The following is a 57,230-nucleotide window of genomic DNA, read 5'->3' on the forward strand; positions in this document are numbered from 1 at the left end:
ACTCGGCAAAACTGTGACTAAAGATGTGGCCCGTGGCACTGCCATGAGCTGGGATTTGGTGTAATGCTAAACAATGGATGTCAAAAACATACTGTTGGGGCGGAAAAGGGCTGGGGCAAGCCCAGCCCCTACGGTCCCGCCCGTCTATTTCAGCATAAAAGGATGCCCGCCAATGTGGCATAAAGATGAAATTGCCGCCTTTAATGTAGTATTAAAACCTCTGCAGCTGAATGATTTAGAGCAACTGCGGCTGTGGCGTAACAGCCCTGAAATAAGCAGCCAGATGCTGGATCAGGCTGAAATAAGCGCAGAACAACAACAGAGCTGGTTTGAACGTATTTGCGCGGATCAACGCCAGATGCAGTTTATGATTTATTATAAAAACCAGCAGGTTGGCGCCTGTAATTTAAAAAGCCCAACGGCTTTGACTGTGACAGAATCTGAGGCTGTGGAAACAGGGTTTTATTTAGGTGAAGCCAAATACCGCGGCACTATACTGGCTTTTTTTGCAGCCTTAGCGCTGAATCAGTATGCTTTTGAACAGCTTGGTAAAAAAACGCTGCTCGCACAGGTCAAAAACACCAATAGCGCAGCCTTACGTTTTAATGAACAATTGGGTTATCAACCCGACGCAATAAAGCCTTCAGGCGAGATGGTAGCCATGACTTTAGTGCCACAAGCACACCAGAACGCCGCCGCTAAATTTGCAACTTTTATCCGGAATTAATATGAGCAACGAACTGATCCAAACCAACACCGCTAAATTAACTGCCGCTTTTGCGACAGCTTTAGTGGTAGCCGACACGCAAATCCATGATGATTTAGCTTACAACAGCATTAAAGAGTGGGATTCAACAGCCCATATGTTGCTGATTGCCGAGCTGGAAAACGTATTTAATGTGATGCTTGATACCGACGATATTATTGATATGAGTTCGGTCGCCAAAGCCAAAGAAATACTGAGTAAATACGGAGTTTCGTTCTGATGGCTGCTTGTCAATGATCAGCAAAACGCCTGTTAGTCTTATTACTGGTGCCAGTCGTGGCATAGGTCGCGCAGCAGCCCTGCATCTTGCTAAAGCGGGCCATGAGTTGATTCTAATCGCTCGGGATCTAACAGCTTTAGAACAAGTGCAGATGGAGTGCCAGGCTTTGGGCGCTTTGGTCTGTATTCATGCAGTCGATTTAACAGACCGTGACGCTGTAACTGCTTTATTTCGCCAGATACACACAGCATTACAAGATAAAGCTTTAAGTCATCTGGTGCACTGTGCAGGTCAGATGCAGGACTCGTTACTGGCTATGACTCGCCTGACTGATATGGATAAGCTACTGGCGCTGAATGTTGGCGCTACAGTGCAGTTGTGTCAGCTTGCCAGCAAATTAATGCTGCGCCATAAAGCCGGTCACTTGCTGTTGTTATCGTCCAAAGTGGCAGAAGCAGGTTCTGCTGGTCAGGCTGTCTATGCCGCAACTAAAGGCGCGGTCTCTGCTTTAGTCAAATCTCTGGCAAAAGAATTAGGCCCAAGCGGTATTCGCGTTAATGCGGTAGCACCTGGTTTTATCGAAACTGATTTAACAGCCCATTACAACGAAGATAAAAAACAGCAATTGATACAAAACATCAGCTTACGCCGTTTAGGTCAGGCCGAGGAAGTGGCCGCTGCCATCAGATTTTTATGCTCAACCGACGCTCGTTATATCACTGGCCATATTCTGGCGGTGGATGGTGGTTTTAGTTTATGAGCAGTTTTGCTGACAGATTAGAGCAGTTTGGTGAAGCTATTGCCCTGCGTTTGCCGGATGGCACCAACATTAGCTACCTGGAATTGGCCAAAATCGTTGATCAGTATTCTGCAACACTAAACAAACTGCTGCCGGAGCACTTTTTGCTGGCATTGCGTTTTAGTTCTACCTTATCTGCGGTCGTGGCTTATCTGGCGGCACTTCGCAGCGGTAAAGCCCTGTTATTACTGGCGCCGGATTTAAGTGATAGCCATAGCTTAGCGTTAGTCGAGCGTTTACAGATTGCGGCTGTGATCCAAAGCTCTGGTGAGATTCAACTCACTGGCCATCAGCATCTAGTCAGGCCAGACTGCGCTTTACTGCTCAGCACTTCAGGCAGTTCTGGCTCGCCCAAATCCGTGATGTTGTCACTAGAAAATATCGAAGCCAATGCCCGGGCTATTTGTGCTTATTTGCCGATAGAGAGCACAGATACCGCCATCACTGCACTGCCTTTGCATTATTCTTATGGCTTGTCGGTGCTGAACAGTCATCTATTCAAAGGTGCTTCTATTTTACTGACTGAAGCCCCTTTGATGAGCAAAGAGTTCTGGCAGCAAACCCGGGATTTTCATATCAGCAGTCTGCATGGCGTGCCTTTTAGTTATCAGCTGTATCGCCAGTTGCGGCTGGAGCGTATGCCCCGCCCTGCTTTGCGGTATCTGACTCAGGCTGGTGGCAAACTGAACAGCAGCCTGACTGATTATGTGCAGCAACTTGCAAGCTCGCTGCAAAAACCTGTGTATCTGATGTATGGCCAAACTGAAGCCACAGCCCGTATCGCTTATTTACCACCAGAGCTTATTCAGCAGCATGCCGACTGTATTGGTGTGGCTATTCCGGAAGGTGAATTGCTACTGCGAGATCCTGTAACCAAAGCTTTGATCATCGACGATTTGCTTGAAGGCGAGCTGTGTTATCGTGGCCCTAATGTGATGTTAGGTTATGCCAATTGTGCCGACGACTTAACAAGTAGCAGTGCTTTGACTGAATTAAACACCGGCGATTTGGCTGAAAGACTGCCGAATGGTTTGTACCGTATTGTTGGGCGCTTAAGCCGTTTTCTGAAAATTCAGGGCAAAAGACTGCAACTGGATCATCTGGAACAACAACTTTGCGCTTTGGTTGACCCTGTCTGCTGCACTGGCAACGATGATTTGTTAGTAGTCGCTTACACACAACAAGAACCAGCTTTGGCAGAACAAATACAACTGCTTTTACGCGAACAACTGCAACTGCATCCGGCTTTATACAAAGTACTGCAACTGCCCACTTTACCAAGGCTTTCCAATGGTAAAGCCGATTACCAGGCTTTGTTACAGCTTGCAATGGGGAGCCATCATGCTGGTTGAGCGCGAGCCTTATAGCCTGAATGCGGCAGAAAAACAGCCTTTATTGCTGGCAGAACTCAATGAGCTGACAAAACATCATCAACAACATTGCCCCCCTTATCAGCAACTTGTTGCAGCGCAGTGGCCAGCTTTTGTTGCAACTGAGCAAAGCGCACAAAACACAGAACAGCTGCCTTATCTGGCGGTGCGGCTATTTAAGCAGTTAAAACTGCAATCTGTGCCGGACGCCGAAGTCTTTAAAGTGCTGTATTCCAGCGGCACTACAGGCACTCCGTCCCGTATTGTGCTCGACAGTGCAACTGCCGCTATGCAATCAAAAATTCTGGTGAAAATCATGCAGCACTGGTTGGGTAAAGCCCGTTTGCCGATGCTGATTATTGATCATCCTGGCGTGATTAAAGACCGCAGCAACTTTTCTGCCCGTGGTGCCGGTATTCAGGGTTTATCTTTTATGGGCCGCAATCATTGTTATGCACTGAATGACGATATGAGCATTAATTTTGAAGCTGTCGAGCAGTTTTGCCAGCAGTTTGGCGATGGCCCTGTCTTTGTATTTGGTTTTACCTTTATGGTCTGGCAGTTTTTTATTCAAGAGCTGCAAAAGCAGAACAAAACTATTTCGTTGCCACAGGCTTTGTTACTGCATAGCGGTGGCTGGAAAAAACTGCAGGACCAAGCCGTCGACAATGCCACTTTTAAGCAGCAGGTACTGACTCAAACCGGCATCAGCAAAGTGCATAACTTTTATGGCATGGTAGAGCAAGTGGGCGCTATTTTTGTCGAATGTGAACAAGGCCATCTGCACTGCCCCAGTTACGCTGATGTAGTAGTTCGTACGCCGGGCAGTTGGCACACAGCGGATGTCGGAGAAGAAGGGGTATTGCAGCTGTTATCTACGTTGCCGCGCAGTTATCCTGGCCATAGCTTATTGTCAGAAGACCGTGCCGTGCTTTTAGGCGAAGATAACTGCCTTTGTGGCCGTATGGGCAAATATTTCCATATTTTAGGCCGTTTGCCTGCGGCTGAAGCTCGGGGCTGTAGTGATACGTTTTCTCCGGCAGCAAAAGAGGGAACCACTCCATGAGCTGGACCATTTTAAACCCACCCTCAACTAAAACAGAACTGCAGCAGTCTTTTGCAGAGCAGGATTTTGCCTATTGTCAGGCCTTATCCGAAGCTTTATTAAAAGCCCCTCAAAGCCGGGATTTTCCGGATCTAATAGCTTTAGGTTTCTGGTTACGTCAGGCCAATTTAAAGCCTTTACTTGCGCCTTATCAGCAGGGCCCCTTTATCCGTCAACCCTTAGGTTTGGTGTTTCATAGTGCGCCTGCCAATGTCGACAGTTTATTTGTTTATTCCGGCATTTTAAGTTTGCTCTGTGGCAATAAAAACGTGATTCGTTTATCCAGCCGCAGCGGTGGCAGCACAGCGATATTGATTGAAAAAATCCGTAGTCTGGCAGCACAATTTCCGCAGCAAAATGCCCGCTTTCAACTGGTACAGTGCGACTACAACAGCCCTGAATTAAAAAGCCTGATTAACACAGTGGATGGCCGGGTATTGTGGGGCTCCGATCAGGCAATCCAGGCGCAGCGCCAGTTAGTGATGCCTGCCCATGCCCGCGAACTAAGTTTTGGCCATAAGTTTTCCTTGTGTTTAGTAGGCGCAGAGCAAGTGCTTGCTGCCGATGACACAGAGTTCCAGCAGCTGGTCCAACTGTTTTACCGCGACCAGCTGACCTTTGCCCAGCAAGGCTGCTCTTCGGCCAAAGCCGTTCTATGGTTGGGTGACGCAGCACAAGTACAACAAGCGCAGCAACGGTTTTGGCCCGCCTTAACAGAGCTTATTCAGCAGAAGCAGCCACTGAATGCCAGTGAGCAGTATCAGGCCTTAGCCACAGCGCAGCAGTTGATTATGAGCAGTGAACAACAGCTGATGCTGACTCAGCAGCAGAGTATTTCCCGTGTGGCAGTTAGCTCGTTAGAGCCCGCATTTATCCAGCAGCATCAAGGCTGTGGTTTATTTCTGGAATTACAGCTTGAAGATCTTCAGCAATTAAATCCGATGCTGACTCAGGCGCATCAGACCTTAACAGTGTGGGGTGTTGATTCAACAGCGTTAAAAAGCTGGCTGACGAGCGTGTATACAGGTCTTGATCGGGTAATGCCAGTTGGACAAGCGCTTAGCTTTAGCCCGGATTGGGATGGCGTGAATTTGATAGAGCAGTTTAGCCGTAAGGTGACCTGTACTTTTTAAGGCTGCAATTTAAGTTGTTCTAAATAAGCAATAAGAGCAGGACAACAGCTTGTACTCACCATATCGAACTTTTGCTGTAAAGCCTGTCTTTTTAAGGCAAAACGGTCAGTTTCTAAATCCAACGCCATCTGCTCTAACAACTGTGCAAAAGTCTCTGCTGTCCTGCCTGCAATAAAATCTTCTTTGGCTATCGCAAACTGGCCCCGTACTTTGGCGTACTGCTCTATGTCATACATAAAATGCAATACAGGCTTATTACAGAGTAAAAAGTCGAAAGCCACAGACGAATAATCGGTGATCAATAAATCAGCATCTGCCAGCCAGGGATAGACATTAAAACGCCCTGGATAATGGAAAATCCGGTCACAACCTTCTTGCTGACGCAGTTCATCAAAAGGTGCCAGAAAAGGATGAGTTTTCATCACAAAGACGGCGTTATGCTCAACAAGAAACTGCTGCAGTTCAGGCCAGTTGATCGGATGATCATTCTGGCCATTGTCGCGGTAGGTTGGCATAAAAACGATGAGTTTTTTACCAGCGCGAAGCTGCTGTAATTGCTCCTGACTTAAGCTATTGTGCCAGCAGCGATCAAGAGGAGCCTGTAGTAAAGCATCGTTACGTGGATAGCCAAAATCCAGATAATGTTTGGCTTTAAACATCTTTGGAAAAACGTGCAGATTAAACCAACTGGAGCTGGAGACAAAAGCTTCATCCAGAATATGGGCAAAGTGCTTGTTGCCAGCCAGATGTTTAAAAGGTAAACCATGCCACAGCTGCACAACTTTGGCCTGAGTTCGGATACGGTTGAACAGAGGGTCGGTGGATTCATGATCCAACACCAGCACTTTGGCTCTTTGTAGCAACCAGCAAACCTGCAATGGTTTGTCAATTTGCGCCGGATGAAAACACCGCTGCGCATCTTTTACCACTAAATATACGTCCTGATGTCGCTTTTGATGCGCATCAAAAGCGACCAGCACATTACTGTCGACGTACTTTTCAGCGTAATAAACCACGTGGCCTTTAGGCAGCAGATCCTGCAATGACAAAAAACAGTCGTGAATAATAACCTTAAGCTTCTGCCACACTGAGCCCGCTTTATAGGGCTCAAACTGGAATGGATTTAGAGTTTTGCAACACCAGATTTTTTTTGCCACAAAGCCATTTTGCAACATACCTTCAGCAATTTTCTGTTGAAAATCACTAGGGGCAATCAGCACAGCATCATAAGCTTTGCTCTGTGAAGCATGATTACACACATCAGGCCCCTGCTTCAGGTTATCCACTATACCGAGCACAATCGCGCCCTGCTGTTGCAGCAAAAGCGCAAGGTTCCTGCCAGCAGGATTATCCGGTGCTATATAGAGGCGTTGTCCTTGCCAGTCTTTGGCTTCACGCGGCGCAGACATAAGACTCTGAATGATGAACAGATTTGATGGCTGGCATGTTTAGTCCAGGAAATCCCGTTTGAGTTGCATAAACACCTGAATAGCTTTTTTCAAATCAGTGGAAGACACATTATCAGTGCGGGGCAAATACACCACTTCACAATGCGGTTTTAAGAAATCAAACTTGCCCTGCCAGTCCGAGCCCATCACAAAAATATCCACTTTGTGCTGCTGCACATCGCTGATTTTTTGATCCCAGTTCGACTCTGCTATCACCTCATCAACATAACGCACACTACGCACCAGTTCTACCCTGTGCTCAAAAGGCATCAAAGTGGTTTTTCCTTTGGTGGCATTAAACTCGTCGGTAGAGACAGCCACAATCAGCTTGTCACCCAACTCCCGCGCCCGTTTCAGCAAATTCAGATGACCAATATGAAACAGGTCAAAGGTGCCGTATGTTAATACTGTTTTCACCTTGTACCTCTTTTTTCTATTTTCTCTTCATAATGTGACATAGTGTAAAACTTTGTCAGCCATATTCCGTTCCACCATAACTTCCCAAATTGTCTGATATCCATCACGTGAACAAATAATGACATGTTCTATCTGTTCAGGTGGGATCTGATCAAGTCGGTAGCAAGCTAAATTTTTATAACTCATATTGGTAGTAGCGGCACTGTCGATAAAACCTTTAGGTGTGATCTCAAAAGAACCTAACATCATCAGCCAGTAATCTGCCCATACACCGGTTCCCCATAACCACAATCCTTTGCTTTGCATTGATTTCGCCAGCACACGACCAAGCAATATGCCGTCGAAATAGTGCACGGCAAGTAATGGAGCAGAAGCACGTAATGAGTAGCTAGGTGGATTTAGTAATTGCCCACTATCTAATTCACTCTGCTGCGCAAGTTCAGCTACTTGCTGCCAGAATACAGATTCCTCTGCTGACTTAGCCAAGGCTAGACGTCCTTGAACTTGCCATTGCAACTTATTAATTAATAATAATGAAGAAGATGTCTTAATGGACTTTAATCTTGGAAGTAAGTGCAAAAAGCTTCGGTAATCCTGGCTCTGAACTGCAAGCAAAATTACGCCATGAAGAACATCTAACAGACAAGGCTCATGTTTAACTCTTCCTTGTAAGATTTCCTCCAGCGCATAATCTATGATTCGAATGCTTGCCTGATGCAATTTTTGCGTGTCTGCCGAACGACTGCCCGGCTGTTTGTGATAGACGACACCAGTTCGATGAATAGTAGTCGCAATGACTCCATGCAGAGCAATACGCAAATTGAAATCATAATCTTCCATAGTTTCAAGGGTTCGTTCTGTCTGATCAAATCCACCAATGGCTCTTACATCTTCAGAACGGTACAAAAATGCATGCAGTGGGGCCAAATTACCCTGCAGTAAAGCTGAGATTAACCAGTCGAATTTTGGTACCCCTTCTACCCATTTCACACCTTGTTGTACTCGATATCCGATAATAGATAGTTCTGGCAACTCACTTCTAATTGATGCCAGCTGAGCGGAGCAGCAGCCTGGCAAAAGTTCATCATCGCAATCAAGAAATTTAATAAAAGTGCCCTTGGCTTCCCAAATACCAAGATTACGAGCAGATGCTACGCCACCATTAAGTTTGCGCAAAAGACGAACATTAACTCCATCAACGCAGCCAACATTTGGCAAAAAAACTTCTGGTTCAGACCCGTCATCAATAACCAAAATTTCAAGCCTTTCCACTTGTTGATTAAAGCAGGACCGAAGTGCACGCTCAAGAAAATGCTGTTGGTTGAACACCGTAATAATAATACTCAGATTGGTATTATACACATGAACTCCACAATCAATTTTTTTCAGGGTCATTGATACATTATTGACAGTAAAAAAGACCTAAATAAATTTTGCTATGACCAGTATTGTCTGAACATTATTTAACGATATTCACGACAATCATTATGTACGTCGCAAAAAACCATTTGGAGCAACTGTGATCTGCAACTTATTGTCAATATCCGAATCTACAACAAAATCCTGATTGTGTTCCATGAACTTCCAGACTGCAGATTTCGGACTATTACCACGGCACCAGCTACGATCAGACACTAACTCCTCGGGCATATCTTCAATAATAGTGTCATAAACCACACAATAGCTGCCAGAGCTTACTAAAGGAGCATAAGCTTCAAGCTCAGCAAGCACATGATCATGAGTATGATTGGAGTCAAGGCAAACTAATACTCTATTGTATCCAGCGGCGGCTGCACGCACCTTTGAGACTATATCAGGATCAATACTCGAGCCTTGGAACATCTCAATTTTATGAGCCATAGCATGGGCTTCAATTGCCGTGCGGTTATGAGAGCGAATATCGATATCTACACCTATGACTTTACGCCTACTGCTTTTAGGATCCAAAACATTACCTTGCTCAACTGCATCTTTGTAATCCAGCAAAGCCAGTAAAGACGCGCTGAGGATCAAAGAACCACCATGAGCTATCCCTGTTTCGATGATCAAATCAGGCTGCACCTGCCATACCAGTTCCTGCATCATTACCATATCTTGTGGATACTGAATAATGGGTCGTCCCATCCAACTAAAGTTATAGGAATACTTTCCAGCACTGCCTACAGCCAGCATCCATTCCAGAGACATCTGAGCTAAATCTTTTCTTTCGCCAAGAATACGGATGTTTTCTTTAACCTGTTGCTGATGTTCGTCCATCAGATGCCCTCTTGTTCAATTGTTATTTTGTCAATGCGCCCACCTATTTGAGCACCTGCATATAAATTCATATAAAATTTGGAATCAAATCCTGCTGCTATCATTGTCTGTACTGTTTTATCAATATCGTAATCAACCCGACACAAGCGAATGTTACTTGCATCAACGATAGCGTAAGCTGCTCGTGGATCTCCATCTCTGGGTTGCCCAACAGAGCCTGGGTTGCAATAATAGCGAAAGCCGAACTCGGCCAGACATTGTACGTGAGTGTGACCACTAAAAAGTACTCTGGCACCGTCAGGTATGTCTGAAGAACGAACTTTGTAAAGATACTGATCCATAGGATCTTTCCATCCGCCATGTACCATATACATATCATCAATAACTAGTGACGATACTGATTGCGCCAGCCAGTCTTTCTGCGAGTTTGTCACTATGCTTTTCTGGTAATCAATAATCTGACTCACTAACCGTGATCGTGGGCAATTTTCCTCTCCAATCAGATAATAATCATGATTGCCCATTATATTTTTGACGTTATGCTGTATCAGTAAATCAATACATTCTCCAGGTTCCGCGTGATAACCAACAACATCTCCCAACGAAATAATCTGAGAACATCCCTGAGCTTCAACATCAGCTAAAACTGCCTTTAACGCAGCCAGGTTGCTATGAATATCCGACAAAATGGCTATTTTCATAGGGTAAAATCTTCGTTGTAACGCCAGCCGCGGCCGGAGCGTACCTGCGGTGAGCGTTGAATTGTTTTATATAATGCGTAATTAACCGCAAGCTCAGCCTCGTTGTAACCAAATGCAGTACGTAATGATGTGCTGCTAGAAAAACGTGGATTAATTTCTAGTAAAAAGACATGATCACCATCCAGCCTAAACTGATAATTCGTAGGGCCGTAAGGTTTAAAAATGTTACTTAAACGACGGATCCAGCCATCAATGCCAGAGTGTGTTACAACTTCTGCATATTGAGTATTGCCGGCTGCACCAAGCTTTCGCCGGAAGATAATTGAATCAGTGGAACTACCATCACCTAAACCAATAGCTGCTGCCGTATATTCCTCATCATCTGAGCCAATAAATTTCTGCACAAAAAATGGGCGCTTCGTTTTCACACTCCAGTAGCGGTAATCCGTTTCGTCATCAAGCCTGACTATGCCAGAAGATGCACTACCTGATTTAGGTTTAAGGATAAAAGGTGGTTGTCCCAATTGTTGTAAACATTGCTGCCAGCTATCCCCTTCACATGCAGGTATAACCTTCAAGCCCTGACCGCTACAAAACTCAGAAAAAAGCCACTTATCCCGGCACAATTCAATCAATTTAGGTGAATTTAGTAACACACGCTCTTGAAAAAACGCGCGGTGTTGGTGAAAAAAATACATATCAATATCAAGCCCGGCGAGTACGAGATCGATCTGATGAGTGAGTAATAAATGCTGCCAAAACTGCAGATAATCGTCAGAACCCTCCGGATACTGAGGTTTTTCTATAGTCAAATCGCATAAGGAACTCACTAAGGGTGTGATTGTTCTATCTACGCCGATCACAAACACATTAAGCGCTGAACGACGCAAGGATTTAATGATCCCCTGACCAATAATAGCGCCAGCCCCGGTAACTACCACCTTAATTTTTTTCATTATGATGCAACGTCCAGTGGTCCAAACCTATTGATAGTATTGAGTTCAGCAAGGCGCCTGAAATACTGCTCCATAGTTAGCTTTGGCTGATAGTGTAAAAGTGACCACAATTCTGCTTGTGCAGGATAATTCATTTGGCGAAAAGGAGTTTTCTGGGCATTGATATGCCAACTACCACCTCTGGAAAAAACGCGGTATGCTAAATCAGCAAGTTGGTGCATCAACCAGTACTCGTCAGACAATACCGGATATACGCCTTGCAATTTTTGTAGTGCAGCCCTGATCATTAATTCTGCAGCATCTTGCACATGCAGAAAATTTCTTGGTCCAAGAGAATCAGGCAATGCAAGTTTGTTACCGCTTCCAGCGTAAGCAACGAGACGTCCAAACCAAGGCTGATGGCGAATGCAGTCGCCATCATCGTCTATAAGATGGGTAAAACGTAAGCTACAAAATAACGATGACCGTTTATTCAGGCTCCAGGCAAACTGACTTTCAGCCATAAATTTACTTAAACCGTAACTGGTGTAACCGGAAGAATCAAAATCCATAGCCGAAGCCAAAGTTCCGGCATATACCAATTGGCAACAATCGCTTTCATCCATCAGCTTTAGTATTCGACTGGCACTATAGCTGTTCTGTTGAAAATTGAGGATAGATCCCTCAGGTGAGTCGTCTGCAAAACTGGCGGCACAATGAAACAGCACATCAAATTTCAGGCTGCAACTTCGATCTGTATTGCCATTGAGATCAAATTGCAGGTCACTGTCAGAGCTACGACCAATCTTAATCACTTCAATGCCGCGGCGACTTAACAATTCGCAGAGCGATCTCCCTAACATGGAGCTGGCACCGAGCACAGCGGCATGCTTCATAACAGTTCTGCTTCAACTAACAAGCCAACACATAAATCGGGAAAATCTATCCCAACTTGCAGCATCGCCTGTAAATTCTCCTCAAATCTATCCAGGGTTTTCAGTACATGCAGAGGCAAAGGCTTAAGATAAATACCTTCTTCATGGGTTATTTTGTAACCCTGTTGCTCCAACTCCTGACGTAGCGTATCCCTGCAATACTGGCGCTGATGCCCTAGAGCTAAATCGTTGGCATTTAGGCTGTATATGTCATCTATCATTCCCAGCTCGATCCCCATACGCCTGTTCATCGATTTTGCATTTGGTACTGCAATATAAAACTTACCACCGGGTTTCAGAAACTGACGGTAATGCTTCAAAACAAAGGCAGGGTCATCAACATGTTCAAGGATAAATCCCATAACGATCACGTCAAATTTCGTCGCGATGTCCAGAGTTTCGAAATAACTTTGGATAAGTTCAACTTTTAACTCTGGTTCAGCTTTCTTAAACATATCAATAAGTACACCAGAACCTTCTACTATGGTGTGCTGTGTAGTCACAGCATTAAAAGTCGATGCAGTGAAACCATGACCAAGCCCTAATTCAAGCAAACTATCGCATCGTTTAAAGCGCTGAACGATGCGCTTAGGGTACCAGTGTAAAATAAGGTCATTTTCTATCGCAGTTGCGGCATTTGGCTGGTACTCAGAGATCACCATGTCTAACTTATTCATATATCCCCTGAATATTTTATAAAAATCAAAAAATGACTCAAAATCGGAAAGCAACTCTGCCACAACAGATACGACATGTGCTTCCAGTCTTACTTACCGCGAGTCAGACAGTGGCTACGCCAATCGACAACTCCAGACTGCAGATAATGCAAGCCGGCTTTCCCCTGATGCGCAATCAGATCCAAACTAGTCACGTAAGGAGTGAAGGTACCAAAAAACTGAGTATATGGAGCGCATTTATAATCCATGTACTTAACTTCTACAGCTTTCTCTTCAAACAACTCATGTTGAAGGTAGTTTGCTGCGCCATGACCGGTAATGTAACAGCTAGCTTTTAATGCGTTGCAAATATCCAATAGTCTCTGACTACCTGCGCCATCAACACCAATGTCTCGTGAATCTAAAAATTCTGTAGTTTCTGTTAAACCAAAGTAGCGACTTAACGCAACTATGGACAAGCTGCTTAGCTGATCTAACGTAGTGCAAGGTTCAGACCAGACCGAATCGCACAAACCTTCTACATCTGAAAAAAAAGGCGCTTTACCCAATGAACGTTTTAATATGGCTAAATGCTCTTGTTTCCAGTTTTTTTTGTGATCAATTTCGACCTCATCGATCCGCTGACGTGAACGAACATTTTTAACAGGAACAGTCATCCACGAAGTATCAGGATCAGTTTTGACCTGAACCCTATTAAAGAATCCCCTAGCAAATTGCACATCACTATAAAAAACAAACTTATCAGCCAGCCTCACTTGTTCTAACAAACCAACCCAAGGAAAATACATAGGCTGAGATATAACAACATTCATTCTGAACCCCTTTAAGGAGACCGAAAACTACTTAATATTTTTTGTAATTAATTCAGTCAGCACGGCAACAACCCTTTTCTGCTCGTCCATTGATATATCGACAAAACTTGGCAAGTTCATTGCCCTTTGACAAATAGAATATGCATTCGTGTTTGACTTATTTTCCTTAAACATAGGCAGAGCTGACAAAGGCCAGAAGAATACTCTGGCATCAATGTTTTCTGCTAAAAACGCTTCCTGTAGCTGTTTCTGATGAATGCCACTATCTTCTGAAAAAACGACAGTCGGCATCCAATAAGAATTAACACATTCATGTGATTCAGGATTCAGCTGAATTCTAGGCAACCCTTTCATTAATTCGGCATAACGATGAAAAACTTTACGTTTTGCGGTAATTAATTCCTCAATGCGTTCTAACTGCGCACACCCCAATGCAGCCTGGATATTAGACATCTTATATTTGAAACCAATCTCGTCCGGCCAAAACTGTTTATTCTGTCCGGTTTTACGACCATGGTTACTCAAAGTCAAAACTTTTTGATATAGAGCTTCATCATTGGTCGCAAAAATACCTCCTTCTCCTGTAGTCATGGTTTTAGTGCCATGAAATGAGAACGCGGAAAATGTCCCCATACTGCCAGCCTTGTTTCCTTTATATTCCGAACCTAAAGCTTCTGCAGCATCTTCAATCAAGGCAAGTCCATACGTTCTCGCTAATTGCCTTAAACCATCCATATCACAAAGATTGCCATATAAATGGACTGCTATTATGGCTTTTGTTTTTGAGGTTATCGCGCGTTCAGCTTGCTGAACACTGATACACCAGTTATCCGGGTCTATATCAACAAAGACTGGAGTTGCTCCCAGATGCACAACCGGAACGACACTGGCAATCCAGTTGGTGTCAGCCAAAATAACTTCATCACCGGGCCCTATACCTAAGGCCGCCATCCCCATGTGTAAAGCACCTGTACAGCTAGAGGTCGCTATGGCATAGCGCACGCCTAAATACTCTGAAAAATTGCGTTCAAGCTTATTTATATAGTCATAACACTTGTCTCCCCAACCATGAGTGACTGCGTCCGTGACATAAGCTATCTCTAACTCACCAATAGATGGCTTGGTATACATAATCTTGTTTTTCATATGATCGATAACTCGGGAATAAGGGTAACGAACTTACAATGTTCCGGCAGCTGTCCCGCCAGTTGTTGTATAACTTCATCACGGATGTTCCATGGTAATATCAATACATAATCCGGTTGATAAGCACTCAGTTGTTCAGGAGGTAGGATAGGTATATGGCTACCAGGCAGAAACTGTCCTTGCTTTGACTTTGCCGCATCAAATACCACGGGCAGGTCATCAGCCTGAATACCTGCATAGTTTAATAGCGTATTGCCTTTTGCTGCTGCACCATAAGCGACCACAAGCTTACCCAGCTCTTTTGCTTGTTGTAAGAACGTCTTTAAACTCGTAGCGATTTGATTGACATGAGACTGAAATCCCTGATAGACAGACACATCGGTCAAACCAAATTCAATCTCACTGTTCACCATATACTGCACACTTGGTTCTTGCTCTATACTGCAGTTATCAAGACAAGCCCAAACCCTGAGACTTCCGCCATGAGTAGGCAAAGTTTCAACTTTCCACACGCGCAAACCAGCTTTTTGCAGTATAGAGCGTACGCTGTGGATTGAAAGATATGAGTAGTGTTCGTGATATATGGTATCAAACTGATGGTAGCGTAATAAATTCAGCAAATGTGGAAATTCAAAGCTACATACCCCGTCCAATGCCAACAAGTCCGCAATACCAGCTACAAAATCATTAATATCCGGTACATGAGCCAAAACATTGTTGGCAATAATTAGATCTGCTTTGCTGTATTGCTGTTTTATCAGCTTCGCCAATGAGACTCCGAAGAAGTCCGAGACAACATCAATACCTGATTGTTGGGCAACCAGAGCAGTAGCTTTTGTTGGCTCTACGCCGAGACAAGGAATACCGGCAGCGACAAAGTTACGCAATAAATAACCATCATTCGAAGCGATTTCTACCACAAAGTTGTCCGCTCTCAGTTGCCGCTTCTGGATAACATCGTCGGAGAACTGTCTGGCGTGTTCCAGCCAACTGCTCGACGTTGAAGAGAAGTAAGCGTAGTCTTCTGTAAATAATTCATCGGCTCTTGTGAAGTCTTCCGTTTGTGCCAGCCAGCAATGCTGGCAGACCCAGACTTTTAGCGGATATACCGCTTCTGCAATGAATTTAAGTTCTGAACTCAAATAGGCATTTGAAGGAGGCATTATTCCAAGGTCGACCAAAGGTAGTGTCAATTGATTCAGGCAGTGCCGGCACTTCATACAATTAGTCCTTCAAATGTCTCTGATAATAAAGTAAAGCCTAAGTCACGCGCGGAAATCAGGCTGACAGGTAAAGGCCAGCAAATATTAACCCTGGGATCGTCAGTCCTACAGCCACCATCATAATCACTCTTATAGTCTGCAGTGTGCAAATATAAAAGTTGACTGTCATCTTGCTGAGTTTGAAAACCATGAGCACAACCAGGAGGGATGACCAGCATTTGATCGTTCTGCTCATCCAGCTCAAACAACTGATGCTGCAAGAAAGTTGTCGAGCCTCGACGTAAGTCTAAAACAGCATCGCAAACGGCCCCACGGATACAACGCACCAACTTAAATTCACGTAATGGCGGATAAAGAAAGTGCATTCCTCGTACCGCACCTGTTTTCAGATTCACCGAATGGTTGATTTGGCGAATAGTTTGCCCCCCCATCCATGGCGCTAACTCTTCTTGACAAAACCAGCGACTGAAAGAGCCTCGTTCATCATTATGACGGCCTGACTGAACCAACATTACTCCTGCTAGTTTAGTCGCAGTGACTATTAATTTATTGCCCATAAAACCCCTTGTTCACAGGCACACTCTTGATAATATTCTAACTGCTGCTGCGTTATTACTGTGCTGTGTTGATAGTAGTTTTGATACCAAAAGGCGGTTTGCAATGCAGTTTGCTGAAAATCCCAGACCGGCGCCCACCCCAAAACACGTTGAGCCAATTCACTCTTGATCATTAATAAACCAGTTTCTTGTAACTGTGCTTCCGTTTCCTGCAACCAACGAAGCTCTGGCCAATAAAGTTGCATTTCCAATAAAACCTCACGAACACTGAATACAGCATCCGATGCTGGTCCAAAGTTCCATGCTCTGGCACAAGTTTTGTCGCCAGCAAGTAGCTTGGCAGCCAGACAAAGGTAACCAGACAAAGAGTCCAACACATGCTGCCAAGGTCTTACAGCATCAGGATAACGAATAGTCAGCGGCCGCCCTAAAACCGAAGCTCGAATAATGTCAGGTATTAATCTGTCTTCTGACCAATCTCCGCCTCCAATTACATTGCCCGCGCGGGCAGTGGCGACGAGAACGTCATTTTTCGCAAAAAAACTCTGTCTATAACTTTGCACCAATATTTCACAGGCCGCCTTCGATGCACTGTATGGATCATACCCTCCCAAAGGATCCTCTTCGGCATAACCTGTGCGCAGCTCCTTATTCAGGTACACCTTATCAGTGGTAACCACTAAAACAGCCTTCACCGATGCAGTTTGACGACAAGCTTCCAGCAAATTCATAGTGCCATTAAGGTTGATTTGCCAAGTTTCAGTGGGATCTAAATAAGACTGACGAACCAAGGGCTGAGCCGCCAAATGCAGTACTAACTCAGGCTGAATATCAGTCACAACCCTGTGCAAGGCGACCTGATCCCGAATGTCCAAAACATAATGTTCACAACAAGGCTCAAGTAGTTCTAGATGAGATGGTGTAGTCGGAGCACCTAAAGAAATTCCATAAACCCGGGCTCCTAGCTGCTCCAACCACATTACTAACCAGCTTCCTTTGAAACCGGAATGCCCTGTTAGCAAGACTCTTTTACCGCGAAACACATCTGCAAACATGGTCATTACCATTGCTTCCAGGGGGCTTGACCACTTGCCCATAAGGATTCCAGCTGATTTTTATCTCGCAAAGTATCCATCGCCTGCCAAAACCCCTTATGCTGGTGAGCGTTTAGCTGCCCTTCGTTGGCTAATCTTAATAAAGGCTCTCCTTCAAAACTATCCTGATCTGAGTGCAGATAATCAAATACCTGCGGCTCAAGCACAAAAAAACCGCCGTTAATCCAAGCCCCATCTCCAGCAGGCTTTTCTTGAAAATTGATAACTGACGAGCCCTGTATATCTAAGGCACCATAACGTCCTGGTGGTTGAATAGCTGTCACTGTGGCAATTTTTCCGGCATTTTTATGGGACTCCAGAGTTCGACTAATATCTAAATCAGAAACACCATCGCCGTAAGTAAAGCAAAATGTCTCGTTTCCTACGTAATCTCTAATACGCCTCAGACGACCTCCGGTCATACTATTCTCACCGGTATCCACTAATGTAACCCGCCAAGGTTCAACATGTTTTTCATGTACTTCCATCGTATTGGCGGCCATATCAAAGGTTACATCTGACATATGCAAAAAGTAGTTGGCAAAATACTCTTTGATAATATACCCCTTGTAACCGAGGCAAATAATAAAGTCATTGATACCATGCGCTGAATAAATTTTCATGATGTGCCATAAGATTGGCTTACCACCAAGTTCGATCATAGGTTTAGGTCGCAGGTGCGATTCTTCACTGATCCGCGTACCCAACCCCCCCGCAAGAATTACAGCTTTAGTCATGACGCCTCCACAGCAGACAAGTCGTATTTTAGTTTAACTGAAGGTTCCAAATAATTGCCCGAGTCAACATCATCCGGTATCTCATATCAGCTATTACACAGTACGGGCATAAACCAGGCCAAAAAATTACGGTGTATAAAGAGAAAATTGCCCGTGAATTAGGATCTACTTCAACTCATAATAGAAAAATCTCTTAGCTTTGCTTAACCCATTTTTCAAACTCAGCTTTGAGGGATAACTGCCATATCGATTTATGAAAGCTTGAGCAAGGCACAACTTGCTACGCTGTAAAGATAAAAATAATTAACTGCATCAAGAATATTTTCACCCGACGATAAAACATTTTTACGCGGTGGCGCATTAAACTCGACCCAATGCATATTGGCCATGTCGGCGGCAGACAATCTCTCCGGCATATCATCCATTTTCGTTAAGCCAGCATGAAAAATCTCGTAGGAACAAGGTCCTGCTGTATATTTCATCTTTAGGTTGGCATCAATTCGTTCTTGCTGCTTCAAGGAAAGCTGGTCTTTGTAACCAAGTAAGTGACATTCGAGTAGCTCTTTATCAAAAGATCCGAAATCTGAAACATCATAAAAGTCAGATATCATCCAACTTAACAAATTAACGGAGTTTAGCTGGGTATGAACCAAGGGGCCATATCTGGCATTTTGTTTCATCCGAAGGTAATCAATAGCAATACAGTTGTTATGCCCGACCCAGCACCCTTTAAACAGCCCCTGATTTGCGTAGTACCCTACAGACTCATTGTATGTTTTTAGAAAAACCTCTACTGTATTTAGAGATACTTTTGTTGCATCACCATTTGAAATTCCTTCGGCAAACACAACCATCATCAAACTTTGCCCCACATCCATCGCAGACTGACATTCATTTAAAATGCCTACCATTGATGTGAAATCTGGGTTATAAGCTGGAAATACCTGGCCAAAGTGAGATTTAACCTTAGAGAGTACAGATCTTTTCACACAGCCTGAGTACATTTTCCCGTAACTATTTTTATGCCGCAACGGTCTGTAAAAAGATGGAGTTTCAAAACTGAAGCGTCTTTTTAACTCAGCTGCGGGATCGTAAAAACTTGGAACTACAGGTTTCATCAATGGATGGTAATGCCCCTTAGAAACATCATTCCCCTGTACTTCAAATCGTTCAAACTGCCAAGTTAAAAGCTCAGGCCGATACTTATCAATAAGCTTAGAAAGAACAGCCAACGCATCAGGACGCAGCATGAACTTCTCACTCAAAATAGCGACATAGTCACCTGTCGCCTGAGATACAGCAAATTCCCAATGCTCAGACATATTCATTTCACGCGGTGGACGAACGTATTTAAACCGAGGGTCGCCGCTGTATGCAGCAAACTGCTTATCACAAAGGCCATCATGAGAACCATTGTCAGACAGTATTACTTGAAAGCTATAAAAGTCTTGTTGTGCTATACAAGCCAAACAATAACCCACTAGCTCAGCACGGTTTCGTGTTGGAATAACTAATGAAAACAATGGATCTTTATGTGTTTGTATCACTTAAAATATCCTCTTAGTTATCTGTTTCGTCATTCTAAGACCTCGCAAAAAGATAGCTAATGCTGCGGAAAGCAAACTGCGCTTATCAATACTCAATAGGGCGACGCCAAGGTAGTCACCCTTACCAGAAATTAACCAATCAAAGTTGAGTGACCAGCACAAATTTAACACTGTTGTACTAGCCCCACTCTAAGTGTTGTAAGCTTCAAAGTAAAAACTACAACAATAGAGCAAATGAAAAACGTTATAAACATCAGCCGCTAGATTAAGTAAGCTTAGATGCGGTTAAATCCTCAATTAAGTTGATTGGCTTACAGGCTGAGGAGGTGAAAACAGATAAGTGACATCAACCTGATCCAATGCCAGAGGCTCGGCTAAATATAACCTCATCCCCAGCTCTAAATACCCTCTCCAAATAACCAGAACATGATTAAAGGTCTCCAAAGCGAGCTCATTTTCAGTATTGATATTCGCCGCAATTTTAGTAAGAACCGCAGCAATAAAATTGGCGCTACCATGGAACAGGCAGAAGGTAATGTCTTTGTCCGTCACAGCGCGGGAACGCATAAAAGCCCACTGTTCACTGATCAGAGCACGGGCAGACAAAATATCCGTGGCGTCTTGCGCTAACAGCTCGAGCCATGTTTCCATCGAAGCGCGGTATAACTCAGGAGAAAACAGCTGATAAATATTGTCCGCCAGCTCTGGCAGAGCTGGATAAAATGCCTGCTGCAGCAACAGCTCCAACTTGCTGTCTTTCTCTTCAGCTGTGGTTGACTCCAATAAAATATTTTCGGGCAGCAATGGTATTGTGCCTTTAATTTTTACACCATCGCTACAGTTATAGACTTCAATTTTCCTGCCAGCCTTAGCTATTGCTTGCTCTAGCAGCTTTCTGGATACATCAAACTCTGGTTTTGTATACAACTGAGGCCGAAAATTGCCTGGAGCCGGCACACCACCACCGTGATGTGCCTGATAGTTGTAAGCCTGTGATCCATCCACTTTAAAATAGGCTGAATGCTGCGAGTGATGACGGTTGATATCAACAAAACCTAAATCAACACCAAACAGATAAAAGCACTTCCAGCCCACTTTAATGCCATAGTTCATCACCATATTCGTCACTGTTGGGTACGCATAGGCAAGTGAAGCAACCTGATAGCCATTTTTTCTCATACCATTGTGAAAAACATAGGTTGAAGCTTCACCATCTTTGAAACACAAATAGGTAGCTTTAAATAAAGCGCTGGTGTCCGGATGAATGCCATTCACGCTAATCAAATTGATCCGGCTTAAATAGGCATTATCTTTGATTTGAGACACCCAATCATAGGTGGCCCTGTTTTGTTCAATTTCAGCATGAAAATCAGGACAGATGCCATTTTTGTGCAAAGCTTTTAATGCTGTACCACAACTGATCAGAATCACCTGATCACGGTATTCTTTAATATACTCAAAACACTGATCCAGGCTAGGACCATTGCCAACAATAAAAACAGGTAAATCCAGAGCAGGAAGCTGTTTATAATCGTGATTGGCATTTTTCAGAAAACGCTGCCCCGAATGCAAACTATGGTAGGTATGAGCAATACCAAAACGCGCATGGTCGTAGTATTCGCCCATAGCCAATACTACTTTCAATTCAGCTCTTAAATCTGCTATCGCTTTTTGCATACCAACATTGTAATAACTGCTTAGCATGTAAGTGTCAGCTATAGAATAGGCCCCCACCTGATAAAACTGTGACATTAAATCGTAGAAATAATGGCTGCCATCGCCGCCGAGATTCAGATAAATCCTGCTGCCATCGCTATCAGCCTGCTGAATGATACTAGCCCAATCCGTTACCCAAAGACTGGCAGCAAAAAAATCCAGATTAGGCTCACACAAGAACAGGTTTTTTATCTGACGTTGTTGAGATAACAATTCAATGTGTTTGCCTAAACCAATACCAAAAACAATCAGAGTTTCAACTTGCTCAGGCAGTTTACTTTCCTGCGTCAGTATTTTTTCAATAAGTGGCTGCAATTCAGCAATTTTAGAAAAATGCAGATAGTTTCTGAATTTGTAGCTTGTTCTCTGACTTAGTACTACATCGTCTTTAAAAGGATGCTCAATAAAATAGTCAACTAATTGTGCAGATTCATCGGGTAGATCCTGATGCAAAAGCGCATTACGTTTTTGATGATATAGATTAGGGTTACCCTGAGAGTCAGCCACCAATTGCCATGCTCTGGTTTTGTGTTCAAGTACAGCCTTATGCACTTTAGGATAAAACTTCTGCAAAGCTTCAATATTAGCGTCGTACAACGCCTGTGCTTGTTCAGTTTTATAGTCTTGTGCTTTGTAATGCCCTAATAAGTTACCTGCCCGCTCAGACACGTAATCTGCATAATCTTTGTATTCAGTAAATTGATGTCCTATTTGAGTCAGAGCATCTTGATTGCCGGAATGCTGCAGCACATAACGGATCACATCGTCCATCATAGGGTGAAACTGATGACGATAAACAAAGACCTTGTCGAGCGCCTGATCAAAATCCAGTAGCTCTTTTAGCTCTGCTGGCAATGCGGTCGCATCAGAGCCAATCTGCAAAAAGATATGAGTGCCCATGCTGGTAGCTGTATCCAATAACTGTTGCCAATTATTGGCCTGAGCTGAACAAAGTAAAATATCTACATTAGGCTCATACACCACCAGATAACGAATAGCGCAGTTCATTACCAGCTCGTTCAGGTGATAACCCAAACCCAAACCAAATACCAACAATACATCCACTTTTTGCGGTAATGGCTGATGACGCCAGGTTAAATCATCTGTATTGCTTTGCAGGTTAAAGTAAGCTGCATGAGAATAAAACTCCTGCACCTCAGTCAGTACTTCTTGTCTGGCTAAACTTTGGTAAAACACTCGCCCTGTGGCAAAGTCGACAATATTCAGTTCAGCATCTTTAGTACAAAATAAGGAGTGCTGCTGAACTTCATGTTCATTAATAACATTGACTAAACTGGGGATATGTTGCCGAAAGGCGTCAATATTCTGGCGAATGTTTCGCCCTATAGTGACTGAGACTTGTTTTTCCAGAGCTTCTTGCTGGTCGGTGTTATCGAGGATTTGGTAATTAATATATTTCAGCATAAAGGCCTGGCACCTGCTTAATTATTGTCTCCGTAGCTTTGATGCGCTTTTTTACCTTTGCGTACTTGCAACATCCTGGCAGCTACTGTACTTCTCTCAGAAGTGACTTGTTCAGTGATAAGACTAACCCACTGCAAGTTATCTGCCAATATACTTTGTAAATCAGGTGTTTGTTGTGGGTTTTCGCAGAGTTGTCGCAACAGCTTATCAAACTCCTGCCAATACAATGCAAATTCTTCAGTGGGGTATTCTTCCTGCGCCAGCAGAGTGGTTATTTGCTGGCGCTTGGCTTGTAAATTAGCGATGAGATCTGTCATTAAGCAGATGCCAAAGCGACCTGGCTTTGCCGCTCGGCCAGTAACTGGAAGCCTTTTTGTCTGTCTTCTACCGGAATAGCATCCCAGCCAGATTTAATTTTGATCATGATGTCTATCACATCGTCTACTTTTGCCGGGTTGCTTTCGCGGCTGGCCTGCATCAGGTGATTCACCATAAAGTCATACAATGACCATAAGTTCTGTGAAACCTCACCACCTACATCCATATCCAGCGAATGTTGTAAGGCTGAGATAATACTCATGGCCTTGGACACTGTGCGGGATTTTTCAGCGAAATCTTTGCGCTCCATAGCGCCTTTCGCTTTGGCCATATTTTCCAGCGAACCCTGCATTAACAATTGAATAATGCGGTGCGGATCGGCAACTGCTAAATCATCTTTGACGCCTACAGATTTATAGGCCTTAATACCGTAACTCATGGCAAGCTCCTGTTAACTACCATATCGTGGCAAGTTTGCCAACTGTTGCACCAGGTAACTGGAGGTACTTTGTAATTGACCCAAAGTAGAGTCCAAAGCCCCATAACGCTGACGCAAGGTTTCTTCGTAGCTCACTATATATCGTTCAAAAGCTTCACGATCTTTAGAATTTTTTTTCAGTTGTGACTTCAGTGAGTCTTCTTTGTTCACTAATAAGCCATCACGGTCAGTAAACTGGGAAATCACTTTATCCAGTGACTTGGTAATACCACCTGAAGCACCAAATAAATCAGCAATTTTATCGTAGTTATTTTCCAGCGCCTTATCGAAACGTTCACGGCCTGAATCTGCACCAAAGGAACGAGTGCTGGAAATTTCCATTTTACCCTGGTCATTAAAAGTAATACCCAAGGCATATAAGTTGTTTAGTTCATCGCCACCTGAAGAAAAAGCACTACCTAAAGTTCGGGTAACCTGGCTCATAATACTGCGGACCATAGGATCGCTGCTTAAAGCTCCACCTTCAGCGACGACAGTTTTACCGTCATCCCCTATGGTGCGGTTTTTAGTTAAGCTGTTCACTTCAGTCAACAAACCGTTGTAGGCGTCCATAAAGGCTTTGATTTTAGTTTCAGCCGCTTTTTTATCTGTTTCTATAGATAAAGTGGCGTTATTATCATCAGGCGTCACTGCAAGCACTGTCAGCTCAGTATCCTGAATCGCATTAGTAAAAGTATTGTTTTTACTGAATACGCTGATGCCGTCTATCACCACTTCGGCATTACCCGCTGCGATAGCTTCACCCAACCCACCCGAACCGTCAGTATCGTTGCCAAAAGCTCTGGTTGAAATGCTGTTAAGGTCGGCGTTATCGTTAGTAATCTTTAAACCATTTCCCAAACCAGTGACTGATGATGTCAGCACTAATTTAGTGCCTATGCCATCGCCGGCATTAATAATGTTGGCACTGACACCAAAATTACCATCGGCATTGTTGACGGCTTTGCGGAACTGATCCAGGGTCATACCAGCGGTCACGTCTACATCAAAATTTTTACCATCAGCACTGAAAGTTAATTTGCCGGCTGTAGCACTGACCACTGCAGATGCACTGGTATAAGCTTCGTCCGCACTTTCTATCCGGCTGCCTGTAGCCAGCGATTTGACTTTAATATCAAAGTTACCAGGTGCAGCTGTACTGCTGGAGGTCGCTTCCAGGTAAGTTTTAGTGTCTGTGGGTTGTTTAATACTGGTTGTTCTGGCTCTGAGTTTATCGTCACCCAAAGCAGTCACTGTGTCTTTAAATTTGGTTAACGCAGATTTTAATTTACCAAAACCAGAAAGCGATGAATCCAGCTCCTTTTTTGTGGTGTCCAGACGACTGACTTTACTGTTCCGTTCCACTGTAACTAACTGTGTAACGAGACTTTCAAGATCAAGCCCTGATGCTGCACCTAATGACCGGATAGCCATGATTCATCCTCTCTTTATATCGTTTTATCGATCATCAAACCTGTCGAAGACCCCAGATCTTCCTGTAATCTTTTGATTGCTTTGGCCATGGTCAGTACTTCTTCAGACGGGATCTGGCGAATTACTTCTTTGGTTTCAAAATCAACCACTTTCACTACTGGTTTTCCGGACTCTTCATCAACAGAAAAATTTAAAGTACGTCCCTGAGAATTAACAAACTGGTTAATGTTCTCAACAGCTTCACCTAATTCATCCTCTGTAATGGCTTGCTCTGCTTGTGCAGGCTCAGCCTTTAGTTTGGATTCTGGTGCAGCAGTCTCAGGAGCACTTTTCATTTTGTTCAGCTCAACTGCAACATTAGCAGCAGCTTTGGGGGCTGTTGGCTGATAACCAAAATTACCCGTAATTACTGAACTCATTTGCATCTACCTCTGTATCGGCAAGCAAGGCGAAAACTTTAATTAAGTAGTCGCCCCCTTACGCTTTACCTAAAAGGCCACTATTAACCTAATAAAGATAGTGCAGTTTGAGGCCTGGTGTTAGCCTGCGACAGGATAGTTGTACTGGCCTGTTGCAAAATCTGTGCCCGGGTCAATTCAGCAGTTTCTTTCGCAAAATCTGTGTCGCGGATCTGGCTGCGGGCAGCTGATACGTTTTCAACGATGTTGCTTAAGTTACGGATAGTAGACTGGAAGCGGTTTTGCAGCGCACCCAAATCTGCCCGTGCTGAGTCAATAGTTTTGATCGCGCTGTCAATGCTTGCCAATGCAGCTGATGCACCACCAACACTTGATACTGACAGTGAAGCTAAACCTAAACCTGAAGTACCGTAACCACCGTCTGGTGCTGTAGAAGACAGGTTGATACTAATCGTTTGGCCCGCGTTTGCACCCACCAGGAACTTAGCAGAGAAGTCACCTTTCAGTAAATCAATGCTACCAAATTGAGTGTTCTGAGCAATACGGCTGATTTCAGTTTTTAAGGCTGAAACTTCTTTTTGTAAAGCAACACGGTCCGCAGAACTATTAATACCATTCTGTGATTGTACAGCTAAAACACGGATACGCTGTAATGAAGTTGTAATTTCATCCATCGCGCCTTCAGCCACCTGAGCAACTGAAATGCCGTCGTTTGCGTTACTGATAGCCTGGTTTAAACCATTGATTTGGCTGGTTAAACGGTTACTGATTTGTAAACCGGCTGAGTCATCAGCTGCGCTGTTGATCCGAAAACCAGAAGACAAACGTTTGAATGAGGTATCCAGTGAATTGCCAGATGTTAATAACTGACGTTGTGCGTTTAACGCGGATACGTTGGTGTTTACTGCTAAAGCCATAAGTCACTCCTTAAAGTTGCGGCGGGTCTGCAAACCCTGGCACAACCTTTTGTGTTAAGCGGAACCCCGCAATTCTCGCCAAACTGCAATTTGGCTTAACTAGCTATCGGCAACTGACTTCAGGACTTTAGTAAAAAAAGGCAATTTTTTTCCACACAGCGGCAATTAAATTCACTTTTCTTTATTTTTCATAAAGTTATGAGTGAAATTTTTTTTTAAACAAATAGAAATTTCGTGCATTTTTCATGTTTTTAATGAAGCAAAAAAAACGGACCCTTGTGGGGTCCGTTTTTTATTACCATGTCATTTCGGCTACTTTTAAAAAATTAACCTAACAGTGACAAGGCCGCCTGTGGACGCTGATTCGCCTGAGACAGGATAGTAGTACTGGCCTGTTGCAGGATCTGCGAACGAGTCAACTCTGCGGTTTCTTTAGCAAAATCAGTATCTCTGATCCGGCTGCGCGCTGCTGATACGTTCTCCACAATATTACTCAGGTTACGAATGGTCGATTGGAACCGGTTTTGTAAAGCACCCAGATCCGCTCTTGTGCTGTCGATAGTTTTGATTGCACTATCGATACTGGCTAATGCCGCTGAAGCACCACCTACACTGGATATCGACAACGCGTTGATACCCAAACCTGACGAACCGTAACCCCCACCAGTGCGTGATAAATTCACGCTGATATTTTGTCCGGCATTAGCTCCAACCAGGAACTTGGCGGAGAACGTACCATCCAGCAGTTTAATACCACCGAACTGAGTTGTTGTTGCAATACGGCTGATTTCCGTTTTCAGCGCTGATACTTCTTTTTGTAATGCAACTCTGTCTGCCGAACTATTGATACCATTTTGCGATTGTACCGCCAGTACCCGGATACGCTGCAGAGAGTTGGTGATCTCATCCATCGCGCCTTCCGCCGTTTGTGCCAGAGAAATGCCGTCGTTCGCATTGCTGATGGCCTGGTTCAAGCCATTGATTTGGCTTGATAAACGGTTACTGATCTGTAAACCCGCCGCATCGTCAGCTGCACTGTTGATACGGAAACCTGATGATAAACGTTTAAACGCCGTATCCAATGAATTGCCAGAAGTAATTAACTGACGTTGTGCATTGATCGCTGATACGTTGGTATTGACATATAATGACATGGTGTCATCCTCCGGTTAGTAAATAAGTAGCCATAAAGCCTTTCCTTTTTCCTTTGGCAGGAGCTCCTCGCTATAGGTGCGTCAGAGCAGTGCCATAAAGTTGGTCGTACGGATCCGGCGCCCAATGCCTTCCAGATCCAGTGCTATTCGTTTTGTACCCTGCCTTCTAAAGCTGCAGCTTCATTGGTCAGGCGTATTCTCAATCTGTGGACTTAAGTCCCTGTTGTCCTGTTAGCCTCCTAACAAGGACAACGCAGCCTGAGGTCTTTGGTTCGCCTGCGACAAGATGGTGGTACTGGCCTGCTGCAATATTTGCGAGCGTGTCAGTTCAGCCGTTTCTTTCGCAAAATCTGTATCTTTAATCCGGCTGCGTGCAGCCGAAATATTCTCCACAATGTTCGACAAGTTGCGGATCGTGGACTGGAAGCGGTTTTGAATCGCACCCAGGTCGGCTCGTTTGGAGTCGATCACGTTAATTGCACTGTCGATTTGTGAAAGAGCTCTGGAGGCGCCAGCTAAACTGCTGATACTTAAGCCCGCTATTCCTAGCCCAGATGCCCCAAAACCACCACCGGTCCTTGAGATATTCACACTGATGGTCTGGCCCGCATTGGCTCCCACCAGGAAAGTCGCTGAATACATGCCGTCTAACAATTTCACACCACCAAACTGGGTGGTTGTGGCGATACGACTGATTTCAGTCTTTAACGCCGATACTTCCTTTTGCAGCGCTACGCGATCTGCCGAACTGTTAATGCCGTTCTGCGATTGCACAGCCAAGACCCTGATGCGCTGCAACGCATTGGTAATCTCATCCATGGCCCCTTCTGCCACCTGGGATAATGAAATGCCGTCATTGGCGTTTCGTATCGCCTGATCCAGGCCCTGTATCTGGGCGGTCAGGCGGTTACTGATCTGCAAACCAGCTGCATCGTCTGCTGCGCTATTGATGCGAAAACCAGACGAAAGTCGTTGAAAAGAGGTATCCAGGGTTTTCCCCGAATTTATTAGTTGCCTCTGCGCATTCAGCGCCGAGACATTGGTATTTACAAATAACGCCATATCATTTCTCCTGAGCGTTTATTGAATCAAAAGCGGATACGTCATTTTATATTTAATCTAATCCACTCAAATACTGTATCGGCAAACAATATTGTTTCTTTAGCCTTTTCTCTACTTATTTATAAATAAACATTCCACTATTAGATACAAATAAAAAAGGCCATGCGGTAAAGCCGCATGGCCAAAGAGCATAAAGCTCAGGAGTCGTACTAAAGATCGATTCAATATCTAATATTTATTGTTGAATAATTAACCTTGTAATAAAGACAGTGCTGCCTGCGGTCTTTGATTTGCCTGGGACAGGATGGTAGTACTGGCCTGCTGCAAAATCTGCGCACGAGTTAAATCAGCTGTCTCTTTAGCGAAATCGGTATCTTTGATCCGGCTTCGGGCTGCCGAAATATTTTCTACAATGTTCGATAAGTTACGAATAGTTGACTGGAAGCGGTTTTGAATCGCACCTAAGTCTGCACGCTTGGAGTCAATCACGTTAATTGCACTGTCGATACTTGCCAGAGCTCTGGATGCACCAGCTAAGCTACTGATACTTAAGCCTGCAATACCTAAGCCTGATGAACCAAAACCGCCTCCAGTTCTGGATATGTTCACACTAATGGTCTGGCCCGCGTTAGCGCCTACCAGGAAAGTGGAAGAGTACAAACCATCCAGTAACTTCACACCACCGAACTGTGTTGTTGCTGCAATCCGGCTGATTTCTGCTTTTAATGCTGATACTTCTTTTTGTAATGCAATACGGTCACTGGAACTGTTAATACCATTTTGTGACTGTACTGCCAGTACACGAATTCGTTGTAAGGCGTTGGTGATTTCATCCATCGCGCCTTCTGCGACCTGAGATAATGAAATACCATCGTTTGCATTTCTTATCGCCTGGTCCAAACCATTCACCTGACTGGTTAAACGGTTGCTGATTTGTAAGCCTGCAGCATCATCTGCAGCACTATTGATACGGAAACCTGAAGATAAACGTTGAAACGCTGTATCTAAACCTTTTCCTGAATTGATTAGTTGCCTTTGGGCATTTAACGCCGAAACGTTAGTATTAACAAATAAAGCCATGATATATCTCCTGAGTTTTTTTATATTTGCAGAGTAATTATTTTGTTGTTCCCTGCTTAATTACTGTATCGACGTCAGGAGGTTTTTCTTGAGGATTTTCTTTAATTTTATTGAATAAATTTAATGACTTAGGCTATGGTATTGCGGGTATTTTTGCAGCTAACTATAGTATCGGCACACAACTTCATAACTTTAATTCAAATGTTGGTTTTATGGCTGAATAGGTGAAAAAGTTGAGGAAATGGACGTCTGAGTACTTATAGAACAGAGCAATGAGGCAGAGCTACACCTGGCGGCTCGCTCTGCACTTTCTTAATGTTGAAGCTGGTAGATGTAACTATCGTAATCAAGCAGAAGTGACTGCACTATGGCGAAGCTATCTGTTGCTTTAGCTGCTGCCTCCAGACAAGTCTGCACATAATCAGCTTCAAACTCAGCATCTGTCAGATAACGCTGAATAAAATCCAGTCGTTCCTGATCCGATGAAAATACAAAGTCATCCCCAATGTACTGATAGACATCACCGTAGGCTTCAGTCAATACCGGAATGCCAAGACTTAAAGCTTCAATAGCAGAAGTACCACCGCCCTGCCGTTTTGGATTGAGCATAAAGTGGCAACTGGCAATGAGGTCTATCGCATTGCTGACTCTGCCGCTGAAATAGCTACAAGCTTCTAACTCAGGTGGAAATCCTTCAATCGCATCAGGCCCGATAATGACAAAAGCCGACTGAGGAAGCTGCCTTTTAATCATCAACAAGGTGTTAATGAAATCGGAGCGAATTTCGTGTTCGAGCCGGTAACCGACAATGGCAAACTTCAGTACTTTGTCTGTCACTGTGCTGCTTTTGACACAGTCAAACTTGCGTAGTCTGAAGGGTAAACGACTGGTAAGCACAGGCTGAGACAAAGACAAGGCTTCAACCCTTAATTGATCTTTTTCTGTCAATTCACGATGCAATACAGGCACCGCATATAAAGGCGTCACTAAAGATGTGACACAAGGCACGTTCAGCACTGGCCGGCTTTGGGCTATAAATTCCAGCACTGGGTTTAAACCACCCACGCCAATTATAAAACGTGGGTTGATTTGATTAATCACATTAACTAAATCAACCAGATGTTCTGCATCGTCCATAGGGGTAATTTGCATAAAATCAAAATATTGATCCCAGCATTTCACCACAGAGCCCCCTGCATTGGGCTGCTGCTTGCCCGTATCCAAATCAAATAAAGTGTCGCCTTTGAAGTATTCGTTACGCACTGTGCCAAAAAAAACCGGCGCTGGCATCGGATACACATAATGAGACGACTTGGCCACACTGGTGCAACAAATCACCACCGGATGTTTTCCCATAGCTTTTAAAGCACTGGCGTAATTTAAAATAGTCAGAGTAGGCCCATGCTGAGCAGTGACAAATTGATTGGTCAGCAATAACACAATTTCTTCATTGCCATTGCCAATCAGCGGGCTGACCTGGCAAAACTCTGCACTTTGCTGGCAAAAGTTTTTAATCATCAACTGGTACAAAGGCGCGTAATCAAAAGCCCTGGACTGACCAACAAAATTGGCCCGCATTAATTGACTGTACAGCATATTCTGCTGCAAAAAAGGCAAGCTACTAAAATGCTCCAGTAGCTTTTTCTCATCTACACTGTGCTCACCCAGCAGCAATAATCGCAATTTGCGCCATAAAGATACAGCCACAGAATTGGGGCTAAAACTATTTAAAAGGCACAATTGAGTTTGTGGATCCAGAACAGAAAAATTGACCGTGTCCCAGTGATGAAATTCATTCACTGGCCAGTCATTAGCTTGTAAATACAATTGATCAAAACGAGAGAGTTCTTGCGTAGACATAAAGGCGTCCTGCCAGAGAAGAAGGGTTGAGAAAAGTGTTTAGTTAATGCTTAGTTAATATAGTCAAATAAACTCAGGCCTGTGACCCGATTAAAAGTAGCCTGCACAGCTTGCAATGCAGTTTCCTGCTTCACAAGTTCAGTAATACCTGTGCTGTAATCCAGTTCCACCACATCTGCTTTGTGGGATTTAGTGGCAATGAGTACATCTTCATTACTGCCAAAAATGCTTTCAATTACATTTAAGCGACCACCTATAGAAGACACAGCTGAATCGACTTTAGCAGAAGCGTTGTCAATTTCAACTGTGGCATCCAGAATACGTTCGTTCAGTGCATCCCCACTATCGCCCGCTTCAATGCCGTTAATTAAATCGGTTAAAGAATTGAGAATATTGGTTTTTTCTGGTGGTTGCAGACTGAAATCCACAGTACCTCCAGGCGCAGCACCTGTGACATCAATAGACAAACCTTTATAGTTTATAGCTTCACCAGCAGTGTAAGTGCCAGTCACAGCTGGTACCTGAGGCGCACCATTACGTTGAATTTCATAATTAGATGGTGCAGAAAACACCACAGAGTAATCATTGTTAGCCGGTGTCAAACCGTCATAGTTTTGCTTGTAGAAATTATCAAAAACACTTTGATTGGCCACTGTGACTTTCGCCGCCGTCACAGGAGCACCTACAGTTGCATTGCTGGTCTGAAAACGTTTATCCACACTGTCAAAAATACTGCGGCCACTGTCATTAGCAGCTATCGATATAGATAAAGACAGCTGAATAGATTTTTGACCTTCGTCGCCATTAAATTCATATTCACCAGTGGCGCTGTTCAGGCTATAGGGCTGAGTTTGATCCTGAAAACCGGAAAACAAATAACCACCCAGTTCGTCCCTGCGATTCATTAAATCAAACAACTCATCACGGATATTGCCTAACTGATCGCCAATAGCTTTGCGATCATTTTGATCATAAGTGCCGTTGCCCAAAGACAAAGCAAGAACTCTTGCTCTGTCCATAGCGCCACGCATGCTGCTAAGCACTGTTTCCTGCAACTCAAGACTATTACGGGCAGCAGTATTGTTGTTCTGATACTGGCTGGTTTGCTGAATAGTAGCTTCCAGACCCACAGCACGGGCAGCACCTGATGGGTCATCAGCCGCAGTTAAAATTTTGGTTTGCTTATTCAGCATCAAGCTTGCAGTTTGTAACTTGTCCTGAGTACTTAAAATGGAATCCAGGCTCTGGCTGTACTTCATGTTAAAAGTGGTACGCATTATTACCTCGCCGCCTGCAACAGGGTGTCAAAAATCGTTTGTGACGTCGACAGAATTTTCGCCGCCGCAGCATAAGTTTGCTGAAACCTGACTAAATCAGCTGCTTCTTCATCCAGACTGACACCTGATAAAGATTCGTGCCATGCCGTCGTTTGCTCCAATAAAGACTTAGAGGATGCAGCAGTCACCCGAGCCTGACTGGTTTGAGTACCGACAAAACCCACTAATTCTGAATAGGCCTGATTAAAAGTCTGGTATTTGTCTGCATTGACAGTGCTTGCAGCATTAATCCTTACCATATCCGCATTTTGTAAATTGCCTAACAACAAGCCGTTTCTGTTATCCTCGAAGCCACCAGTGTTGTAATCAACACTAAAGGTATCGCCCACTTGCGGCACACCTTTAACAGAAAAATCAAAACCAGCATTATTAAAGTTGGTGGAGGCACCTAATAAGTTCTGATAATCAGTGCCCGCATAGGTGACAGTTTCACTGACAACCGGAGCTCCTGCGTCTTCGATTAGAAACTGATTGTTGCCCAGATAAGTGACAGAAATAGGCCCATCAGTAAAATTAGCCGGCGACGATAATCTGTTGCCTGCCTGTCCTACACTGCTCACCGAAAGCTTATCTATTTCGGCATTGCCCAAATTTTCCAGTGTTTTTTCGCCTTTGAGTGGTGATGCAAAAGCCAAAGCTTCAGGGCGGTTAGTCGCCAGACTGATGTTTTGAGCCGCATTACTTAAAGGTCTTAAGTCAAATCTGTCACCTGCAGCAAAAGCCGGTGCGCCATTGGCTAAAGTAATGTTTAAGCCAAAAAAATCGTTTGTATCGTCTGAAGTGACAGTCACAGGGAAAACCACACCAGTGCGACTGATGGCTGTTCCTGGTATCACATTTCCTGAAGCGTCAACAGCTTCTACCGTAAAAGCATCTGCAGCCGTAAAAGTAATACGCACATCATTGGCAGGAATATTTTTGCCTTGTCCTGGGGCTACTGAGGCAGTAATTGTCCCTGCCCCTGTGTTGCCACTAAAAGGCCAGGCTGCAAAAGTGGGTAAGGTAAATAGATCGCCGCCTAGGTTACCATCGGCATTCATTCCCAGCCTGTTTTGTGTGTTAAAGGCATCGGTAAAGGCTAAAGCCAACTGACCTAATTCTTTCTGTGCCGGGTCCAATACAGCGGTGCGAAACTGTAAGGAGCCGCCTATTTTTCCACCTAACTGAGTTTCAGAGACATTGATCAACACATTTGGATTACTGGCGGCTCTGAGCTGCAAGGTTTTGCGATTGGGATCAGGGTTACCAGCCACACTAAACAAGCTGAATTTGCCGTTTTCAATCACCAGAGACTGACCGCTGCTGAGAAAAATTTGTTTGTCACCATTGGCCGCATCCAGCACATTAATATCCACCAAACCAGATAATTCCTTAATAGCCTGATCTCTTTTATCAAGTAAATCTAATGGTGGCGGTTTTCCCGGGTTGTTGCCATAGGCCAGTATTTCCTGATTCAGCTGCGCTATCACAGTAATTTTTTCATTGGCAGATTGGGCATCAGTTTCCAGTTGCTGGCTGATGTACTTATTCTGCTCTGTCATCTGATTTGACAAGGTATTGAATCTGTTTAATAACGTCTGGGCGCTGCCCATCACCAACTGACGTGATGCGGCATTGGTTGGATCATTGATGGCTGTTTGTAACTGGCTGAAGAATGAGGACATGCCGGTAGAAATACTGTTGGATTGATCAGACAACAAAGCGTCGACACGACTGGCTTCGGATAAATACTGGTTGGCATAACTGACAGAAGACGTATCGCGCCACATTTGTTTTTGTGCAAAGTCATTCACCAGACGTTCGGTAGTTCCCCGGCCGACTCCCAGCCCCAGCATATTGGATTCAAACTCAGTGCGTTGTCTGCTGTAACCCGGAGTATTCAGATTGGCGATATTATTACTTGTGGTAGAAAGCAGAGCCGTACTGGCCAGTATGGCTGAGGTTCCAATCCGAAGTAAGTTATCCGACATCTAAATCTCCATTGATGCTAAGCATCTTCACTCTGTTAATCGGCTATACCGGTCAGTTCTTTAATCTGGGTGTTTTATTCTTTATTTGTAAGCAGGTTTCGTGCCTGTTTGAAGGTTTCGCTGTTAAATACCGATAAAATCTTCTGAGCGTAGTTTGGATCTGTGGCGTAACCTGCGGCCTGCAGCTGCTGGAAATAAGCTTTAGGGTTGTCTACTACACTAAGAGCTTGTTGGTAACGGGGGTTGGATTTAATAAAGTCGACATAATCCCCCAGTGCCTGCTCAGGTGACTCATAAGCGCGGAATTTGGCTTTTTCTTTTTGTGCTACACCTTGACGGTACTCCAGGGTGTCCACCACAGCCACCTCACCTTGCCAGCTGTTATGTGCCTTGATGCCAAAAAAGTTAAAGCTTTGATGACCTTCAGCTGTTTTAAAAGTGCGTTGTCCCCAGCCGGTTTCCAAAGCAGCCTGAGCTAACAAAGCCAAGGGTTCTAACCCCAGCTTCTGCGCTGCTTGTCTGGCGGCAGGCATCAGTTTTTGAATAAAATCACCTGGTGTTTTAAAACTCCAGTCATCCGGCTGCTGTTTTGCCTGTTCAGGACCTGCAACAACCAGAGTGGATGGAGGTTGAGGCAGAACAGGCATTTCATACTCAGGCTGTTTCTTTAACAGCACGCCAACTAACTTATTCTTATTCTCCGCCCTTGTGGCTTCGTCACGCACAGGTGCAGATTCAGTGGGCACTTTCAGCATAGAAGCGGGAGTGGTTTTGCCTTTGGTCGGCCGTAACTGCTGGACCAGCAAATCAGCTAAACCTAAACTGCCTTTTTCTGACAGATCCGTTGCCAGCTGTTTGTCATACATCTCTTTATAAAACTTGGTTGCACTAGAGTTGAGCGCACCGTCATCTTCGAATACTTCATTGGCTTTGCGCATGCTGCTCAGCAACATGCCCATAAAAATAGATTCGAACTGTTTAGCCGCTTGTTTCAGCGCTTTGTCATCATCTCCACCGGAGCTGTGCTTCAGTTGCTGTAAGCTGGTTAAATCATGATAGTTAACTTTCTGCTCAACTTTACTCATTTAGATCACCACAAGCTCACCATGAATGGCGCCCGCTTCTTTTAAGGCTTCTAAAATGGCCATCAAATCACCTGGCGCTGCGCCAACGGCATTGATGGTACTGACTAAATCATCCAGTGTAGTACCGGGGTCGAACTTAAACATACGCGAACGGTCCGGCCTTACATCGATAAGGGTATTTTGTTCCACAGCGGTATCGCCCCCAGCCAGCGGATTGGGCTGCACAACAACAGGGTTTTCGGCAATAGTTACAGTTAAACCACCATGGGTCACAGCGGCAGGAAAAAGCCGGACATCTTTGCCAATGACTATGGTGCCGGTTCTGGAGTTAATAATAATTTTGGCCGACTGACTGGCAGGCTCCAGCGTTAAGTTTTCCAGCGTAGATAAATAGGATACCCGCTGATCCATATCCCGCGGTGCTCTGACCTGCACTGACGATGAATCTAAGGATTGAGCAGTACCAGGGCCAATAAAATTATTAATAGTCTCAGCCAGAGTTTTGGCAGTAGTGAAATCTGCACTGTGTAAATTAAAGGTAATGAAATCGCCATCGGCAAAAGGGGAAGGTACTTCACGTTCAACCATAGCACCATTGGGAATACGGCCTACAGTGGGAGTGTTCACCAAAATTCTGGAGCCATCTGCACCTTCGGCGCCCAGACCACTGACAATTAACGAACCCTGGGCTACCGCATACACATTGCCATCTAAACCTTTAAGGAAAGTTTGCAACAAAGTACCGCCCCGTAAACCTTTGGCACTGCCCATAGAGGAGACAGTGATATCAATGGTCTGACCCGGTTTACTGAATGCAGGTAATTCAGCATGCACTGCAACAGCTGCCACGTTTTTGATCTGAGATTTCATGCCCGCCGGCATATTGATGCCAAAGTTACTTAGCATGGTTCTGAAACTTTGTTCAGTAAAAGGACTTTGCTCGCCGGTGCCAGGCAAACCTACCACCAGACCATAACCCACCAATTGGTTACTGCGCACCCCTTGTACACTGGTTAAATCTTTAATGCGGGCCGCTGAGGCCGGAAAAGACAAAGCTCCGGACAACACAACCAACAAAAGGCTTTGGATTAGTTTCATCATTTCACCTGTATTAAAACGGCCACAACACGCCATTAAAGAAGCGGGTTAACCAACCCGGGCCCTGCCCACCATGGGTTGCGCCAGTGCCACTGTATTCAATACGGGCGTTGGCAATTTTGGTCGACTGGACAGTGTTTCGTGAATCAATATCCTCAGCACGAATGACACCTGTTAAACGAATAAATTCTTTACCTGTATTCAGGGTCAGCCATTTTTCACCACGGATCACCAGATTACCGTTCGCCATCACCCTCAGCACGTTCACCGAAATATCACCGACTAAGCTGTTGCTTTGGTCGGCTTTGGAGTCGCCTTTAAAGTCAGAGGCAGAACTGGCACCAAACTGCAACGAATTGCCTAAGGCCGTCACTTCCCTTCCTGCCAAGCCTATCATAGGATCAAAACTGGCTGAGCTGTCTTTACCAAACTCTGTTTTAGCCGTTTTAGAAGCCTGAGTATTTTCTTTCAGCACCACGGTAATAATGTCACCCGGGCGACGGGCTTTGTTATCTGAGTACAGACCGTTGGACAAGCCCTGAGCAAATAAGGAGCCATTGTTAGACAGCGGAACAGCTTCTGGCTCAGGTGGCAGAGGCGCAAAGTTTGGATCATCCGGCATAGGTTCGTTGAAGCTACCTGCGCAGCCCACACAAAGTTGTAATGTCAGTACCAACAAAATTAACTTGTTCATCAACTTACTCCTACAGCTGCTGGATCATGGTGCCAAGCATCTGATCAACAGTTGAAATTACTTTGGAATTCATTTCATAAACCCGCTGACTTTCAATCAGGCTAACCAGCTCTTCCGTCACATTGACGTTTGAGGTTTCCAAAGCGCCCTGGACTAAAATACCCCGGCCTTCCAGGCCCGGAATACCTTGCACCGGATCACCACTGGCTGCTGTTGCAGTAAATAAGTTTTGTCCAACAGGCTCTAAACCAGCCGGATTCACAAAGTTAGTCACTGTCAACTGGCCTAACACGGCCTGATCCACCTGACCAGGTAAACGCACTGAGACTTCACCGTCCTGAGAAATAGTGATGCTTTGTGCATCTTCAGGAATAACTATATTCGGTTGAATTTGGTAACCCGCGCCTGAAGTAACTAAGTTGCCTTCACTGTCTGTGGTGAACTGACCATTGCGGCTGTAAGAAATAGTGCCATCCGGCATCAGAACTTCAAAAAAGCCATGGCCCTGAATCATCACATCCAGACTGCCTTCTGTGGTAATCATATTGCCTTGAGTAAAGCTTTTCTGAGTGGCCACTACTTTAGTACCTGCGCCTAACATCAGGCCGTTGGGCAGCTCTGAGTTTTGCGAGGAGCGCCCGCCTGGCTGGTTGATGTTCTGATACAACAAGTCCTCAAATACAGCACGGCTCTTTTTAAAACCTATAGTGCTGGCGTTGGCCAGGTTGTTTGAAATCACCGAAATATCACGCTGCTTCGCGTCCAAACCGGTTTTACTGATCCATAAAGCTGGATGCATGCTAACCTCCCAGGCTTAAGCCTTAGATTATTCTCATCATTTGGTTATGTTGCCGATCAATATCTTCGGCCGTTTTCATCATTTTGATCTGAACTTCAAACTGACGCTGTAAACTGATCATCTGGGTCATTTCGCCCACGGCATTGACGTTACTGCCTTCCACTGCACCGCTCAGAACTCTGACCGTTTCATCTAATTCTGCGACTTCACCATCTTTACGCCTGAACAAACCGTCTGTGCCTTTTTCAATATCCTGAAATTCAGGTTTGACCAGCTTCAGCCGTGCTACTTCCTGCATAGCATTAGCAGGTGCGCCTTCTGGTCGGATACTAATGGTGCCATCTTCATTAATTTCCATTTTGCTAATAGGCAGAGGGATCTGAACCGGACCGCCATCACCTATAACGCTTAGGCCTGAAGCGGTTTGCAGCATACCTGTGGAGCTAAGTTGCAAATTGCCCGCTCTGGTATAGGCTTCATTGCCTTCAGCATCCTGTACTGACAACCAGCCTTTGCCCTGCACTGCCACATCCAGTTCACGCTCAGTGATAATAAAAGCGCCATCGTCAAAATTTTGACCTGGTCGTTCAGTCAGTGAAAACACCCGGGTAGGTAAACCTTCACCAAATGCCTGCATAGCCCTGGCCTGCTCTAAATCAGCTTTAAAGCCTGTTGTAGTGCTGTTTGCAAGGTTGTTCGCTTTAATGCTGATGCCATTCATATTCTCTTTGGCACCGCTCATTGCGATATAAAGTAAATGGTCCATAGTCAGGCCTCCACTTGAGATAAGATAAGTAAAGCAAGACTAATGCCAAGAAGGGGGAAACAAAGGGCATATAGAGAAGATGAGTTCTAAGTCTATGTATTTAAAGGAAGGTTAAAGAATGCAATGAGTGGAAGCAGATCAAGCTAAGGAGCTGAGGCTATGAATTTGAATCTGTTGATCACTGAAAATGCAGTTTGTGCCGTAGTGAAATTTGAGTTCGTGACTTCAATATGCGCTTTGTACTGAACTGATGCTGGCAAAGGTGTTTTAAAGTAGTGAACCTGGCGATCAGCGCAGTTATAGCGCCCCAGCAGTAGATTGGATGGGCCATACAAATGCAAAGTACAACTGACGGATAAAGCCTTAACCGGATTAAATCCAAGCATCACAAAGTGATCTGCATGTTCAGGCATCTGAATATCAATGATACGGCTTTGAGACTCGCCCGCGTTAAGCATAAAATCAGTGGTTACCAGTAGATCCCGCTCTCTGGCAGCATCTGCTGTCGCCCCGGATGAAAATGCCATAAGCAGGCTAAAAGCAAAGGTATTCAGGAATTTCATAACCACCCCGCATTATAAAATGGGTTCTGTTGACCGGGTTCTGCCAGATCCCGCTTTGGTCACAAGACTAAATTTAAGGTAATAAAAAACCCAAAGCAAAAGACTTTGGGTTTTTCTGATCAAGCTATTAACGGATCTGCAGTACGGTATTTTGTAATGTACTGTTCACTTCAAGTGCTCTGGAGTTGGCCTGGAAGTTACGCTGAGCTGCAATTAAATCTACCAGCTCATTGGTCAGGTTGACATTAGAAGCTTCAAGCGCTGACGCATTAATAGAACCAAAAGTCCCTGAGTTTGCTTCACCAGCTAAAGCCTCCCCTGACAACAAACTTTCACGCCATGAGGTATTGCCAGCCTGAGTTAAGCCCTGAGGATTGGCGAATTTCACCATAGCCACCTGAGCCAGATACGTTTGATCGCCATTAGAGTATGACGCCATGACTTTACCTGCAGCATCAATATCCACGCTGGTTAAACGACCTACTGTAGTACCATCCTGACCCAAAGCGCCTACTTCAAACTTAGACGCATACTGAGTCGGTAACTTAGTACCACTTTCATCGCGGAACTGCACTGTGATGTTATTGTTGAACTGAGCGCCATTGGTTAAATAACCATTCAGAGGGTCGTTTAATCCTGTGCCTACACCAGCTGGCAGGATCAGGTTAGGTAAAGACGCTGTTGTTGGCAAACTCGGAATACCTGTGGCATCAAAATCCATAATGATAGGGCCAATAGCAGAGTTGGGTGTTAAAGGACCACCTGCAGGAGATGCCGGGACCGTATTATTGTCATCCAATACCGCATACACCTCCCAATCGTTATTCAAGGTTGGTGCCTCACGACGGAAATACATAGTCAGAATATGAGGTTCACCTAAACTATCGTAAATTGTGGTAGAGGTGGTTGCATTGTAGCTGGCCTGATCTGTTGGGTTAAAAGCAACAGTTGGTGGCGTATTACGGGAGTCTACGTTCATTGTCACATAAACGTTGGACGTTGCCCGGGGTGCACCCGCTGTGTTTGGGATCTGAATAGGCTGAGTGGTACTTAAGCTAACCGAGGTTGTGTTGCCATTGGCCGGATTCACAGGAAAGCCCTGCAGGAAACCACCGTTATTGTCTGAGATAAAATTGTTTTTATCCAGTTTAAAAGCACCGGCTCTGGTGTAAGAATAATCACGGGCGCCAATTTCAGGGGAGATGGCAAAAAAACCGTCACCTGTAATCGCCATATCCAGCGAGTTATTAGTAAATCTTAACGAGCCCTGGGAAAACTGCTGTGCCACTTTAGAGGTCGTGACACCATCGCCTACTTTTGTTTTGTTGGAACTAAATACAGAGGCAGCATACACATCTGCAAACTCAGCACGGGATTCTTTAAAACCTGTGGTATTGACGTTGGCGATGTTATTCGCTGTAGTATCAATATCCTTCTGAGCCGCAGCCAGACCGCTTAACGCTATATTAAAACTCATAGATCACCTCAATTCATTCATTGACTAGGTTGCAATTTCTTCAATATCAGATAATTTTTTCTGGCCTTGGCCATAAACGTTTAATAACAGCCCCTGAGTGGTGCCATTACCTAAAGTAATACTGGTTACGGGTGCATAAACTGAAGTCGTTATAGCCTCATTTTTGCCCGCAATAGAGGCTTCAACTGAAATGGTATAAACACCTGCTTTTGCAAGTTCCATCACAGGAATACCTTTGTCATCGACCTTAGGAGTACCATCCTCATTCACAGCCTGAGTATCAGTAGTACCATCCCATGGCAGTTGTAAGCGTCCTGCGTCCGCTTTATCTATAGTGACGGAACGAACTACAACTCCACTTTCATTTTTGATACTAACTTTGACGTTTGTGGCGTTTTCCGGGAAATTAGCACTTGCCACTACATCATTTTTACCGTCAAACACCAAATCGTCCGACTTCACCAACACATACTGCCCCACCAAAGATGAAGCCTGTAAAGCCTGACTGGAGTTCATGGAGGTGGCAAAATCTTTAAAGTTGGTATTCATCTGGGAAATACCATCGGCCATAGTAAAGTTGGTCATCTGCGCTATCATCTGATCGTTTTCAACCGGCTTGGTTGGATCCTGATAAGCCAGTTGTTGCGTTAAAAGCGCAAAAAAGTCTGACTGGGTTAAAGCGCCATTGCCTTCAGATTCAGGCGTAGTGGGCTTTTCCCCCCAATACATACCATCTAAAGCACTTTTATCATTGGTTACATTACTCATGCCTTACCCCTTACCTTTGGCCCATCATCAGCGTCCGACTGACCAATTGTTTGGCAGCATCTGCTACCTGTACATTGGTTTCGTAAGAGCGTGAGGCTGAAATCATGTTGGCCATTTCTTCCATAATGTTCACGTTTGGCTTGTAGATGTAGCCTTTTTCATCAGACAAAGGATGATGAGGCGCATACTCCACATTCAATGGTGCATCAGACTCAACAATACCTAACACCTGCACCTTGGCACCTGCCTGACCTTGCTGAGCATTTTCAAGTGCTGTAGCAAAAACCGGATGACGGGCTCTGTAGGTTTGGTCAATGCTACTGCTGACGCTATTGGCATTAGCCATATTACTGGCGGTGGTATTCAGCCGTACTTGTTGCGCTGACATCCCGCTTCCGGCTATATCAAAAATGTTATATAAACTCATGACTGACATACTCCAGTAACAGCAATATCAAAAACTTTATGCAGGCTCATCATTGAGATCCTCCGGTAATGGCTTTTTTCAGGCCGCTGATCCGACTATTCAGGAAGTTCAGCGTTGTCTGATATTCCATACTGTTGCGGGTAAAAGCATTTCGCTCTTCGTGGATGTCAACCGTATTGCCATCCCCTGTATCAGGCTGATTGGGAATACGGTACTGAGACTCAGCATGGCGGGCTGTGGAGATTTCAAAATGCTTCGGATCAGTGCGGCCAAGCGAACCCGATTGGCGCGACTTAGCACCTGCCAAAGCGGTTTGAAAGTCCATGTCTTTTGCCTTGTAACCCGGAGTATCGGCATTTGCGATATTTTCGGCCAAGACCTGAGAACGTTTGTCGCGGATCAGTAATGCATCAGGGTGAAGCCCAAATGCGTTTTCAAAGCTGATTGCCATTATTGCCATCCTGTTTTTCAGAGATGGCAAATACTAAGCAAAACTCAGGCCAGATTTTTTGTCAGACTTTTTTGCGGTACACAATACCCGGATTACAACGCACCATATCAAAGTCGTTGTTCAGGCTGGAAAGGGATTCTGAAGCACCAAGAAACAAGTAACCACGCGGGTTTAACGCTTGCGAGAACTGTTTGATGATTTTCATTTTTACTTCGGGGGAAAAATAGATCAGTACGTTGCGACAGAAAATAATATCAAACTTGCCCAGCAGGGTGTAGCTGTCTAACAGGTTTAAATGGCGGAACGAAACGTTTTTTCGAACGGCATCTTTTAGCCGCATCATGCCGTTGCCGGAATCATCAAAAAATTTACTGCGACGCTCCGGAGATAAGCCACGGGATAAAGCCAAACCGTCATATTCGGCTCGCTGGCAATGCTCCAGCATGGCGTTGGAGATATCTGTGCCTAAAATGTGCAGGCCCATTGGAAAGGCCGAAGGCCTGCCTTGCTGGTATTCCAGACCCGTCATGGCAATTGAATAAGGTTCCTGACCAGAGGAACTGGCAGCCGACCAAATTTTGACGGTTTTCTGAGTTTTCTCAAATTCAGGAAGAATTTGTTTTTTCAGAAGTTCATAAGGGTAACTGTCACGAAACCACAAGGTTTCATTTGTGGTCATAGCGTCTATCACAGCGGAACGCAATTGCCGCTCAAAGGGGCTTAAGGTTTTGTTCAGTAACTCTGACAAAGACGACAAGCCAAAGCGCTGCATCAAAGGCGCAAGACGGCTTTTGACCAGATACTGTTTGTTATCGCCCAACACAATACCGCACTGTTGCTCGAGGAAATCCCGAAACAGACGATATTCACTTTCCTGCAGTTCTTTGTTTGCCACTAACATAAAACCTCTAATCAGTATGCAACCATTTCCGCACGGATTCGGCTAATTCATCGGGATTAAATTTCGCAATAAAATCATCTGCGCCCACTTTTTGTACCATCTGCTGGTTAAAAACACCACTCAGAGATGTATGTAAAATCACATGCAGGGGTTTCAGCTTTGGATCCAGCCGAATTTCCGCTGTCAGGGTGTAGCCGTCCATTTCCGGCATTTCTATGTCAGAAATCAACAGCCCCACTTTGTCAGTGACCGAATTTTGACAAGCCGCTGCCGTTTCCTGTAAATAAGTTAAAGCTTCACGGCCATTGTTGACCAGATGCATCTGCACCCCTAAACCTTCCAAAGCGCGTTTTACCTGATTCCTGGCTACAGCAGAGTCATCGGCAATCAGAATCAGTCTGTCGCCCAAATCTTCGCTGATGGTCGAAGTAATTACATTGCTGCTGATGCTGGTTGGCGAAGGTGAAATTTCTTCCAGAATTTTTTCAACATCGATAATTTCAACCAGTTCTTTATCTATTTCGGTAATAGCCGTCAGGTAACTCTGTTTACCCCCTGTGCCTTTTGGCGGCGGCATAATAGAAGCCCAGTTGATATTGATAATTCGTTCAACAGACTGGACTAAAAAACCCTGCACAGAGCGGTTATATTCAGCAATGATAATAAAACAATCTTTGGTGTTTTCGATAGCTCGGCCGCCCGTTGCCAGACTTAAATCGATCACAGAAATTGTCTGACCACGGATATGAGCTATGCCTCTGACATACTTATTGCGTTTAGGTATGGCGGTTAAAGGAGGACACTGCAGCACTTCGCGCACTTTAAATACATTAATACCAAAACGCTGACGACCATTTAAGCGGAATAATAAAAGCTCCAGTCTGTTCTGCCCTACCAATTGAGTGCGCTGATTGACTGAATCCAGAATACCCGCCATAGAAGACTCCCCTGCCTGAAAGAATTAGTGGTCCTAGAAAATCGGGAACGATTCTTGCTTAGGTCACTCTAGAATGAAAAATGACTGAAAATTGACATACTTAAGTATGTTATAACCCTTTGCCGATAAAGCATAGCTGAAACCATATGAAAATGTACGATAATTTTTTGAGATCCTCCCTGTATTGTACTGTGTTAGCGACGGTTTTTTCTGCCGCGTTTTCAGTGCATGCGGCAAGTTTCAGCCCGCAGCAATTGACTGCTGAAGCAAAAAACTGGCTGGAGTTGCAAAAAGAAGTACCAGCAGGTGCTCAGAGTCAGATTTCAACTCTGGACTCACGTCTGGGGCATAAAGAATGTAATCAGCCTTTACAGTTTAGCTTTGCAGGTCCTGTCAGTAATCAGGCTACAGTTCAAATTCGCTGCCAAAGCCCACAAAAATGGCAGTTGTTTGTTGCAGTGCGTTTTACCCAACAAACAGAAGCTGTACTGAGTTTGCGAAATATTGCTTTAGGTTCTTTGATCACTGCCGATATGTTAACGCTTGGGCAAGCCGATTTGCGGCTGGCTCGAGGTTCTCTGATTAAAAACCCTGCTTCGGTGCTGGGTGCCAGAGTAAAAAGAAGCTTGTCTGCAGGACAAGTTGTGACATTGCAGGATCTTTGTCTTGTATGTAAAGGCGATATAGTTACAATTAGTGGTTTGAATAACGGTCTTGAAGTCAGAGCTGTGGGAATAGCTCAGGTGGATGGCATTCTTGGTGACCAAATTCAGGTGACCAACAGACAGTCCAACAGAACCATAGTCGCAGAAGTTGTTGCAGTGAAAAAAGTTGCAATAAAATTTTAAATACTGACTAAAGTTTTACCGGGCACTGCCGTTATACAAAGTAAGGGATCCGAAACCGGATAGAGAGGGTAGAAAAATGGCGATCAATGTAAACACAGGCCTGCCAGTCACTCAACAAGTGAAAGCTGACAAAGCCGAACAACAAAATATTCAAAAACAGCAGGTTGTACAACAACAGGCCGTTCAGCAGCAAGCCACTACAGGCACAGCTGCACAAAAACAGGATTCAGTATCGCTGACATCTCAGGCGCAGCAATTCAGCAAAGCCCAGGACAAAGCGAAAGCCAGCTCAGGTGTTGATCAAGAGAAAATCGATAAGATCAAACAAGAGATCTCTGAAGGCAAATATAAAGTGAATGTAGAACAACTGGCACGTCGTATCGTCCAGTTTGAAGGCGAGCTTTTCAGTAAAAAATGAGTAACGCCTACTCTTCTATCCTCACCCTGTTAAATGAGCAAGAGCAGCACCTGGATGTGCTGCTTTTGTTGCTTCATAAGGAGCTGGACGCTATCCGGAGCCGTGATGTTGAAGCACTTAAAAACAATACAGACGAAAAAATCCGTATTCTTGAATTGGTTCAGACCGCTGATCTGCAATTAGCTGCCTTGCCAGAATTAGCTGAAGCCAAAGAGCAAAGCTGGTTTCAGGAGCATTTAAATCGTCTTGAAGAAAAGCTGGCGCAATGTAAATACCAGAATCAGGTCAACAGCCAAAGTGTTGAGCAAAGCCAACTGGTGATTGAACGCTTTAAAACTGAATTATTGCAAAGCCGTGGCCGTGCAGGTTTAACCTACACCAATAAAGGCAAAACGGCTCAGGTAGATAAAGGCCCGGGTATTAAAGCCTAGATGCTTCGTTATCCAACAAAAAAACCGTCATCTGACGGTTTTTTTGATCTGCAAGCAGCAGGCTATTAATAGTACTTCACATTTTTGATACGGCGGGTTGGCTGACTGTTTAAATACAAGTCATACACCTGTTTAAAATCCAGTTCCAGCTCTGTGGCATACACATCACCCACAGGATAAGTTTTTACTACCCTGGCACCACGAATAATGCCGCTGACTGATGAGTTTAGTTGATCATTGCCAACCATCATTTGCTGCATATTGGCTTTAGCGTCAATTCTTTGGCCATACACCTGCTCTGCAAGCTCTCTGTAGGCTTCCAGCTTAGAGGCTTTCATTGCCATCAGCATACGTTCTTGCTCGGTGGCTCCGGGCTGCTGACTTAAGGGTGCATAACCCACTGCTTTTAGCACAGGAAAACGCTGCGGTTCCACGGTTTCCCATTCGACATGCCGATCGGCAACCATGCTGCAGCCGGGTAATAACGTCAGCAACAACGCACTGATGGTTAGTTTGTTCATAATAGCCTGCCTCTGCCTATCTATTGATCTCTTTCATAACTGTAAATAATGCACAATCCGTGCCTTTTCTATAATTTCTGACTATGTTTGATAAAAATTGAAATTCAGGCATAACTTTTGCTTCTGTCCTGTCAGATACTTTATAGAGGATTAGTCATGCGTTTATCTGCGCTTAGCTTGGTACTGATGGCTTTACCGCTGCTTTCTGGTTATGCAGTGGCCGATTGGTATGAAGCAACAGGTCAGGCTGTGCTTAGAGCCGGCGACAAAGTTGCAGCAAGAAAGTTAGCCACTGAAGATGCAGTGCGTAAAGCGCTGTTGTACTCAGGGGCTTCTATTCGCACTGTGCAACAGGTGACCGACGGATTATTGACTCAGGAATCGATGTTTTTACACAGTCAGGGCGAAGTACAAAATGTACAAATTGTCTCTGAGACAGAAGAAAATGGGTATATCAACGTCACCATCAGGGCTGACATTTACCCGGATCAAAACCAGTGCGCTAATCTGCAACTGAAAAAACAACTGCTGGTAAGCCCCTTTATCATAGAAAACCGGGAACAAGCCGTTGTAGGACAGCTATACGAGCTGGATCAAGCCAGCACCACTGTGTTTATGCAGAAACTGGAAGAATCTTCAGGTTCAAGCCTGATCAAGCTACTGCCCCAATCCATCCGGCAACAGGAATTAAGTTATGCCGATCGCAGTGCTTTACAGCGCAATTATGGCGGTCGTTATTTGCTGAAAGCCAGTTTGGGGGATGTCTCTTTAGGAGAACGGGTTGGCAACAACTGGACCTTTTGGTCCGATCCGGACCGTGAACGGTTTTATCAGTTGCACCTGGAGCTGTCTGACATTCAGGAGCAAAAAGTCTTATTAAGTCAAAAATACCAAACCTCAGCCGTCTGGGGTTTTCGTGAGACGACCATCATCAGCCCAAAGACTCAGCGATTCTGGCAAACCGATTATGGTAAATCTATAGAACGGGTATTAAATGCTGCGGCACAAGATGTGGAAGAAGCCTTGCGCTGCGAAACTATACTGGCAGATATCACGCTGGTCAATCAGCACAAAGTGCTGCTTAACCTTGGCAGCAAACAGGGTTTAAAAACAGGGGATGAACTGACTATTTTGTTCCGCCGTCAGCACAAAGACCGTTTTGGTCAGCTGCAAGACCAACTGACCGTCAGCGAACTCAAAGTGAAAGTGACAGAGCTGACACACACTAGTGCCTGGGCAGAAAGCGTAAATATGGATTTATTAGCGAATGTGCAGGTAGGTGATGCTGCAACCCTGATTAGCGATAAAGAGTAAGAGTGACTTTACCTAATGAACAAAAGATGGCCGCCCCAACAGGAATCGAACCTGTAACTGCCCCTTAGGAGGGGGCCGTTATATCCATTTAACTATGGAGCGGCTGTAATGAGGATTGATAAGCTATCATAAATTTTAGACTTATAACATGTTGTAAATGCTAGATTTTGTTTATTGCACATTTAGTAATCAAAATTATCATAAAGTGGATCTGTAGTCTGGATCAAAAAGAATCAGGAGAAAAAAATGCTAACTCCGCAAGATGCTGGGTTTCTTGGCAGCACGACCGCTAAGTATATCAACGACATAGCACCACAGCTTGATGGCTGGTTTTATCCTTTAGACATGATGATGTTTGGCATGATCGAGGCATTTCATCGTAGTTTGTCACTCTCTGGTGATATCGCGGAAATTGGAGTCTGGAAAGGTAAATCCCTGGCCCTTCTAGCTATGATTGCACCAGTAAAAGATCAGCTTTATGCAATGGACTTGTTTGGCGACGATTTGCTGGAGCAAACTCAACACAATATCTCCAGATTTGTTGCACCTGAGCTTGCTTCACGCATCAGTTACCTCAAAGGTAATACAGCGGATTACAGTACAGACTACCTCAAAACTTTATTTACAAATAAGCTGCGTGTTCTGCACATTGATGCAGGCCATGAATACCATGAAGTGTTGCATACTCTGACTCTCGCTGCGCCTTTTGTGCAGGATTACGGCATTATTATTATGGACGACTACCAGGACCGAGAGTTTCCGGGTGTTCCGGCTGCCACCTTAGATTATTGTTACGAAACGGCACAAGGCCGTTGGGTTCCATTTTTGGTCGGAGCCAACAAAATGTATTTAGCTAACCCTGTATATGCCAAACTGTTTCAGTTATTCCTTTGTAATGAAGCTTACTTTAAAGACAGTTTCCGACTGAGTCGTATTAAAGACTCATTAGTCCTGATCGCGCAAAGTAAGCTGCCAATGAAGTCGACTGTGATAGAACAACTTGTCAAAAGTCAGTTACATGCTGTAGCAACCCCAACTGAATTAGAGACCTTAACAGAAAAAGCCAGATCACAAAGTCAAACAGCTTTGGAAGCAGAACAGGCACAACCAGTGCAATAAATAAAGGTGTTGTGGTTTAGCTTTTGCTGGCTATAAAAGATGTTATGACACCCGATTTTATGCAGGTCTATTAAGGCGGTAGAACCATGAATAATAAACCAATTTATGTAACACAACCGGCTCTGCCGCCGTTGGATGAGTTTATCCCCTACCTGCAGCAGATTTGGGACAACAAAATATTGACCAACTGCGGCCCCTTTCATCAACAATTTGAAGAAGCGCTGGCTGACTATCTTGGCGTCAAATATGTTTGCCTCTTTGCCAATGCCACCCTGGCTTTGGTGACAGCCTTGCAGGCTCTTCGTATTTCAGGTGAGGTTATAACCACGCCCTACTCTTTTGTAGCGACAGCCCACTCGCTGAAATGGAATAGTATCAAACCAGTGTTTGTGGATATTGATGCAAAAACCTGCAATCTGGATCCTGCGGCTATTGAAGCAGCTATCACACCACAAACCACAGCAATTATGCCTGTGCATGTTTATGGCACACCTTGTGATACTGAAGCTATCCGTAAAATAGCGGAAAACTATAATTTAAAAGTGATTTACGATGCAGCTCATGCTTTTGGCTGCAGATACAACAACCAGTCTCTTTGTGCTTTTGGTGATATCTCTGTGGTCAGTTTCCATGCGACCAAAGTATTTAACACCTTTGAAGGAGGCGCCATTATCTGTCAGGACGCTAAAACCAAAGCTCATATTGACCATTTAAAAAACTTTGGTTTTGTCGATGAAACCACAGTAGTGGCGGCAGGCATTAACGGCAAAATGAGCGAAGTAAATGCCGCTTTTGGACTACTGCAATTAAAGTACATTGACTCTTGTATTGAAAAAAGAAAACAAATCAGCCAGTACTACAGAGACAACATTAAGTTTATCCGCGGCATTTCATTGCCGGATCATCAACTGTCTTTTACCTCGAATTATTCCTATTTTCCTGTGTTTGTTGAAGCAGACTACGCTTTATCCCGTGACGAGTTGTATGAAAAGTTCCGGGAACAAAACGTGATAGTGCGACGTTATTTTTATCCTTTGATCACGGCATTTCCTATGTACAGAACCGCCCATACAGATCGGGATAATGAGCTGCCAAACGCCAGATATATCTCGTCCAGAGTACTGTGTTTACCTTTACACCCTAATCTTGAACAAGAGGAGCTGGAGAAAGTGATGGCGATATTGTCGGGCTTTTCGAAAATACAACAGACTCAAAAAGCTATATAGCGCATGAGTAGCACAGCAGCAAACAACACCACTCCAAACCAGTTTAATCTGGTGGTCTGTGCCTCAGGCGGTGGGGGAAATTTTCAGGCCATCATTGATAAGCAAGACAGGTTGGCAGTCACCATCACTAAGCTGATTGTTGACCGGCCCTGTGGTGCTGTTCAAAGAGCGCAGCAACAGGGTATTGCAGTGCATCAGTTGAACTATTCCGGCGATTTGGCGCAGCAGCTGTTAAACGCTATTCCTGAAAACACAAATTTAATAGTGCTGGCTGGTTTTATACCAATACTGCCAGCAGCGGTGTGTAAGCTCTGGCATAAAAAAATAATTAACACTCACCCATCCCTGTTGCCAGGTTATGGTGGCAAAGGCATGTACGGAGTGAAAGTGCAGGAAGCTGTCATGCAAGCGAAAGAAAAATACGCTGGCTGCACTGTGCACTATGTCGACTCTGGCATTGATACAGGTGAAATCATTCTGCAAAAAGCCATTGAGGTCGATTACCGGTTAACACCATGGGAGTTAGGCGGACTGGTATTTAAAGAAGAAAACAAACTTCTGGTGGATGCTATTCAATTGTTAAAATTAAACCAAGCTGCGGAGATGCAATGCAATTAACATGGGAAAAATTGGGGCTAGTCTTTGATCCTGAGCTGATACCGGAGCGCCCGGACTGGATGGTTAATTTCGCTCAGGCACCCAATGTCGTTATTTTTGATAGCTTCATACGGGTGTTTTTTTGTTGCCGCCCCAAACCGGACGAAAATAAACAGTTTGTCAGTTATTGTGCTTTTGTTGATTTGGATAAAACAGATCTGTTTAAAGTGCTGAATATCAGCCAGAAGCCACTGTTAAGCCTTGGCGACCTGGGGACCTTTGATGAGTTTGGTACTTATCCAGTGTCCGTTACCGAAGATAGCGGGGAGCTGATTGCCATTTATGGCGGCTGGCAGCGCTGTGAATCTGTACCTTTTAATATTTCATTGGGTTTGGCCCGAAGTCATGACAAGGGAGTCTCCTTTACCAAACATGGCCCTGGCCCTGTGTTATCGCACTCACCCAATGAACCTTTTATTGTCACGTCTCCAAAACTTCGTAAATACAATGACACCTGGTATCTGGCCTACACAGCAGGACGAAAATGGATACTGGATGAAGAAGGTCGCCCGGAAATTATTTACAAAATGCGGATGGCCACCTCAAAAGATTTAGTGAACTGGACCAGACTGGACAGGGATATTATCGATAGTAAGCTGGGCGACGATGAAGCTCAGGCTTGTCCTGATATTTTTTACGCTGCTGGTAAATACCATATGTTTTTCTGCTACCGGCAAGGTCTGGATTTTCGCTCGAATAAAAATAATAGCTACCGTATTGGTTATGCCAGCTCTGTTGATCTTCAGCAGTGGCACAGAGATGATTCAAAAGTGGATCTGGATGTGTCTGAAACAGGCTGGGATTCAGAGATGGTTGCTTACCCGACAGTGTTCGAACTGGATGGCACTGTGTATATGCTGTATGCGGGGAATGGCAATGGTAAAACAGGCTTTGGCCTGGCGAAACTGCATGGAGCTTTGGGCTGATGAAATGGCAAAAACTCGGGAAAATCTTCGACCCAACCACAGTGGTTCTGGCCGATGGCTGCACTGAATTTGCGAAATCCCCTCAGGCTTTGGTATTTGAAGACTTTGTACGGATTTACTTTTGTGCACAGAAAAAAACGGCCAATGGCAAATACCTGAGTTTTCCTCAGTATGTCGACTTTGACAAAAGCCTGAACAAAATCCTCGCCTTATCGGAACAGAGTATCATACAGCCGGGAGAGCTTGGCCATTTTGATGAGCATGGCATTTTCCCTTTCAGCGTAACACGGGATGACAAAAGCATACTTGCTTATACTTCTGGCTGGAGCCGTCGTACTTCAGTCTCTGTTGATATGAGCATAGGTCTTGCCCGCAGCACAGATCAGGGTGCCAGCTTTGAGAAATACGGAGCTGGCGGGCCTGTTATGGCAGCCAGCCATAATGAGCCTATGATGGTCGCAGATGCCTTTGTACTGAAAGTAAACGGCAGCTACCACATGTGGTATATCTTCGGCAGTCACTGGCAGAAAAAGACCGCTGACGGCGCAGCAGAACGCTTTTATAAAATTGCCTATGCCCATTCCAGCGACGGCATAACATGGCAACGCACAGGCCAGACTATTATTGACGAAAGAATACCGGATGAATGTCAGGCACTGCCGACTGTTATTTACGCTGCAGGCAAATACCATATGTATTTCTGCTACCGCAGTGCCTATGATTTCAGGCAAAACAGCAAAAATGCCTACCGACTGGGTTATGCCTGGTCTGAAGATTTAATCCGCTGGACCAGAGACGATAATCTGGCTGGTATTGATCTATCTGATTCAGGCTGGGATTCAGAGATGATGTGTTATCCAAATCTGTTTGAATCTGATGGCCAGATTTTTTTGTTATATAACGGCAATGAATTTGGCCGCTATGGCTTTGGTCTGGCCCGTTTAACAGAGCTATAACCCGACTTGAGCTAAGATGCAGCTTAAAACTAACTAACAAGCAGGACAAGGTGTCCCTATGACAACAGCAAGAGACTTTAACAAAGAAATTATCGACAACTCAGGCCGCTCTTATTTCTATGGCTTTGACTATGACGTGATGCACCCTTATATGATCCAGTCGTTTGAGCCTTTTCTGAGAAACGGCAATCTGTTGGAATTAGGCAGTTTTAAAGGTGAACTAACCAAAAGACTGCTGCCCTACTCAGAAGACATTACCTGCGTCGAAGCCTCAGATGTGGCCATCAGCGAAGCAAGGCAGAAACTGGGAGATAAAGTAACTTTTGTGAATGCGTTATTTGAGCAGGCCCAGCTACCCACACGTTATGACAATATTGTGATGACCCATGTGCTGGAACATCTGGACGATCCGGTCCTGGTGCTCAAACGCATTAACGACGAATGGCTGTCAGACAAAGGCCGCTTCTTTTTAGTTTGCCCTAATGCCAACGCACCTTCCCGTCAGATTGCGGTAAAAATGGGCCTGATCAGCCACAATGCAGCAGTAACCCCGGCAGAAGCTGAACACGGTCATCGTTGCACTTACAGCCTGGATACACTGGAGAGGGATGCTGTAGCCGCAGGTTTAAAAGTGGTGCATCGTTCAGGCATCTTCTTCAAAGCCCTGGCAAACTTTCAGTGGGACAGATTGCTGCAAACCGACATTATTTCACCGGCTTATCTGGATGGCTGCTATAAACTGGGCCAGCAGTATCCGGATTTATGTTCCAGCATCTTTTTAGTCTGTGAAAAAGGTTAAAGCAGCGGCACTGCCGGCTCTGTCAATTACGCACCAGGGAATAGTCAGCAAGCATCTCTTTGAGCTGCTGCTGACTGGTAAACATTATCAGGTCAATGACTGATAAATAAGGTACAAACTCAGCGCCAAATTGCCGGTAGCCTGGCAAATGGGATTGCAAAAAACAAAGCTCCAGACCAGCGCGCTCAAAAGTAGTTTTGTTGTACAGCTCAAGCCCACCTATTGCATTGATATAGCGCTTTGCCCCCAACGCCTGACACAAGGCGATGACTTTTACTTCAGAACGCAGGCTGTGATCAATGGCAATGTCAGAGGAGCGGATGATCGTGCGTTCAATACCAAGGAACTGACACAGCAGCCGAATGGAGTGTTCGGTAAAATAAAACAGATTTGTCTGTGGGCAGAGAAAACACTGCTCAATCACAGGATAGGCTGTGTCAAAATACGGCGCTTTACGGTAACTTTGTTTGATCTGAGCCAGTATTTTACTGATGGCCTGCCCTGCGTCATCCGCCAGATAACGTTCCACCACATTCAGATAATCAGAGCCTTGTTTTAACGGCAGAGTAAAGAGTTTTTTTTCGCCGTTCAGCAAGATGTTGTTGCGGTGAAACCAGCCTTTTTTTGTAAACTGAATATTGTCGTAAAGCACAAAAACGTCACTGGCAACAAGGAGTTGCCAGTAACCCAGATAGGGCAAAAAATAGGGCTGCATAATAGCTACATTCATTGTTTTGCCTTTTTAAAGACCCTATTCCACAAGGCTTATATAATCCGGTCGTTATCCCAGGTAATGAGTTTATGTTTTGTGGATTTATACATATTCAGCTTGTGATACACAGCAGCAATAAACTCACCAAATTCAGAGGGCTGGTCTTTTTCAATACTCAGCATGGCTTTGATGTCTGCAGATTTAATACATTGAGTCTGAGCTGCATAATACGCATCATCATTCACCAGAGCTGTAACCTTATTCAGGTAGCTTTCGACTGAGTCGCACATAAAATGCTGATCAAGTCCAAAGGACTGTAACACCAGATAGTCTGTATAGCTGCAGAACTCATGACCTTTCAGTGCCACCACGGGTAATCCAAGCAACATGGAATCTACAGTGCTGTTGGTGTTACCAAATGGAAAAGGCGCCAGACTGATATGACATTGACCCAGTGTTTTAAGAAACTCAGGGTATGGCATCTGTGCATAGACTGTGGCATCAGGAAACTGTCTGAGCAGCATGCTTTTCAGGCCGTCGTTAAAGAGTCCATCACCGGCAGGAAAAAAATGATAGTTAACCCTGGATCCGAGTTTTGTTTTCACATCCTTGAGCAACTGAACAAACACACTACTTAATTTCATGGCGGCACAGTTAATAGCTATATGTTTACGGCCATCTGAAATTTTTGCTGAACTCAGGCTCTCAGACGCCAATTCACTGTGTTCAATCGCCGTATAACGATAGTTTTTATTTTGTAGTATGTTTTCCGAAGCCAAAGCGCTTGCACCAGGCAAATCCGGACCGTAGTAAATAAAATCTATGTTGTCAGAAAAACTACTTTCAGGATGGCCGCAACTCATGACCTGCATAGCGGCTAAACGCAGGTTCGCCAAATAGATAGTCCAATGCGACATTCCAAGGCTGGGATAATAAATAATATCGGGATTAATACTGGTAATAGTTTGAATAATAGCTTTTAAATCAGTGACATCATCCACTATCAGATGGCGTGGAAACACAGTTTTGGATACGTCATCAAGCAATGTCTGCTCGGCAAGAGAATACACTTCAAAATGCTGCTGCAACGAAAAATAAAGGGGCAAATAGCAGCGGAACATTGCATGGTTGCGCCCTGCCCGTTCATGGATCACTAATAGTCTGGGTATGTGACGTATTTCCGACGCTTTCTTTTTGGGAACAAACAGGCCATTTGAATGCAGAAAGTTACCAATCATCTTATTGATATTCTTTTTAATCTCCCTTTTGTTTGTACTGGGAGAATAAGAACAATACATCCATGCATTTACAACACTGTTCATAAAGCTTTGATTTGGATTTACTCTTAACAGCAGTTTGGATTTCTCAAACAGGGTCTCTCTGTTTTTTTCCCCCTGACTGGTTAACACCACACCAGTATTGAGCCACCCCATCATCAACACGGCAAAATAAGCTTCGTGAAGTTGAGTCGCAAGAGCCAGGTAGGCGGGATCCACATCATCAATATGGACAAAAACAAAATATAACAACAACTTATGTTGAGGTATGACAAAAGAGCCTGTTTCAGTTCTTTCCGTCAGATAGGTTCTCAGGTGGGCATAACCTCTGTAACCACTGTTATAAAAAACACTGGCGATTACTTCTTTATAGCGCGCTAAATCAGAGAGGTCTTCAACGGACAAAGCTTGTTCTTCGCAAGAGGCCCACAACGACAACAAAGTTGCCATTCTGGTAAAAAGTTCATCCGCAAAGTAGTTTCGTACAGAGGTATCATTTGAATACAAGGTTCTGTTGTGAAAGCTGTCGTAAAATGCCTGCAACAAAGCAAGAACCTCCTTTAACGAAAGTTCTCCCCTGGAATGAATTTCCATTTCCAGTTTCGCCAGCATTTTATGAAACTCAATAATCTGGCTTTTGCTTTGTTGCTCTGCTGCATTGTCTGTCATAGCCAGCTTATCCTTTATTCACTATGCAGCTGGCACCGCTGCTCATCAGCAGTTTACAGCTTTGTTTTGCCTCATTGTAACTCTCAAAGCGGCCCGCCTTTACCCTGTAGTAAGTACGGTTAGCAACCAAAACCTGCTCTGAATGCAGATCTAACGACCCTAATACCTCTGGATGGCGTTTTTTCAGTTGCGTCCAGGTGGGGTCAACTGCTTCTTCTTTTGTTACAGATGCCAACTGTAAGCTAAAAGAAGTATTTTCGGCTTTGGATCCGGCACCAACCTGAGACAAAACGGACATGTTTTGTTCGACAGAGGTGGGGGCAGAAGTCTGACTCAGAGTTGC

The 57,230-nt window shown here is 44.5% G+C and carries 60 protein-coding genes and 1 tRNA gene (2 of these 61 running past the window's edge); 17 read left to right on the forward strand and 44 right to left on the reverse strand.

Annotated elements, in window-relative coordinates:
* The 7 genes from pseI to RHEIN_RS08260 all read left to right on the forward strand — a co-directional run.
* On the forward strand, nt 1–64 hold the end of the coding sequence (pseI, locus tag RHEIN_RS08230) for a pseudaminic acid synthase (RefSeq protein ID WP_008898518.1). Its footprint begins 998 nt before the window's first position; the window shows 64 of its 1,062 coding nt (coding positions 999–1,062); its start codon lies off the left edge, out of view; it ends in the stop codon at nt 62–64.
* 108 nt (nt 65–172) lie between these two features.
* A complete protein-coding gene (locus RHEIN_RS08235; protein WP_008898519.1) occupies nt 173–727 on the forward strand; it encodes a GNAT family N-acetyltransferase in 555 nt (184 codons plus the stop codon).
* 1 nt (nt 728) lies between these two features.
* Nucleotides 729–986: a hypothetical protein gene (locus RHEIN_RS08240; RefSeq protein WP_008898520.1), complete on the forward strand. Its 258-nt coding sequence runs from the start codon at nt 729–731 to the stop codon at nt 984–986.
* 13 nt (nt 987–999) lie between these two features.
* Nucleotides 1,000–1,746, forward strand: a complete 747-nt coding sequence (locus tag RHEIN_RS08245; RefSeq protein WP_008898521.1) for an SDR family NAD(P)-dependent oxidoreductase — start codon at nt 1,000–1,002, stop codon at nt 1,744–1,746.
* Nucleotides 1,743–3,137: an AMP-binding protein gene (locus tag RHEIN_RS08250; RefSeq protein ID WP_008898522.1), complete on the forward strand. Its 1,395-nt coding sequence runs from the start codon at nt 1,743–1,745 to the stop codon at nt 3,135–3,137. The genes RHEIN_RS08245 and RHEIN_RS08250 overlap by 4 nt, the downstream gene beginning before the upstream one ends.
* A complete protein-coding gene (locus tag RHEIN_RS08255; RefSeq protein WP_008898523.1) occupies nt 3,127–4,221 on the forward strand; it encodes a LuxE/PaaK family acyltransferase in 1,095 nt (364 codons plus the stop codon). The genes RHEIN_RS08250 and RHEIN_RS08255 overlap by 11 nt, the downstream gene beginning before the upstream one ends.
* Nucleotides 4,218–5,393: an acyl-CoA reductase gene (locus RHEIN_RS08260; protein WP_008898524.1), complete on the forward strand. Its 1,176-nt coding sequence runs from the start codon at nt 4,218–4,220 to the stop codon at nt 5,391–5,393. The genes RHEIN_RS08255 and RHEIN_RS08260 overlap by 4 nt, the downstream gene beginning before the upstream one ends.
* On the opposite strand, the gene RHEIN_RS20360 is transcribed toward RHEIN_RS08260, so the two are convergent.
* From RHEIN_RS20360 to RHEIN_RS08455, 39 genes are all read right to left on the reverse strand, one after another.
* Nucleotides 5,390–6,802, reverse strand: a complete 1,413-nt coding sequence (locus RHEIN_RS20360; protein WP_008898525.1) for a CDP-glycerol glycerophosphotransferase family protein — start codon at nt 6,800–6,802, stop codon at nt 5,390–5,392. The two genes, RHEIN_RS08260 and RHEIN_RS20360, sit on opposite strands and share 4 nt — an antisense overlap.
* A 39-nt stretch (nt 6,803–6,841) precedes the next feature.
* Complete coding sequence (gene tagD, locus RHEIN_RS08270) at nt 6,842–7,258, reverse strand: glycerol-3-phosphate cytidylyltransferase (protein WP_008898526.1); 417 nt, start codon at nt 7,256–7,258, stop codon at nt 6,842–6,844.
* Nucleotides 7,259–7,285: 27 nt separating this feature from the next.
* Nucleotides 7,286–8,620, reverse strand: a complete 1,335-nt coding sequence (locus tag RHEIN_RS08275; RefSeq protein WP_008898527.1) for a glycosyltransferase family 2 protein — start codon at nt 8,618–8,620, stop codon at nt 7,286–7,288.
* 123 nt (nt 8,621–8,743) lie between these two features.
* Nucleotides 8,744–9,514 (reverse strand): cephalosporin hydroxylase family protein, encoded by a 771-nt coding sequence (locus RHEIN_RS08280; protein ID WP_008898528.1) that lies wholly within the window; start codon nt 9,512–9,514, stop codon nt 8,744–8,746.
* Nucleotides 9,514–10,215, reverse strand: a complete 702-nt coding sequence (locus RHEIN_RS08285; protein ID WP_008898529.1) for a metallophosphoesterase family protein — start codon at nt 10,213–10,215, stop codon at nt 9,514–9,516. Before RHEIN_RS08285 ends, RHEIN_RS08280 begins: the two co-directional genes overlap by 1 nt.
* Entirely contained in the window at nt 10,212–11,171 is a 960-nt protein-coding gene (locus RHEIN_RS20365) for an ATP-grasp domain-containing protein (RefSeq protein WP_008898530.1), read from the reverse strand. The genes RHEIN_RS08285 and RHEIN_RS20365 overlap by 4 nt, the downstream gene beginning before the upstream one ends.
* A complete protein-coding gene (locus RHEIN_RS08295) occupies nt 11,171–12,046 on the reverse strand; it encodes an NAD-dependent epimerase/dehydratase family protein (protein WP_008898531.1) in 876 nt (291 codons plus the stop codon). Before RHEIN_RS08295 ends, RHEIN_RS20365 begins: the two co-directional genes overlap by 1 nt.
* Complete coding sequence (locus RHEIN_RS08300) at nt 12,043–12,762, reverse strand: class I SAM-dependent methyltransferase (protein WP_008898532.1); 720 nt, start codon at nt 12,760–12,762, stop codon at nt 12,043–12,045. Before RHEIN_RS08300 ends, RHEIN_RS08295 begins: the two co-directional genes overlap by 4 nt.
* Before the next feature lie 89 nt (nt 12,763–12,851).
* Nucleotides 12,852–13,574 carry a WbqC family protein gene (locus tag RHEIN_RS08305; protein WP_008898533.1) on the reverse strand — a complete coding sequence of 241 codons (723 nt, stop codon included), beginning with the start codon at nt 13,572–13,574 and terminating at the stop codon, nt 12,852–12,854.
* Nucleotides 13,575–13,601: 27 nt separating this feature from the next.
* Nucleotides 13,602–14,720: a DegT/DnrJ/EryC1/StrS family aminotransferase gene (locus tag RHEIN_RS08310; protein WP_008898534.1), complete on the reverse strand. Its 1,119-nt coding sequence runs from the start codon at nt 14,718–14,720 to the stop codon at nt 13,602–13,604.
* A complete protein-coding gene (locus RHEIN_RS08315; RefSeq protein ID WP_008898535.1) occupies nt 14,717–15,940 on the reverse strand; it encodes a class I SAM-dependent methyltransferase in 1,224 nt (407 codons plus the stop codon). The genes RHEIN_RS08310 and RHEIN_RS08315 overlap by 4 nt, the downstream gene beginning before the upstream one ends.
* Nucleotides 15,937–16,500: a dTDP-4-dehydrorhamnose 3,5-epimerase family protein gene (locus tag RHEIN_RS08320; protein WP_008898536.1), complete on the reverse strand. Its 564-nt coding sequence runs from the start codon at nt 16,498–16,500 to the stop codon at nt 15,937–15,939. Before RHEIN_RS08320 ends, RHEIN_RS08315 begins: the two co-directional genes overlap by 4 nt.
* Nucleotides 16,485–17,597 carry a CDP-glucose 4,6-dehydratase gene (gene rfbG / locus RHEIN_RS08325; protein WP_008898537.1) on the reverse strand — a complete coding sequence of 371 codons (1,113 nt, stop codon included), beginning with the start codon at nt 17,595–17,597 and terminating at the stop codon, nt 16,485–16,487. Before rfbG ends, RHEIN_RS08320 begins: the two co-directional genes overlap by 16 nt.
* Nucleotides 17,561–18,331 carry a glucose-1-phosphate cytidylyltransferase gene (gene rfbF / locus RHEIN_RS08330; RefSeq protein WP_008898538.1) on the reverse strand — a complete coding sequence of 257 codons (771 nt, stop codon included), beginning with the start codon at nt 18,329–18,331 and terminating at the stop codon, nt 17,561–17,563. The genes rfbG and rfbF overlap by 37 nt, the downstream gene beginning before the upstream one ends.
* A gap of 251 nt (nt 18,332–18,582) precedes the next feature.
* Nucleotides 18,583–19,878 carry a glycosyltransferase family 2 protein gene (locus RHEIN_RS08335; RefSeq protein WP_008898539.1) on the reverse strand — a complete coding sequence of 432 codons (1,296 nt, stop codon included), beginning with the start codon at nt 19,876–19,878 and terminating at the stop codon, nt 18,583–18,585.
* A 297-nt stretch (nt 19,879–20,175) separates the two neighbouring features.
* Entirely contained in the window at nt 20,176–23,019 is a 2,844-nt protein-coding gene (locus RHEIN_RS08340; protein ID WP_008898540.1) for a 6-hydroxymethylpterin diphosphokinase MptE-like protein, read from the reverse strand.
* Between the two features lie 17 nt (nt 23,020–23,036).
* Complete coding sequence (locus tag RHEIN_RS08345) at nt 23,037–23,336, reverse strand: hypothetical protein (RefSeq protein WP_008898541.1); 300 nt, start codon at nt 23,334–23,336, stop codon at nt 23,037–23,039.
* Nucleotides 23,336–23,776: a flagellar export chaperone FliS gene (fliS, locus tag RHEIN_RS08350; protein ID WP_008898542.1), complete on the reverse strand. Its 441-nt coding sequence runs from the start codon at nt 23,774–23,776 to the stop codon at nt 23,336–23,338. The genes RHEIN_RS08345 and fliS overlap by 1 nt, the downstream gene beginning before the upstream one ends.
* A gap of 12 nt (nt 23,777–23,788) precedes the next feature.
* On the reverse strand, nt 23,789–25,249 hold the full coding sequence (fliD, locus tag RHEIN_RS08355) for a flagellar filament capping protein FliD (protein WP_008898543.1): 1,461 nt from the start codon (nt 25,247–25,249) through the stop codon (nt 23,789–23,791).
* A gap of 14 nt (nt 25,250–25,263) precedes the next feature.
* Nucleotides 25,264–25,668 (reverse strand): flagellar protein FlaG, encoded by a 405-nt coding sequence (locus RHEIN_RS08360; protein WP_008898544.1) that lies wholly within the window; start codon nt 25,666–25,668, stop codon nt 25,264–25,266.
* Nucleotides 25,669–25,751: 83 nt separating this feature from the next.
* The gene (locus tag RHEIN_RS08365; RefSeq protein WP_008898545.1) at nt 25,752–26,585 is read right to left on the reverse strand and encodes a flagellin N-terminal helical domain-containing protein; all 834 of its coding nucleotides are present in this window, start codon (nt 26,583–26,585) and stop codon (nt 25,752–25,754) included.
* A gap of 326 nt (nt 26,586–26,911) precedes the next feature.
* The gene (locus tag RHEIN_RS08370; RefSeq protein ID WP_008898546.1) at nt 26,912–27,739 is read right to left on the reverse strand and encodes a flagellin N-terminal helical domain-containing protein; all 828 of its coding nucleotides are present in this window, start codon (nt 27,737–27,739) and stop codon (nt 26,912–26,914) included.
* A 231-nt stretch (nt 27,740–27,970) separates the two neighbouring features.
* Complete coding sequence (locus RHEIN_RS08375; RefSeq protein WP_008898547.1) at nt 27,971–28,801, reverse strand: flagellin N-terminal helical domain-containing protein; 831 nt, start codon at nt 28,799–28,801, stop codon at nt 27,971–27,973.
* Between the two features lie 249 nt (nt 28,802–29,050).
* A complete protein-coding gene (locus tag RHEIN_RS08380; RefSeq protein WP_008898548.1) occupies nt 29,051–29,881 on the reverse strand; it encodes a flagellin N-terminal helical domain-containing protein in 831 nt (276 codons plus the stop codon).
* 312 nt (nt 29,882–30,193) lie between these two features.
* The gene (locus RHEIN_RS08385) at nt 30,194–31,741 is read right to left on the reverse strand and encodes a glycosyltransferase family 1 protein (RefSeq protein WP_008898549.1); all 1,548 of its coding nucleotides are present in this window, start codon (nt 31,739–31,741) and stop codon (nt 30,194–30,196) included.
* 50 nt (nt 31,742–31,791) lie between these two features.
* Nucleotides 31,792–33,018, reverse strand: coding sequence for a flagellar hook-associated protein FlgL (gene flgL, locus RHEIN_RS08390; protein WP_008898550.1), 1,227 nt, complete (start codon nt 33,016–33,018; stop codon nt 31,792–31,794).
* A 2-nt stretch (nt 33,019–33,020) separates the two neighbouring features.
* Nucleotides 33,021–35,048, reverse strand: a complete 2,028-nt coding sequence (gene flgK / locus RHEIN_RS08395) for a flagellar hook-associated protein FlgK (protein WP_008898551.1) — start codon at nt 35,046–35,048, stop codon at nt 33,021–33,023.
* 74 nt (nt 35,049–35,122) lie between these two features.
* Nucleotides 35,123–36,133, reverse strand: coding sequence for a flagellar assembly peptidoglycan hydrolase FlgJ (gene flgJ / locus RHEIN_RS08400; protein ID WP_008898552.1), 1,011 nt, complete (start codon nt 36,131–36,133; stop codon nt 35,123–35,125).
* Nucleotides 36,134–37,231: a flagellar basal body P-ring protein FlgI gene (locus RHEIN_RS08405; protein ID WP_008898553.1), complete on the reverse strand. Its 1,098-nt coding sequence runs from the start codon at nt 37,229–37,231 to the stop codon at nt 36,134–36,136.
* A gap of 13 nt (nt 37,232–37,244) precedes the next feature.
* Nucleotides 37,245–37,925 (reverse strand): flagellar basal body L-ring protein FlgH, encoded by a 681-nt coding sequence (gene flgH / locus RHEIN_RS08410; RefSeq protein WP_008898554.1) that lies wholly within the window; start codon nt 37,923–37,925, stop codon nt 37,245–37,247.
* A gap of 10 nt (nt 37,926–37,935) precedes the next feature.
* Nucleotides 37,936–38,724 carry a flagellar basal-body rod protein FlgG gene (flgG, locus tag RHEIN_RS08415; RefSeq protein ID WP_008898555.1) on the reverse strand — a complete coding sequence of 263 codons (789 nt, stop codon included), beginning with the start codon at nt 38,722–38,724 and terminating at the stop codon, nt 37,936–37,938.
* A 22-nt stretch (nt 38,725–38,746) separates the two neighbouring features.
* Nucleotides 38,747–39,490: a flagellar basal body rod protein FlgF gene (locus RHEIN_RS08420; protein ID WP_008898556.1), complete on the reverse strand. Its 744-nt coding sequence runs from the start codon at nt 39,488–39,490 to the stop codon at nt 38,747–38,749.
* Nucleotides 39,491–39,633: 143 nt separating this feature from the next.
* A complete protein-coding gene (locus tag RHEIN_RS08425) occupies nt 39,634–40,053 on the reverse strand; it encodes a hypothetical protein (protein WP_008898557.1) in 420 nt (139 codons plus the stop codon).
* Nucleotides 40,054–40,180: 127 nt separating this feature from the next.
* Entirely contained in the window at nt 40,181–41,530 is a 1,350-nt protein-coding gene (gene flgE / locus RHEIN_RS08430) for a flagellar hook protein FlgE (RefSeq protein WP_008898558.1), read from the reverse strand.
* A gap of 24 nt (nt 41,531–41,554) precedes the next feature.
* The gene (locus RHEIN_RS08435; RefSeq protein ID WP_008898559.1) at nt 41,555–42,298 is read right to left on the reverse strand and encodes a flagellar hook assembly protein FlgD; all 744 of its coding nucleotides are present in this window, start codon (nt 42,296–42,298) and stop codon (nt 41,555–41,557) included.
* Between the two features lie 10 nt (nt 42,299–42,308).
* Nucleotides 42,309–42,725 carry a flagellar basal body rod protein FlgC gene (gene flgC / locus RHEIN_RS08440; protein WP_008898560.1) on the reverse strand — a complete coding sequence of 139 codons (417 nt, stop codon included), beginning with the start codon at nt 42,723–42,725 and terminating at the stop codon, nt 42,309–42,311.
* A gap of 49 nt (nt 42,726–42,774) precedes the next feature.
* A complete protein-coding gene (gene flgB, locus RHEIN_RS08445; protein WP_008898561.1) occupies nt 42,775–43,176 on the reverse strand; it encodes a flagellar basal body rod protein FlgB in 402 nt (133 codons plus the stop codon).
* Between the two features lie 61 nt (nt 43,177–43,237).
* Nucleotides 43,238–44,077 (reverse strand): CheR family methyltransferase, encoded by an 840-nt coding sequence (locus RHEIN_RS08450; RefSeq protein ID WP_008898562.1) that lies wholly within the window; start codon nt 44,075–44,077, stop codon nt 43,238–43,240.
* 7 nt (nt 44,078–44,084) lie between these two features.
* Nucleotides 44,085–45,014 carry a chemotaxis protein CheV gene (locus RHEIN_RS08455; RefSeq protein WP_008898563.1) on the reverse strand — a complete coding sequence of 310 codons (930 nt, stop codon included), beginning with the start codon at nt 45,012–45,014 and terminating at the stop codon, nt 44,085–44,087.
* Nucleotides 45,015–45,205: 191 nt separating this feature from the next.
* On the opposite strand from RHEIN_RS08455, the gene flgA reads away from it, so the two are divergent.
* The 3 genes from flgA (at nt 45,206) to flgN (ending at nt 46,711) form a co-directional block, all read left to right on the forward strand.
* Nucleotides 45,206–45,862 carry a flagellar basal body P-ring formation chaperone FlgA gene (gene flgA, locus RHEIN_RS08460; protein WP_158005474.1) on the forward strand — a complete coding sequence of 219 codons (657 nt, stop codon included), beginning with the start codon at nt 45,206–45,208 and terminating at the stop codon, nt 45,860–45,862.
* Between the two features lie 76 nt (nt 45,863–45,938).
* Entirely contained in the window at nt 45,939–46,280 is a 342-nt protein-coding gene (gene flgM / locus RHEIN_RS08465) for a flagellar biosynthesis anti-sigma factor FlgM (RefSeq protein WP_008898565.1), read from the forward strand.
* Nucleotides 46,277–46,711 carry a flagellar export chaperone FlgN gene (gene flgN / locus RHEIN_RS08470; protein WP_008898566.1) on the forward strand — a complete coding sequence of 145 codons (435 nt, stop codon included), beginning with the start codon at nt 46,277–46,279 and terminating at the stop codon, nt 46,709–46,711. Before flgM ends, flgN begins: the two co-directional genes overlap by 4 nt.
* Nucleotides 46,712–46,776: 65 nt before the next feature.
* Here the strand turns inward: flgN and RHEIN_RS08475 are convergent, their stop codons facing one another.
* The gene (locus RHEIN_RS08475) at nt 46,777–47,232 is read right to left on the reverse strand and encodes an LPP20 family lipoprotein (RefSeq protein WP_008898567.1); all 456 of its coding nucleotides are present in this window, start codon (nt 47,230–47,232) and stop codon (nt 46,777–46,779) included.
* Between the two features lie 156 nt (nt 47,233–47,388).
* Here RHEIN_RS08475 and RHEIN_RS08480 point away from each other — a divergent pair, with 156 nt between their 5' ends.
* Nucleotides 47,389–48,546, forward strand: coding sequence for a flagellar assembly protein T N-terminal domain-containing protein (locus tag RHEIN_RS08480; RefSeq protein WP_008898568.1), 1,158 nt, complete (start codon nt 47,389–47,391; stop codon nt 48,544–48,546).
* 27 nt (nt 48,547–48,573) lie between these two features.
* Here RHEIN_RS08480 and RHEIN_RS08485 read toward each other — a convergent pair.
* A tRNA-Arg gene (locus RHEIN_RS08485) sits at nt 48,574–48,648 on the reverse strand.
* 144 nt (nt 48,649–48,792) lie between these two features.
* Here RHEIN_RS08485 and RHEIN_RS08490 point away from each other — a divergent pair.
* From RHEIN_RS08490 to RHEIN_RS08515, 6 genes are all read left to right on the forward strand, one after another.
* Nucleotides 48,793–49,665 carry a class I SAM-dependent methyltransferase gene (locus RHEIN_RS08490; RefSeq protein WP_008898569.1) on the forward strand — a complete coding sequence of 291 codons (873 nt, stop codon included), beginning with the start codon at nt 48,793–48,795 and terminating at the stop codon, nt 49,663–49,665.
* An 86-nt stretch (nt 49,666–49,751) separates the two neighbouring features.
* Nucleotides 49,752–50,891, forward strand: coding sequence for a DegT/DnrJ/EryC1/StrS family aminotransferase (locus tag RHEIN_RS08495; RefSeq protein WP_008898570.1), 1,140 nt, complete (start codon nt 49,752–49,754; stop codon nt 50,889–50,891).
* Between the two features lie 3 nt (nt 50,892–50,894).
* Nucleotides 50,895–51,509 carry a formyltransferase family protein gene (locus RHEIN_RS08500; protein ID WP_008898571.1) on the forward strand — a complete coding sequence of 205 codons (615 nt, stop codon included), beginning with the start codon at nt 50,895–50,897 and terminating at the stop codon, nt 51,507–51,509.
* Nucleotides 51,500–52,474: a family 43 glycosylhydrolase gene (locus RHEIN_RS08505; protein WP_008898572.1), complete on the forward strand. Its 975-nt coding sequence runs from the start codon at nt 51,500–51,502 to the stop codon at nt 52,472–52,474. Before RHEIN_RS08500 ends, RHEIN_RS08505 begins: the two co-directional genes overlap by 10 nt.
* Entirely contained in the window at nt 52,474–53,430 is a 957-nt protein-coding gene (locus tag RHEIN_RS08510) for a hypothetical protein (RefSeq protein ID WP_008898573.1), read from the forward strand. The genes RHEIN_RS08505 and RHEIN_RS08510 overlap by 1 nt, the downstream gene beginning before the upstream one ends.
* Nucleotides 53,431–53,488: 58 nt before the next feature.
* Nucleotides 53,489–54,229, forward strand: coding sequence for a class I SAM-dependent methyltransferase (locus RHEIN_RS08515; protein ID WP_008898574.1), 741 nt, complete (start codon nt 53,489–53,491; stop codon nt 54,227–54,229).
* 22 nt (nt 54,230–54,251) lie between these two features.
* Here the strand turns inward: RHEIN_RS08515 and RHEIN_RS08520 are convergent, their stop codons facing one another.
* The 3 genes in view from RHEIN_RS08520 to RHEIN_RS08530 are tightly spaced (at most 35 nt apart) and all read right to left on the reverse strand, a layout consistent with a single transcriptional unit that may run on beyond the window.
* Nucleotides 54,252–54,959, reverse strand: coding sequence for a WbqC family protein (locus RHEIN_RS08520; protein WP_008898575.1), 708 nt, complete (start codon nt 54,957–54,959; stop codon nt 54,252–54,254).
* Nucleotides 54,960–54,994: 35 nt separating this feature from the next.
* Nucleotides 54,995–56,887: a hypothetical protein gene (locus RHEIN_RS08525; RefSeq protein WP_008898576.1), complete on the reverse strand. Its 1,893-nt coding sequence runs from the start codon at nt 56,885–56,887 to the stop codon at nt 54,995–54,997.
* A 7-nt stretch (nt 56,888–56,894) separates the two neighbouring features.
* Nucleotides 56,895–57,230: the end of an SPOR domain-containing protein gene (locus RHEIN_RS08530; RefSeq protein WP_008898577.1), read on the reverse strand. Its footprint extends 390 nt past the window's final position; only the last 336 of its 726 coding nucleotides appear in the window; the start codon falls outside the window, past its right edge; the stop codon is at nt 56,895–56,897.

The organism is Rheinheimera sp. A13L, assembly GCF_000217935.1.
In the GTDB taxonomy this organism is placed as follows: domain Bacteria; phylum Pseudomonadota; class Gammaproteobacteria; order Enterobacterales; family Alteromonadaceae; genus Pararheinheimera.

Bases quoted from the DNA above. Each gene is read 5' to 3' on its own strand.
- RHEIN_RS08235 (WP_008898519.1), top strand. From the start codon at position 173: ATGTGGCATAAAGATGAAATTGCCGCCTTTAATGTAGTATTAAAACCT.
- RHEIN_RS08240 (WP_008898520.1), top strand. From the start codon at position 729: ATGAGCAACGAACTGATCCAAACCAACACCGCTAAATTAACTGCCGCT.
- RHEIN_RS08245 (WP_008898521.1), top strand. From the start codon at position 1,000: ATGATCAGCAAAACGCCTGTTAGTCTTATTACTGGTGCCAGTCGTGGC.
- RHEIN_RS08250 (WP_008898522.1), top strand. From the start codon at position 1,743: ATGAGCAGTTTTGCTGACAGATTAGAGCAGTTTGGTGAAGCTATTGCC.
- RHEIN_RS08255 (WP_008898523.1), top strand. From the start codon at position 3,127: ATGCTGGTTGAGCGCGAGCCTTATAGCCTGAATGCGGCAGAAAAACAG.
- RHEIN_RS08260 (WP_008898524.1), top strand. From the start codon at position 4,218: ATGAGCTGGACCATTTTAAACCCACCCTCAACTAAAACAGAACTGCAG.
- RHEIN_RS20360 (WP_008898525.1), bottom strand. From the start codon at position 6,802: ATGTCTGCGCCGCGTGAAGCCAAAGACTGGCAAGGACAACGCCTCTAT.
- RHEIN_RS08280 (WP_008898528.1), bottom strand. From the start codon at position 9,514: ATGGACGAACATCAGCAACAGGTTAAAGAAAACATCCGTATTCTTGGC.
- RHEIN_RS08285 (WP_008898529.1), bottom strand. From the start codon at position 10,215: ATGAAAATAGCCATTTTGTCGGATATTCATAGCAACCTGGCTGCGTTA.
- RHEIN_RS20365 (WP_008898530.1), bottom strand. From the start codon at position 11,171: ATGAAAAAAATTAAGGTGGTAGTTACCGGGGCTGGCGCTATTATTGGT.
- RHEIN_RS08295 (WP_008898531.1), bottom strand. From the start codon at position 12,046: ATGAAGCATGCCGCTGTGCTCGGTGCCAGCTCCATGTTAGGGAGATCG.
- RHEIN_RS08300 (WP_008898532.1), bottom strand. From the start codon at position 12,762: ATGAATAAGTTAGACATGGTGATCTCTGAGTACCAGCCAAATGCCGCA.
- RHEIN_RS08305 (WP_008898533.1), bottom strand. From the start codon at position 13,574: ATGAATGTTGTTATATCTCAGCCTATGTATTTTCCTTGGGTTGGTTTG.
- RHEIN_RS08310 (WP_008898534.1), bottom strand. From the start codon at position 14,720: ATGAAAAACAAGATTATGTATACCAAGCCATCTATTGGTGAGTTAGAG.
- RHEIN_RS08315 (WP_008898535.1), bottom strand. From the start codon at position 15,940: ATGAAGTGCCGGCACTGCCTGAATCAATTGACACTACCTTTGGTCGAC.
- RHEIN_RS08320 (WP_008898536.1), bottom strand. From the start codon at position 16,500: ATGGGCAATAAATTAATAGTCACTGCGACTAAACTAGCAGGAGTAATG.
- rfbG (WP_008898537.1), bottom strand. From the start codon at position 17,597: ATGGGCAAGTGGTCAAGCCCCCTGGAAGCAATGGTAATGACCATGTTT.
- rfbF (WP_008898538.1), bottom strand. From the start codon at position 18,331: ATGACTAAAGCTGTAATTCTTGCGGGGGGGTTGGGTACGCGGATCAGT.
- RHEIN_RS08340 (WP_008898540.1), bottom strand. From the start codon at position 23,019: ATGCTGAAATATATTAATTACCAAATCCTCGATAACACCGACCAGCAA.
- RHEIN_RS08345 (WP_008898541.1), bottom strand. From the start codon at position 23,336: ATGACAGATCTCATCGCTAATTTACAAGCCAAGCGCCAGCAAATAACC.
- fliS (WP_008898542.1), bottom strand. From the start codon at position 23,776: ATGAGTTACGGTATTAAGGCCTATAAATCTGTAGGCGTCAAAGATGAT.
- fliD (WP_008898543.1), bottom strand. From the start codon at position 25,249: ATGGCTATCCGGTCATTAGGTGCAGCATCAGGGCTTGATCTTGAAAGT.
- RHEIN_RS08360 (WP_008898544.1), bottom strand. From the start codon at position 25,668: ATGAGTTCAGTAATTACGGGTAATTTTGGTTATCAGCCAACAGCCCCC.
- RHEIN_RS08365 (WP_008898545.1), bottom strand. From the start codon at position 26,585: ATGGCTTTAGCAGTAAACACCAACGTATCCGCGTTAAACGCACAACGT.
- RHEIN_RS08370 (WP_008898546.1), bottom strand. From the start codon at position 27,739: ATGTCATTATATGTCAATACCAACGTATCAGCGATCAATGCACAACGT.
- RHEIN_RS08375 (WP_008898547.1), bottom strand. From the start codon at position 28,801: ATGGCGTTATTTGTAAATACCAATGTCTCGGCGCTGAATGCGCAGAGG.
- RHEIN_RS08380 (WP_008898548.1), bottom strand. From the start codon at position 29,881: ATGGCTTTATTTGTTAATACTAACGTTTCGGCGTTAAATGCCCAAAGG.
- RHEIN_RS08385 (WP_008898549.1), bottom strand. From the start codon at position 31,741: ATGTCTACGCAAGAACTCTCTCGTTTTGATCAATTGTATTTACAAGCT.
- flgL (WP_008898550.1), bottom strand. From the start codon at position 33,018: ATGCGTACCACTTTTAACATGAAGTACAGCCAGAGCCTGGATTCCATT.
- flgK (WP_008898551.1), bottom strand. From the start codon at position 35,048: ATGTCGGATAACTTACTTCGGATTGGAACCTCAGCCATACTGGCCAGT.
- flgJ (WP_008898552.1), bottom strand. From the start codon at position 36,133: ATGAGTAAAGTTGAGCAGAAAGTTAACTATCATGATTTAACCAGCTTA.
- RHEIN_RS08405 (WP_008898553.1), bottom strand. From the start codon at position 37,231: ATGAAACTAATCCAAAGCCTTTTGTTGGTTGTGTTGTCCGGAGCTTTG.
- flgH (WP_008898554.1), bottom strand. From the start codon at position 37,925: ATGAACAAGTTAATTTTGTTGGTACTGACATTACAACTTTGTGTGGGC.
- flgG (WP_008898555.1), bottom strand. From the start codon at position 38,724: ATGCATCCAGCTTTATGGATCAGTAAAACCGGTTTGGACGCGAAGCAG.
- RHEIN_RS08420 (WP_008898556.1), bottom strand. From the start codon at position 39,490: ATGGACCATTTACTTTATATCGCAATGAGCGGTGCCAAAGAGAATATG.
- RHEIN_RS08425 (WP_008898557.1), bottom strand. From the start codon at position 40,053: ATGAAATTCCTGAATACCTTTGCTTTTAGCCTGCTTATGGCATTTTCA.
- flgE (WP_008898558.1), bottom strand. From the start codon at position 41,530: ATGAGTTTTAATATAGCGTTAAGCGGTCTGGCTGCGGCTCAGAAGGAT.
- RHEIN_RS08435 (WP_008898559.1), bottom strand. From the start codon at position 42,298: ATGAGTAATGTAACCAATGATAAAAGTGCTTTAGATGGTATGTATTGG.
- flgC (WP_008898560.1), bottom strand. From the start codon at position 42,725: ATGAGTTTATATAACATTTTTGATATAGCCGGAAGCGGGATGTCAGCG.
- flgB (WP_008898561.1), bottom strand. From the start codon at position 43,176: ATGGCAATCAGCTTTGAAAACGCATTTGGGCTTCACCCTGATGCATTA.
- RHEIN_RS08450 (WP_008898562.1), bottom strand. From the start codon at position 44,077: ATGTTAGTGGCAAACAAAGAACTGCAGGAAAGTGAATATCGTCTGTTT.
- RHEIN_RS08455 (WP_008898563.1), bottom strand. From the start codon at position 45,014: ATGGCGGGTATTCTGGATTCAGTCAATCAGCGCACTCAATTGGTAGGG.
- flgM (WP_008898565.1), top strand. From the start codon at position 45,939: ATGGCGATCAATGTAAACACAGGCCTGCCAGTCACTCAACAAGTGAAA.
- flgN (WP_008898566.1), top strand. From the start codon at position 46,277: ATGAGTAACGCCTACTCTTCTATCCTCACCCTGTTAAATGAGCAAGAG.
- RHEIN_RS08475 (WP_008898567.1), bottom strand. From the start codon at position 47,232: ATGAACAAACTAACCATCAGTGCGTTGTTGCTGACGTTATTACCCGGC.
- RHEIN_RS08480 (WP_008898568.1), top strand. From the start codon at position 47,389: ATGCGTTTATCTGCGCTTAGCTTGGTACTGATGGCTTTACCGCTGCTT.
- RHEIN_RS08490 (WP_008898569.1), top strand. From the start codon at position 48,793: ATGCTAACTCCGCAAGATGCTGGGTTTCTTGGCAGCACGACCGCTAAG.
- RHEIN_RS08495 (WP_008898570.1), top strand. From the start codon at position 49,752: ATGAATAATAAACCAATTTATGTAACACAACCGGCTCTGCCGCCGTTG.
- RHEIN_RS08500 (WP_008898571.1), top strand. From the start codon at position 50,895: ATGAGTAGCACAGCAGCAAACAACACCACTCCAAACCAGTTTAATCTG.
- RHEIN_RS08505 (WP_008898572.1), top strand. From the start codon at position 51,500: ATGCAATTAACATGGGAAAAATTGGGGCTAGTCTTTGATCCTGAGCTG.
- RHEIN_RS08510 (WP_008898573.1), top strand. From the start codon at position 52,474: ATGAAATGGCAAAAACTCGGGAAAATCTTCGACCCAACCACAGTGGTT.
- RHEIN_RS08515 (WP_008898574.1), top strand. From the start codon at position 53,489: ATGACAACAGCAAGAGACTTTAACAAAGAAATTATCGACAACTCAGGC.
- RHEIN_RS08520 (WP_008898575.1), bottom strand. From the start codon at position 54,959: ATGAATGTAGCTATTATGCAGCCCTATTTTTTGCCCTATCTGGGTTAC.
- RHEIN_RS08525 (WP_008898576.1), bottom strand. From the start codon at position 56,887: ATGACAGACAATGCAGCAGAGCAACAAAGCAAAAGCCAGATTATTGAG.